At 48.9% G+C, this 57,671-nt stretch carries 45 protein-coding genes, 1 tRNA gene and 1 pseudogene (1 of these 47 running past the window's edge); 16 read left to right on the plus strand and 31 right to left on the minus strand.

Features of this window, described 5'->3' with window-relative positions:
* The first annotated feature begins 5 nt into the window (after positions 1-5).
* Positions 6-82 (plus strand) — tRNA-Met (locus FH968_RS07810).
* Between the two features lie 121 nt (positions 83-203).
* Here FH968_RS07810 and amiC read toward each other — a convergent pair.
* The gene (amiC, locus tag FH968_RS07815) at positions 204-1,460 is read right to left on the minus strand and encodes an N-acetylmuramoyl-L-alanine amidase AmiC (protein WP_139878589.1); all 1,257 of its coding nucleotides are present in this window, start codon (positions 1,458-1,460) and stop codon (positions 204-206) included.
* 234 nt (positions 1,461-1,694) lie between these two features.
* Here amiC and argA point away from each other — a divergent pair, with 234 nt between their 5' ends.
* Positions 1,695-3,026 carry an amino-acid N-acetyltransferase gene (gene argA, locus FH968_RS07820; protein ID WP_139878590.1) on the plus strand — a complete coding sequence of 444 codons (1,332 nt, stop codon included), beginning with the start codon at positions 1,695-1,697 and terminating at the stop codon, positions 3,024-3,026.
* Positions 3,027-3,050: 24 nt separating this feature from the next.
* Here the strand turns inward: argA and recD are convergent, their stop codons facing one another.
* The 12 genes from recD to rppH all read right to left on the minus strand — a co-directional run bounded on the left by recD (position 3,051) and on the right by rppH (position 21,536).
* Positions 3,051-4,886: an exodeoxyribonuclease V subunit alpha gene (gene recD, locus FH968_RS07825; RefSeq protein WP_139878591.1), complete on the minus strand. Its 1,836-nt coding sequence runs from the start codon at positions 4,884-4,886 to the stop codon at positions 3,051-3,053.
* On the minus strand, positions 4,883-8,425 hold the full coding sequence (recB, locus tag FH968_RS07830; RefSeq protein ID WP_139878592.1) for an exodeoxyribonuclease V subunit beta: 3,543 nt from the start codon (positions 8,423-8,425) through the stop codon (positions 4,883-4,885). The genes recD and recB overlap by 4 nt, the downstream gene beginning before the upstream one ends.
* Positions 8,426-8,480: 55 nt before the next feature.
* Entirely contained in the window at positions 8,481-11,366 is a 2,886-nt protein-coding gene (gene ptrA / locus FH968_RS07835) for a pitrilysin (protein WP_139878593.1), read from the minus strand.
* Between the two features lie 182 nt (positions 11,367-11,548).
* Positions 11,549-14,923 carry an exodeoxyribonuclease V subunit gamma gene (gene recC / locus FH968_RS07840; RefSeq protein WP_139878594.1) on the minus strand — a complete coding sequence of 1,125 codons (3,375 nt, stop codon included), beginning with the start codon at positions 14,921-14,923 and terminating at the stop codon, positions 11,549-11,551.
* 7 nt (positions 14,924-14,930) lie between these two features.
* Positions 14,931-15,272, minus strand: coding sequence for a prepilin-type N-terminal cleavage/methylation domain-containing protein (locus FH968_RS07845; protein ID WP_139878595.1), 342 nt, complete (start codon positions 15,270-15,272; stop codon positions 14,931-14,933).
* On the minus strand, positions 15,254-15,688 hold the full coding sequence (locus FH968_RS07850) for a DUF2509 family protein (protein ID WP_139878596.1): 435 nt from the start codon (positions 15,686-15,688) through the stop codon (positions 15,254-15,256). The genes FH968_RS07845 and FH968_RS07850 overlap by 19 nt, the downstream gene beginning before the upstream one ends.
* Complete coding sequence (locus FH968_RS07855) at positions 15,685-16,245, minus strand: prepilin peptidase-dependent protein (protein WP_139878597.1); 561 nt, start codon at positions 16,243-16,245, stop codon at positions 15,685-15,687. The genes FH968_RS07850 and FH968_RS07855 overlap by 4 nt, the downstream gene beginning before the upstream one ends.
* The gene (locus tag FH968_RS07860; RefSeq protein WP_139878598.1) at positions 16,236-16,709 is read right to left on the minus strand and encodes a prepilin peptidase-dependent protein; all 474 of its coding nucleotides are present in this window, start codon (positions 16,707-16,709) and stop codon (positions 16,236-16,238) included. Before FH968_RS07860 ends, FH968_RS07855 begins: the two co-directional genes overlap by 10 nt.
* A 184-nt stretch (positions 16,710-16,893) precedes the next feature.
* Entirely contained in the window at positions 16,894-17,688 is a 795-nt protein-coding gene (thyA, locus tag FH968_RS07865; RefSeq protein ID WP_139878599.1) for a thymidylate synthase, read from the minus strand.
* 7 nt (positions 17,689-17,695) lie between these two features.
* Positions 17,696-18,571, minus strand: a complete 876-nt coding sequence (gene lgt, locus FH968_RS07870) for a prolipoprotein diacylglyceryl transferase (RefSeq protein WP_139878600.1) — start codon at positions 18,569-18,571, stop codon at positions 17,696-17,698.
* 175 nt (positions 18,572-18,746) lie between these two features.
* Positions 18,747-20,993, minus strand: a complete 2,247-nt coding sequence (gene ptsP / locus FH968_RS07875) for a phosphoenolpyruvate--protein phosphotransferase (RefSeq protein WP_139878601.1) — start codon at positions 20,991-20,993, stop codon at positions 18,747-18,749.
* Between the two features lie 12 nt (positions 20,994-21,005).
* A complete protein-coding gene (gene rppH, locus FH968_RS07880) occupies positions 21,006-21,536 on the minus strand; it encodes an RNA pyrophosphohydrolase (protein ID WP_034498067.1) in 531 nt (176 codons plus the stop codon).
* A 685-nt stretch (positions 21,537-22,221) separates the two neighbouring features.
* Here rppH and mutH point away from each other — a divergent pair.
* From mutH to FH968_RS07905, 4 genes are all read left to right on the plus strand, one after another.
* Positions 22,222-22,908, plus strand: coding sequence for a DNA mismatch repair endonuclease MutH (gene mutH / locus FH968_RS07890; protein WP_139878602.1), 687 nt, complete (start codon positions 22,222-22,224; stop codon positions 22,906-22,908).
* 200 nt (positions 22,909-23,108) lie between these two features.
* The gene (locus FH968_RS07895) at positions 23,109-23,822 is read left to right on the plus strand and encodes a TerC family protein (protein WP_139878603.1); all 714 of its coding nucleotides are present in this window, start codon (positions 23,109-23,111) and stop codon (positions 23,820-23,822) included.
* 126 nt (positions 23,823-23,948) lie between these two features.
* Complete coding sequence (locus tag FH968_RS07900) at positions 23,949-24,167, plus strand: YgdI/YgdR family lipoprotein (RefSeq protein ID WP_139878788.1); 219 nt, start codon at positions 23,949-23,951, stop codon at positions 24,165-24,167.
* A gap of 146 nt (positions 24,168-24,313) precedes the next feature.
* The gene (locus tag FH968_RS07905; protein ID WP_139878604.1) at positions 24,314-25,354 is read left to right on the plus strand and encodes an NADP(H)-dependent aldo-keto reductase; all 1,041 of its coding nucleotides are present in this window, start codon (positions 24,314-24,316) and stop codon (positions 25,352-25,354) included.
* 35 nt (positions 25,355-25,389) lie between these two features.
* On the opposite strand, the gene lplT is transcribed toward FH968_RS07905, so the two are convergent.
* Together lplT and aas are read right to left on the minus strand one after the other, a co-directional pair.
* Complete coding sequence (lplT, locus tag FH968_RS07910; RefSeq protein WP_139878605.1) at positions 25,390-26,586, minus strand: lysophospholipid transporter LplT; 1,197 nt, start codon at positions 26,584-26,586, stop codon at positions 25,390-25,392.
* A complete protein-coding gene (gene aas, locus FH968_RS07915; RefSeq protein WP_139878606.1) occupies positions 26,579-28,738 on the minus strand; it encodes a bifunctional acyl-ACP--phospholipid O-acyltransferase/long-chain-fatty-acid--ACP ligase in 2,160 nt (719 codons plus the stop codon). The genes lplT and aas overlap by 8 nt, the downstream gene beginning before the upstream one ends.
* A gap of 489 nt (positions 28,739-29,227) precedes the next feature.
* On the opposite strand from aas, the gene galR reads away from it, so the two are divergent.
* Positions 29,228-30,235: an HTH-type transcriptional regulator GalR gene (gene galR / locus FH968_RS07920; protein WP_139878607.1), complete on the plus strand. Its 1,008-nt coding sequence runs from the start codon at positions 29,228-29,230 to the stop codon at positions 30,233-30,235.
* Between the two features lie 3 nt (positions 30,236-30,238).
* Here the strand turns inward: galR and FH968_RS07925 are convergent, their stop codons facing one another.
* On the minus strand, positions 30,239-30,700 hold the full coding sequence (locus tag FH968_RS07925; protein ID WP_139878608.1) for a GNAT family N-acetyltransferase: 462 nt from the start codon (positions 30,698-30,700) through the stop codon (positions 30,239-30,241).
* A 278-nt stretch (positions 30,701-30,978) separates the two neighbouring features.
* On the opposite strand from FH968_RS07925, the gene FH968_RS07930 reads away from it, so the two are divergent.
* The gene (locus FH968_RS07930) at positions 30,979-32,004 is read left to right on the plus strand and encodes a LacI family DNA-binding transcriptional regulator (RefSeq protein ID WP_139878609.1); all 1,026 of its coding nucleotides are present in this window, start codon (positions 30,979-30,981) and stop codon (positions 32,002-32,004) included.
* Here FH968_RS07930 and lysA read toward each other — a convergent pair.
* Positions 32,001-33,263: a diaminopimelate decarboxylase gene (gene lysA / locus FH968_RS07935; RefSeq protein ID WP_139878610.1), complete on the minus strand. Its 1,263-nt coding sequence runs from the start codon at positions 33,261-33,263 to the stop codon at positions 32,001-32,003. The genes FH968_RS07930 and lysA overlap by 4 nt on opposite strands.
* 154 nt (positions 33,264-33,417) lie before the next feature.
* On the opposite strand from lysA, the gene FH968_RS07940 reads away from it, so the two are divergent.
* The gene (locus FH968_RS07940) at positions 33,418-34,341 is read left to right on the plus strand and encodes a LysR family transcriptional regulator (RefSeq protein ID WP_139878611.1); all 924 of its coding nucleotides are present in this window, start codon (positions 33,418-33,420) and stop codon (positions 34,339-34,341) included.
* Between the two features lies 1 nt (position 34,342).
* Here the strand turns inward: FH968_RS07940 and FH968_RS07945 are convergent, their stop codons facing one another.
* Together FH968_RS07945 and FH968_RS07950 are read right to left on the minus strand one after the other, a co-directional pair.
* Positions 34,343-35,509, minus strand: a complete 1,167-nt coding sequence (locus FH968_RS07945; protein ID WP_139878612.1) for an MFS transporter — start codon at positions 35,507-35,509, stop codon at positions 34,343-34,345.
* A gap of 125 nt (positions 35,510-35,634) precedes the next feature.
* Positions 35,635-36,330, minus strand: a complete 696-nt coding sequence (locus FH968_RS07950; protein ID WP_139878613.1) for an aspartate/glutamate racemase — start codon at positions 36,328-36,330, stop codon at positions 35,635-35,637.
* Between the two features lie 165 nt (positions 36,331-36,495).
* Between FH968_RS07950 and FH968_RS07955 the strand changes: the two genes are divergently transcribed.
* On the plus strand, positions 36,496-36,819 hold the full coding sequence (locus FH968_RS07955) for a cupin domain-containing protein (protein ID WP_139878614.1): 324 nt from the start codon (positions 36,496-36,498) through the stop codon (positions 36,817-36,819).
* 76 nt (positions 36,820-36,895) lie between these two features.
* Here FH968_RS07955 and wzz(fepE) read toward each other — a convergent pair whose 3' ends face one another.
* On the minus strand, positions 36,896-38,005 hold the full coding sequence (gene wzz(fepE), locus FH968_RS07960; protein ID WP_139878615.1) for an LPS O-antigen length regulator Wzz(fepE): 1,110 nt from the start codon (positions 38,003-38,005) through the stop codon (positions 36,896-36,898).
* A gap of 669 nt (positions 38,006-38,674) precedes the next feature.
* Here wzz(fepE) and FH968_RS07965 point away from each other — a divergent pair.
* From FH968_RS07965 to FH968_RS07985, 5 genes and pseudogenes are all read left to right on the plus strand, one after another.
* Positions 38,675-39,565, plus strand: a complete 891-nt coding sequence (locus FH968_RS07965; protein ID WP_139878616.1) for a carbohydrate ABC transporter permease — start codon at positions 38,675-38,677, stop codon at positions 39,563-39,565.
* Positions 39,558-40,472: a carbohydrate ABC transporter permease gene (locus FH968_RS07970; protein ID WP_139878617.1), complete on the plus strand. Its 915-nt coding sequence runs from the start codon at positions 39,558-39,560 to the stop codon at positions 40,470-40,472. The genes FH968_RS07965 and FH968_RS07970 overlap by 8 nt, the downstream gene beginning before the upstream one ends.
* Positions 40,473-40,485: 13 nt before the next feature.
* Positions 40,486-41,613, plus strand: a complete 1,128-nt coding sequence (locus FH968_RS07975) for an ABC transporter ATP-binding protein (protein ID WP_139878618.1) — start codon at positions 40,486-40,488, stop codon at positions 41,611-41,613.
* A gap of 15 nt (positions 41,614-41,628) precedes the next feature.
* Positions 41,629-42,918 (plus strand): ABC transporter substrate-binding protein, encoded by a 1,290-nt coding sequence (locus tag FH968_RS07980; RefSeq protein WP_139878619.1) that lies wholly within the window; start codon positions 41,629-41,631, stop codon positions 42,916-42,918.
* Between the two features lie 195 nt (positions 42,919-43,113).
* Positions 43,114-43,716 (plus strand): annotated as a pseudogene (locus tag FH968_RS07985) (oligogalacturonate lyase family protein).
* A gap of 37 nt (positions 43,717-43,753) precedes the next feature.
* Here the strand turns inward: FH968_RS07985 and FH968_RS07990 are convergent.
* The gene (locus tag FH968_RS07990) at positions 43,754-45,529 is read right to left on the minus strand and encodes a sodium:solute symporter family protein (RefSeq protein ID WP_139878620.1); all 1,776 of its coding nucleotides are present in this window, start codon (positions 45,527-45,529) and stop codon (positions 43,754-43,756) included.
* Positions 45,530-45,860: 331 nt separating this feature from the next.
* A complete protein-coding gene (gene kduD, locus FH968_RS07995; RefSeq protein WP_139878621.1) occupies positions 45,861-46,622 on the minus strand; it encodes a 2-dehydro-3-deoxy-D-gluconate 5-dehydrogenase KduD in 762 nt (253 codons plus the stop codon).
* A 450-nt stretch (positions 46,623-47,072) separates the two neighbouring features.
* Here kduD and FH968_RS08000 point away from each other — a divergent pair, with 450 nt between their 5' ends.
* The gene (locus FH968_RS08000) at positions 47,073-48,251 is read left to right on the plus strand and encodes an oligogalacturonate lyase family protein (protein WP_139878622.1); all 1,179 of its coding nucleotides are present in this window, start codon (positions 47,073-47,075) and stop codon (positions 48,249-48,251) included.
* A gap of 174 nt (positions 48,252-48,425) precedes the next feature.
* Here FH968_RS08000 and FH968_RS08005 read toward each other — a convergent pair whose 3' ends face one another.
* From FH968_RS08005 to FH968_RS08045, 9 genes are all read right to left on the minus strand, one after another.
* Complete coding sequence (locus FH968_RS08005; RefSeq protein ID WP_139878789.1) at positions 48,426-49,109, minus strand: porin; 684 nt, start codon at positions 49,107-49,109, stop codon at positions 48,426-48,428.
* Positions 49,110-49,664: 555 nt separating this feature from the next.
* Positions 49,665-50,846, minus strand: coding sequence for an acetyl-CoA C-acetyltransferase (locus FH968_RS08010; RefSeq protein WP_139878623.1), 1,182 nt, complete (start codon positions 50,844-50,846; stop codon positions 49,665-49,667).
* A 60-nt stretch (positions 50,847-50,906) separates the two neighbouring features.
* The gene (locus FH968_RS08015) at positions 50,907-51,941 is read right to left on the minus strand and encodes a sensor domain-containing diguanylate cyclase (protein ID WP_139878624.1); all 1,035 of its coding nucleotides are present in this window, start codon (positions 51,939-51,941) and stop codon (positions 50,907-50,909) included.
* A 127-nt stretch (positions 51,942-52,068) separates the two neighbouring features.
* Positions 52,069-52,428, minus strand: coding sequence for a hypothetical protein (locus tag FH968_RS08020; protein ID WP_139878625.1), 360 nt, complete (start codon positions 52,426-52,428; stop codon positions 52,069-52,071).
* The gene (locus FH968_RS08025) at positions 52,412-52,936 is read right to left on the minus strand and encodes a chemotaxis protein CheW (protein WP_139878626.1); all 525 of its coding nucleotides are present in this window, start codon (positions 52,934-52,936) and stop codon (positions 52,412-52,414) included. The genes FH968_RS08020 and FH968_RS08025 overlap by 17 nt, the downstream gene beginning before the upstream one ends.
* Entirely contained in the window at positions 52,933-54,621 is a 1,689-nt protein-coding gene (locus FH968_RS08030; protein ID WP_223271299.1) for a diguanylate cyclase, read from the minus strand. Before FH968_RS08030 ends, FH968_RS08025 begins: the two co-directional genes overlap by 4 nt.
* A gap of 15 nt (positions 54,622-54,636) precedes the next feature.
* Positions 54,637-54,996 (minus strand): response regulator, encoded by a 360-nt coding sequence (locus FH968_RS08035; protein ID WP_139878627.1) that lies wholly within the window; start codon positions 54,994-54,996, stop codon positions 54,637-54,639.
* Positions 54,997-55,019: 23 nt separating this feature from the next.
* On the minus strand, positions 55,020-57,155 hold the full coding sequence (locus FH968_RS08040; RefSeq protein ID WP_139878628.1) for a response regulator: 2,136 nt from the start codon (positions 57,153-57,155) through the stop codon (positions 55,020-55,022).
* A gap of 8 nt (positions 57,156-57,163) precedes the next feature.
* Positions 57,164-57,671, minus strand: partial view of a protein-glutamate O-methyltransferase CheR gene (locus tag FH968_RS08045; protein ID WP_139878629.1) — the 3' portion only. The gene runs 911 nt beyond the window's last position; only the last 508 of its 1,419 coding nucleotides appear in the window; its start codon lies off the right edge, out of view; its stop codon occupies positions 57,164-57,166.

Raw genomic sequence — 57,671 nt, forward strand, 5'->3', positions numbered from 1 at the left:
ACGGACGCGGGGTGGAGCAGCCTGGTAGCTCGTCGGGCTCATAACCCGAAGGTCGTCAGTTCAAATCTGGCCCCCGCAACCAACATTATAAACACCTTAACGGGTGTTTTTTTGTATCTGAAATCCGCTGTAGACCCTAAATAATTCGAATTGTGGTTATATAAAAGAGTGGATGTCGCTTTCGCTCACCCCCTCTATAAAGTCTACCCGCGTCGTGCCAGGCGTGAACTATCCGCAAAATACGCTTTAATCCCCGCCAGGATAGACTCTGCCACTTCTTGCTGAAACTTGGCCGTACGTAGCTTACGCTCTTCTTCAACGTTACTCAGAAATGCAGTCTCCACCAGAATGGATGGAATATCCGGCGCTTTCAGTACTGCAAACCCTGCCTGATCGACACTATTTTTATGCAGCTTATTCACTCGCCCTAATCGGTTCAGCACTTCTTTGCCGAATTTCAGGCTGTCGTTGATGGTCAACGACTGCACCATATCGAACATCGTATGGTCGAGGTATTTATCGCCACTCTTACTCACCCCACCGATTAAGTCGGCGGCGTTCTGCGTTTGTGCGAGGAATTTTGCCGCGGTACTGGTCGCGCCTTTGGTTGAGAGCGCAAAGACTGATGAGCCGCGTGCAGCGCCGGACGTAAACGCATCCGCATGAATAGAAACAAAAAGATCAGCGCGTTGCTTCTGCGCTTTCGCCACCCTGACTTTTAACGGAATAAACACATCCTCGTTACGGGTCATGTAGGCTTTCATATTCGCTTCTTTATCAATAAGCGCTTTCAGGCGGCGGGCAATTTTAAGCACGATGTCTTTTTCGCGCGTCTTGTTTGGCCCGATAGCACCGGGATCTTCCCCGCCATGGCCAGGATCAAGCATGATAACAATTGGCCGGTCACGCCCAGCTTTTCCTGGCTGTGGCCCTTGTTCCGGGGACGGCGGTGTATTCTTATCGAGCTTGCCGTTGTTGTAATCTTCGAGCAATGCCAATAGCGGATCTTGCTCGCTATTCATATTGGCCGGATACAAGTCCATAACCAGGCGCTCTTTAAATTCAGCGACCGGTGCCAGCGCAAATAAGTGCGGTGTCACGTTTTGTTTAAGTTCGAAAACCATGCGTACAGTTTGAGGATCAAACTGGCCTACGCGCGCAGATTTAATGAAAGGATCGTCGCCACGAATCTGACCACCGATTCCCTTCAATACTGAATTTAAATTCACACCTTCAATATCTACTACCACTCTATCGGGGTTACTTAACGCAAACTGCCGATATTTGAGCTGCTTGTTCGATTCCAGCGTGACACGAGTGTACGACGATGCGGGCCAGACTCGCACGGCAACGACCAAGCTTGAGGCAGCAAAGCCAACCTGGCTAACACTCAATAGCCACATAGCACCTGCACCCTGCAATAAACGGCGCCGACTTATTAATGGATTGGAATCTGGCATAGCTCTCCTGAGCGGTGTATTCCTGTGAATCGAATAATCAATTTTATTTTTTGAGCCGAAAACTTTAACGAAACACGCTCGGGCTGTCACCCATTAAAGGGTAAACATTCGCGATCAAGCACTTGGTAGCCCAAATGCAGAAAAATCCGCTTTGCGTTAATTGCTGCTTGCACCAGAAGCAATAAAAGAATAAAAATACAGAAATTACGAATAATCATGCAATGAGGTCTAGCCGTGGTGAAGGAACGTAGAACCGAACTGGTACAGGGATTCCGCCATTCTGTTCCCTATATAAATGCCCATCGGGGAAAAACGTTTGTCATTATGCTTGGCGGCGAAGCCATTGAACACGAGAACTTTTCCAGTATCGTCAACGATATTGGGCTGTTGCACAGCCTGGGGATTCGTCTGGTGGTGGTGTATGGCGCTCGCCCGCAGATTGATGCCAACCTGGCTTCGCATAATCATGAACCTATTTACCATAAACATACGCGCGTGACGGATGCCAAAACGCTGGAGCTGGTAAAGCAGGCTGCCGGTTTATTGCAGTTGGATATTACAGCACGTTTGTCCATGAGCCTTGGCAACACACCGTTGCAAGGCGCACATATCAATGTGGTCAGCGGTAACTTTATTATCGCTCAACCGTTAGGTGTGGATGATGGTGTGGACTATTGCCACAGCGGGCGCGTGCGTCGTATCGACGAAGAAGCGATTCACCGTCAGCTTGATAACGGCGCGATTGTCCTGATGGGCCCGGTGGCCGTTTCAGTTACGGGCGAAAGCTTCAACCTCACTTCAGAAGAGATTGCCACACAGTTGGCGGTCAAACTGAAAGCCGAAAAAATGATTGGCTTTTGCTCTTCTCAGGGGGTTATTGACGACAACGGCAATATCGTTTCTGAACTGTTCCCTAACGATGCACAAAAACGCATTGAAGAACTGGAGGAAGTCGATGACTACCATTCCGGTACCGTGCGTTTCTTACGCGGTGCGGTTAAAGCCTGCCGTAGCGGCGTGCGTCGCAGCCATTTAATCAGCTATCAGGAAGATGGTGCGCTATTGCAGGAGCTTTTCTCACGCGATGGCATCGGTACACAAATTGTGATGGAAAGTGCGGAGCAAATTCGCCGCGCCACCATTAATGATATAGGCGGCATACTGGAACTCATTCGCCCGCTGGAACAGCAAGGGATACTGGTACGTCGTTCGCGCGAGCAACTGGAAATGGAGATCGACAAATTCACCATTATTCAGCGCGATAATCTGACTATCGCTTGTGCAGCACTCTATCCATTCCAGGAAGAAGGAATTGGCGAAATGGCCTGCGTGGCGGTTCATCCGGACTATCGCAGTTCATCTCGCGGTGAGGTCCTGCTGCAACGCATTGCCTCGCAAGCGCGGCAAATGGGTCTGAGCAAACTGTTCGTTCTGACAACCCGCAGCATTCACTGGTTCCAGGAACGCGGTTTTATGCCGGTCGATGTTGAGCTGCTGCCGGAGAGTAAAAAAGAAATGTACAACTATCAGCGCCGTTCAAAAGTGCTGATGGCTGATTTAGCCTGACGAACTCGCTAGCCCTATACAGGGCTAGCTAAAACTTTCCATCAATCCACTGCGCCGTTCAGTCTTTGTCACAATTGCCTTTTCTAACACCCGATCATCGGCATACAAAGATAATCTCTTACGCGCACGGGTTATGGCGGTATAGACCAGTTCGCGTGTTACCACGGCCGTGTATTGGTTTGGTAACACCAGCGCCGCATGGTCGAATTCCGATCCCTGCGATTTATGCACAGTCATAGCATAGGCCGTGTCGTGTCCTGGCAAGCGGCTCGGCTGCACGGATTTTATCGTGCCGTCCGGCATCGGGAACCAGATGCGCAGCCCCTCGCCTCTGTCCAGCGCAATTCCAATATCCCCGTTGAACAAACCCAGAGAGCTGTCATTTCGGGAAATCATAATTGGCCGGCCGTTGTACCAACGTGATGCCGCCTGATTTGGTCGCTCAATCAGACGTTTTTGAATCAACGCCAATTCGATGCGGTTATTCAGGCCACTCACGCCAAACGGACCATCCCGCAGCGCGCATAACAATTGATAACGCCCGAAGGCTTCGAGAATATCGGCAGGTTCGGCGCGATTGTGCATTAATTCCAGATACGGCCGATAACCTTCCACCGCATCGGCAATCATTACGGCATAGTCTTCTGTTTCACGCAGCGGCTGCTTTGTTATATCGGTAAAACCTTTGGCAAATGCCGCCCTGGCTTGCTTCACATCGCTGGTGTTAATGGCAAACGCCAATTGCCCGATGCCTGACTGGCTATCAAAACGGTAGCTCTTTTGCAGCAAACAAAGCCCATCGCGTAGCGCATTCGCCTGAGCACTCTCACCTGCTGGAAGCGCATAGCCAGTCAACCGGCTTAGCTCGGCCGCCCTGTCAGGCGAATATCCGTATGTGACATAGTGGCAAATATCGCCAAGCACCGCCCCCGCCTCTACCGATGCCAGTTGATCGCGGTCGCCAAGGAAAATAACCCGCGCGTGCGCAGGAATTGCATTAATAAGCTTTGCCATCATCGGCAAATCCACCATCGAGGCTTCATCAACGACCAGAACGTCGAGATGTAACGGGTTCCCCGCGTGATAGCGCAGGCGCTGGCTATTTGGCTGTGCACCCAACAAGCGATGCAGAGTACAAGCATCGTTAGGCAATGCCGCTTTTTGTGCATCATCCAGCGGCAAACGACTTAATGCCGAGCCCAGTGATTCGGTTAAACGCGCAGCCGCTTTACCTGTTGGTGCAGCCAGTTGAATACGTAAAGTTTGAGTGCCAGATAGCTGAACTAAGGCCGCGAGCAATTTCGCAACAGTCGTTGTTTTACCGGTTCCTGGTCCGCCAGAAATTACCGAAATACGACGAGTCAATGCCACCGCAGCCGCAACCTTTTGCCAATCGATATCAGGCATGGGCGCAAACAGTTGATTGAGTACGCTGACAACCAGTCCTTCATCAAGAGGAATCGCACGATTTTCAGCACCGAAGAAGCGGGCGACCGCCTGTTCGTTTTGCCACATCCGGTTGAGATACAAACGCTCGCCAATCAATTTCAGCGGCGTGGTACCTTCATGTTCACTCACAGCAGGAGATGCAAGCAGCGTTTCGCGCCAGTTGGTTTTAATTGCCGCTTGCGCAAAGAGTTGTTCAGCAAAATCCGGTTGCCGCCCGGCAAAACAAAATTCCGGCGTTAAACGCGAAAGAGGAATGCATACATGCCCTTCCCCCGCGTCATGGCTGACCAGTGCCGCAGCCAGCATCACAGCGGGGTGCTCATCACTGGCGATCACTATGGCAAACTGGGCATCCAGAGCACGCAATAACTTTTGCTCCACCGCCAGCTGTAACAACGCTGTCATTCTCATGGCGTGACCTCGTCCGTTTGCGCTGCGAACAGTGCGTCCATTTTGGCAATTAACTCTGCATCCGGACGCGTTGAAAATATTCCCTGAGACGAACCGTCACCCTCAACGCCGCGTAAGAAAAGATAGATAACACCGCCAAAATGGCTTTGGTAGTCATAATCAGGAATGCGGTGGCGTAAGTAACGGTGCAACGCCAGCGTATACAACTGATACTGCAAATCGTAACGGTGAGATTGCATGGCACCGGCCATAGCCTCCCGGGTATAAGCGCTACTGTCTTCGCCTAGCCAGTTAGATTTGTAATCCAGCAGGTAATAACGCCCCTGCCAACGGAACACCAGGTCAATAAATCCTTTCAGCATACCGCGCACTTGTTTGAAGTTTAACGGTGGGCAGCCTGACGATAACGGGTCAAATTCACGTACCAGTTGATCCAGTTGCACCGCATGCAAATCACGATCAATAGGCAAATAGAACTCCAGTTCAACCTGCTTTTCTTGCGGAGTTAACTGGCATAGTGACACGCCTGTATCGTTTAACTGTGCCTGCAAAATCGTTTGCAGCCACTGTGTTAATATCGGCCGCCACTCTTCGCCAAAACCTTGTGCAGATAACTGTTCAGCAATCCATGTATCGTTAAGTGGCTGAGTAAAATCAATTCCTTCGAACAAGCTATGTAAAAATGTGCCAGGACCAGCCCCACGAGGGAAGGTATGCGGAGTAAGTAAAGGTTCACTCTGTACTGGCGCAACCCCGGCTGCATCAACATCCAGACGAGGTAACAAATCCAGCGCCTGCCCACTGCCATGCTGCTGCAATCCGGAATAACTGGTTACACGCCAGTTATCGGCCACTTGTCTTCTCATGGTTCTGGCACTCAATTCCGGAAGTTCAGCACTCACTGGCTGCCAGGGCGTGTAATCCTCAGATTTTGGCTCTTCGACCCGAATCGACTCACTCACCAGTGCCATCAAGTCCGCCTGTAACCCCACGGCATCTTTTGCTTCTCCTTTTTGCAGGAGATACCCCAACGCACCAAGATGCAAATCACTGGAACCTTTTTTGGCACGATTTCCTTTAAACAGTGGCGCAACACCAAGACTGCAGTGCCAGATAGACCGTGTTAAGGCGACATACAACAAACGTAAATCCTCTGCCAGTCGTTCTTCTTCTGCCAGACTCAGGCTTTCCGCATCATCGCTTAAATCCAACAACGGCGAGAAGGTTGAGCGATCGTGATACAAACCGCTGCTTTGCGCCCGATAATTGGCGATGAACGGTAGCCAAACCAACGGGTACTCAAGCCCTTTCGATTTATGAATGGTGACAACCTGAACCAAATGCCTGTCACTTTCGAGGCGAAGTTGTTGGCTGAATGCGTTGCTATCAGGTTCTGCAACCTGCTGCGCCAGCCAACGAACCAATGCATGCTCGCTATCGGTCTGCGCAGCCTCTTCTTGCAGCAGTTCGCTGATGTGCAAAATATCGGTCAGTCGCCTCTCGCCACCCGGAGTTGCTAGCAAGTTTTCAGCCACCTGCCGACGAGCGATTAGAGCTCGTAGCATTGGCATTACGCCCCGGCGCAACCAAATTTTCTGATAGTCCGAAAACTCTTCAACCAGTTGATCCCAGGCATTTTCATCGTCGTTCAGAGCTTCAATCATTCGGGCATCAAGACCCAACATGCTGGTCGCGACCGCACTGCGCAATGCAGTTTCAATTTCTGGTGCCAGCACCGCTTGCAAAATCCACAGAACTTCTCTGGCCTCTGGTGTGGCAAACACCGAATCGCGGTTTGAAAGGTAAACTGATGGAATATTCAGGCTTGCCAGTGCTTCACGCACAATGGAAGCTTCACCGCGGCTGCGCACCAAAATAGTGATGTCAGAAGATTGAACCGGACGTGATTCCTCACCCTTCCACAACAACGCCTCGCCGCGCTGCCCGGCTGTCAGCCAGTCTCGAATCTGCTGCGCGCACTGCATAGCCATGGTTTGTTGGTATTCACTTACACCACAGCCATCTCCCGGCTGTGTCCAGAACGACATTGCCGCCTGACTTTTCCCTTTAATGGTGAAACGCAGTCCGTTATTTTTCTCAGCCGCTTTCACCGCTAAGAACGGAATTTGCTGGAATAAGAAGGGATTATCCAGTTGTTGGAATAGAGTATTTACGCTGCTTATCATCAAAGGTGATGAACGCCAATTAGTGTCCAGCGTGTAGTGGGCACTTACCTCATGGCGGGCTTTCATGTAGGTAAAAATATCCGCACCACGGAAGGCGTAAATAGCCTGCTTTGGATCACCAATAAGCAACAACGCAGTATCAGGCTGATTGATATATAGGCGTCTGAAAATACGATATTGCTGCGGGTCGGTATCCTGGAATTCATCGATCATTGCAGCTGGGAAACGCCCCCTGATTGCAGCCGCCAGCGCATCGCCGCCCGGTTTGTGCAGCGCTTCATCCAGACGAGCCAGCATATCGTCAAAGCCTAGTTCTCCACGACGACTTTTTTCTTGCTGCACGCTATAACGAATTTCAGCCATTGCACGGGCGATAACTAAATCACGTAATGTTAGCGGTTCACCCAGCAGATCGTTAATCGCTCTAAAAACAGGATGCTGTGGCGGTTGGCCTTCTTTAGTTTTCTCATCCAGCATCGATTGAGAGAAGCGCTCGAGTTCCTTCGGCAGTTTGTAGGTCGTTGTTTCGGTTTGTGCCCAGGTGCCAACAATGTTCAACCAGCTAGGTAAGTTTTTGCTGCTGTAACTTCGGCGGTCTATCTTCGCAACACTGAGGATCTGCGCAATTTCGTCGGCGCAGGCACACCACTGTGCTTTCACATCCTCAATGGTGTTAATAATCTTTTGGTGACGCGCGAGCAGCGTTTCATCGTCGGCGGGGGGCTGTTTCAGAACCGGTTGTTCACCTTGTAGCCAACTATTTATATCTCGGAGAAGTTCGTCAGGACCGGCCCATTCTTCCGCCATAACCTGCGCAACAGGTTTAGGTAACGGATAACAATGTCGACGCCAGAAATCGGCGCAAGCATGGCGACGTAACAGAGATTCATCTTCAATGAGTTGTTGTTCAAACAACATGCCCGATTCAAAAGCATTCAGACTGAGCATGCGCTGGCAAAATCCATGGATGGTAAATATTGCAGCTTCGTCCATTTGCTGTTCTGCGAGACGCAATACCTGGGCGGCCTGCTGAAGGTCGGGAATTTCCGCCAGCAGTTTTTGGAACAAAGGATTATCGGTGCGATTACGAACGCAAGCGATACGTAACTCATGGATATTGGCGCGAATACGGCCACGGAGTTCTTCAGTCGCTGCCTGTGTAAAGGTTACGACCAATAGTTCTTCAACGGAAAGCGGTCTTGGGTGAGCATTTTGCCCACCCAGACCAAGCAACAAACGCAGGTAAAGTGCTGCTATGGTGAAGGTTTTTCCGGTACCTGCAGAGGCTTCAATCAGCCGCTCCCCCGTTAGGGGTAAACTAAGGGGATCAAGAGGCTGCGTGGTTCCGGTCATTATTCCTCACTTATTCTCGTCGCACTTCAGGTTACAGGGTTGGCTGTAACCCAAGTTACTTAGTGTCGACGAGCGGTAATGATTGTTGCAGACCGCTGACCTCCTTCCAGGTTTTCCACCCATTCGGAGCGGCATAGTCTGCCTTACCATTGTGACTACCAGAAACTTGCGACAGTACAGCCATGCCTTGCGGTTCAATCACTGCCTGATGGAAGAAATCAGCCAGTTTTTGCGGGGTCAGTTTTTTAATTTCGGTGACTACTTTATCACGCGAATCAAAGTCCATGTTTCCGCGATCGAAATCTTTGCTCAGTTGCGAGGCTTCCTGAGACAAGGTTTGCGGTGCCTGCATCATTTCACTGATCATTCCCTGCTGCATTTGGGCAAAATCTTCAGCGCTCATGCTACGCAGTTTTTTCTCAGCTGTTGGGTAAAATGCTTTAAAGCGTTGATACAAATAGTCTGGTTGCTTGTCGTTGCTTTGCAATAAGAAACCGATCCCCCACTGGCGCCCTACCGACATCGGGAATGCAAATACCGCATAGCCCAACTGTTCCTGAGTGCGTAACTGGTTGTAGAACCATGGTTGAATGATTTGCCCCAACATTGAGCTGTAAGCGGTACTCACGGTTTCGTCGTAACCTGTCGGTACGTAAACCGCAGCCAGTGCTGAATCTGTGCTGCTCCCTGCTTTTTCAAACATCGCTAAATGTTGTTTATCAACCAACACATCTTTATTACGGCACCACTCGTTACCTTTGGAGGCCAGCTGGCTTTGTACCCGATGAGCCAGGTCTTTCGCCTGATCGGAAGACATGTTGCCCAACACCAAAAACTCAGGTTTAGCATTGTTTTTTAAGGTTTCACGGTAATCAAGAACATCTTTGAGCGTCAGTTCAGGCAATAATGCCCGGCGAGCATCGCGCTGGAAATACGGTACCTGGGACACCATTTGCACCGGCATAATTGCCTGGTCGTAAGCTTTGCCCTTTTCTGCCGAATCCATCATTTGGGCATACCATGACTTCGCCTGGTCCAATTGTTCCTGAGTCGGAGTATAGGAGAAGTAGCCCTTTAACAGTGCTTCAAAAAGCTGTGGCAAACGTTGGGTATAACCGTTGGCATTAACCATTAAGCCGCTATTGGCATTGGTCGAAAAACCAATACCACCGATAGACGCCTGGTTACTTAACTCATCCAGTGCAATTCCCGCTAAATAGTCATTCAGGGCAAACAACACTTGGTTTTTGGCGCTGTCCATCGCTTGTGGATTGCGCAGCACCATGGTGACATCAGCTTTAGGCTCATTGGCAAAATAGTGGCTCGGCATATACAACACGCGAAGACCCGCTTCTTTAACCAACAGCTCAGGATGAGCATAGGTTTTATCCTGTTTAACCAGGGTAAAATCGTCGGGAATGTACGGGTTCAGTTGTGGCAATGTCAGCTTTATAGCCGCTGCTTTTTGCTGCCAGCTATCAAAGAGTTGTGGCGTGATTTTGTCGACCTGATAAGGCGCATCAACAAAATAAGCCGTTTTGTTATGTGGCTCTTTCGGGCTGATATACCAGACGCGGGCATTTTGCGGCGTCATCATATCCAGCCGTGATTTAATGGCAGCAGGGTCGTATTTATCCGCAATATTAACAGCATCAAGCGTGTGCTCGACAGGTACGCGCAGCATGGTGTCTGCTAACCATTCTACATAATCCATATCCCGGGTAATTGATGGGTAACGGAAGTCGAGATCCAGCACATGGGCAAGCTCATCAAAATAGCTTTTATCAACGCCATGCTCACGAAGGTTATTTAAGTAGCTAAAAATAGCGGCCACAACTTCATCACGCTGAGCCAGGCCTTTATCAGTTAACGATACAGAGATGGCGAATACGCCACTGTTGCCGTTAACTAAAGGATCAGAATCGGCACGAATACTATCTGCAAGCCCTTGCTTTTGCAGCCAATCAGAAAGGGTATTGTTACTACGATTGCCAATCAAGTAACCAATTAATTCATCGGTTTTGCTACGGAATTTATCGCTATTGTTGTCGATTCTAAATTCAATACGCACTACTTTTCGCGGCAATGCAGGCACGTAGTGAATAATGATGCCTTTTTGCGCATCAGTGACAACCGGTACGTTAATAACAGGCCGTTCGATATTTTTATTCGACACTCGACCGTAAGTTTCTACTGCAATTTTTGCTAGTTCAGGTAACGGTTTATTACTGTAGATGACCGCTTTCATCAGGTTAGCGGAATAGTATTTATCGCGAAATGCCACCAGCGCATCAAGAAGCTTGCTGCCAGGTTTATCGCGTAGAGTTTCCAGGTTACCACCAGAGAAGCGCGAGCCAGGGTGCGCTGGGTTGATAGTTTCTGCACTAACTTGCGCCATACGCATACCGTCACGGGCACGGGCTAAAGTCAGCTCTGCATTAACCGCATTACGTTCACGTTCAGCGTATTCAGGAGCGAGGTTTGGTTCAGCAATGGCATCCGATAAACGGTCTACCGCCCCTTCCAGCGCGTTGTTTTCTACTTCAAGGTAAAACGCTGTGCGGTAAGTCGCAGTACTGGCGTTATGGCTACCACCATGCTTTTTGAGGAACTCTGACAGGCTATCCGGTTCAGGATATTTTTTAGAACCCATCAGTGTCATATGTTCAAGGTAGTGAGCAAGGCCAAGATGGTCGTCGGGATCTTCTAAAGATCCAACAGGAACCACCAACGCAGACAATGACTTAACGGCTTGCGGATCCGAAACCAGCAACACCGTCATACCATTATCAAGGCGTACAGCTTGATATTGGCGATTGTCTTTCTCACTTTTATGGATAGTTTCCTGAATGGGTTGCCAACCCGTGTCTGCCTGACTTAATGGTGCCCAAAGAGCGACTAACAAGAAAAGCGGTTTTAACCAGGTGCTGCATTTAGGCATTAACGAACCTCATAATCACGAAACTTCTATACCCCACGACTCAAGCTATCTTGGGTATAACTCACTCATCATTAACAACTTTTAAACGGTCCGTTATTATAGTTGCTTCTTTTTTCGCCAACCCTGAGCAAGGTGCGCATAATAGATGAACCTGCCGGATTGTGCAATTTTTATACAAAAATTTAAGCTTTATTGAAGCGATACAGCGGCAGCAAGTAGCGCTCAGCCTCATTGATTATCGCTTCGTAGTAGTCTGGCTCCAGCGTTCGATACAAGCGTTGTAGCCATTTATCTGCCCCTTCACCTTCGACTCTTTGATTCCCTTCCCAGGCAGTCAACAGCTTACTTTTAGCTTTCTGTTGCGTTTGCTCATCCCATAAAATGGCATCATTTGCGGGTTCATAACAGGCTTTTATCCATGCGCCGCCACTCATTGGAAGCAACAGCAACGGCTGTACTAATCCTTTACGATAACCATCAATGAGTTGCTGGAGGTAGCTTTTTGCCTGCTCAACTTCAAGTGAAGGGAATTTCCACTCCGTGGAATCTCGCCCATATAGACGGCTTTCGCCGCTTCCCCCCATCGCACACCAGACAACATGTTCAATCCACAGTTGCAGGCCATGTGCCGGGTTAAGGATGGAGGGCCGCCAGCGCAACAGTCCATCAGCCTGCACATCCGACAACCAACCTTCCAGACTTGTTCCGCCTAAAAGCAGTGAGACTTCCTGGCTGTTGCCATTTTGTCGCTCGGCTCTCACTTTTTGGGCCAGTTCTTCCATTTCTGTTAACTGGGTTTCCCATAAAATTTCACCGAAAGCACCGTATGGTAATGCGCCTGCTGCTCTATAACGGCTGAATAACTGCTGTGTGTCCCCCTCCTGAACCAGCGCATTCAGCAACTCCTGATTCATTTGGAAACGTTCGAGGCTATCTAATGTGAAAGGTTCTGCATCCGGAAGTTCGGTTTCTTCAAGCCAGAAATTGATCCCCAAACGCATCTGGAAAAAGGCGCGCACAGGATGTCGCCAGAAACGTTGTAATTGATCCAACGTGATGACGTTCTGAGTTTGTTCCTGCAATGGCTGAATAAACGGAGCCTGAGCTTGCCCCCGCCCACTTGCCGCAGGCAACCATTCGTTGGCATAGCTCTGTGCTGAAGTCCCTGGTAAGAAATTACCCGCTTCAAAAGGAGTGCGCTTATGCTGTTGAACTAAATGTTTTTTCACGCGTTCACTGCTCTCGTCGCAGGTTTTTTCCGTGTCCTGTGGCAGGCAATGGCTTTGCGCAATGTAATCTAATAGTTCATCAACCAATACCGAAGGATAACGCTGGCTGTTGTCCTGAATAGAACGTCCGATATAACTGATGTAGAAGCGCATTTGCGCAGAGTTAAGTGCCTCCAGGAACAAGTAGCGATCGTCATCTCGGCGGCTACGGTCGCCTCGTTGCGGTTTCTGGCTCATTAAATCAAACCCCAGAGGAGCAAGCGTGCGTGGATAAACACCGTCATTCATGCCAAGCAAGCAAACAACTTTGAACGGGATAGAACGCATTGGCATCAGTGTGCAAAAGTTGATTGGACCGGCCAGGAAACGTTGGCTAATACGTTCTTGATCCAATCGTTGTGCGAGTTCATCACGCAATAGCGTCAGTGAGACGTTTTCCTGATAATGGCTTTCAAGGCCATATTTAATGATTTCTTGCCATTGCTGCTCAATTAACGCTAATGCCGCTTCGGTTTCCGTATCAGGCAGGAAGAAACTGGCCAGCATGCCACGGCATACCGTCGTCCATTCAACTAAAGGCCGCGCTACAGTTAACTCACGACGCCAGATATTCAGTTGCATTAACAATTCAGCCAACTGCCCGACAAGCTCAGCAATTAAACCACTCGATTCATCGTAAGGGAGGATTGACTGCCATTCACCTGCCTGACTATCCATCGCATAGCCCAACAACATGCGAGTCAAACCAAAGCGCCAGGTATGCTGCCCTGTTGCCGGGAGATTCAGCTCACGAACGTTATCGTCGTCAATTCCCCAACGAATCCCCGATTCATGCACCCACAAGCGTAAGTAACGCAGCCCTTCTTCGTTAATTGAGAACCGAGCCGCCAGTGCGGGAACTTCCAGCAGAGCAAGGACATCCTGCGCTGCAAATCGGCTGTCAGGTAGTGAGAGTAGTGAGATAAAAGCTTGCAGAGCCGGATGTGCCTGGCGGGCTCTGCGGTCGGAAATTGCAAAAGGTAGCCTGCGTTCTGCCACCGCATTACCAAATACTGCCTGGATAAACGGACTGTAACTGTCGATATCCGCCACCATCACAATGATATCGCGAGGTGTTAGCGTAGTGTCGGTCTCAAGCATCGCCAAAAGCTGATCGTGCAGTACTTCAACCTCACGTTGAGGACTGTGACATTCATGGAAAGTGACTGAGCGGTCATCAAGGGACAGAACCCGTTTCTTATGGCTGTGCTCAAACTCTTCTTCGGTCAGACCGGTGACCGCATTGCTTTGTAACTCGAGCAAATCGTACTTCAGATTGTGCAGGAGGTTACCAGGGTCTATATCGACAAATACGTCAATTTCTTCAAAGCGTTGTAGCTCAGCCAACAAGAAAGTGTAATCACGCCCTAATTTGCCCCATGAGGCCAGCAGTGGGTTGCCAATATCTTGTTCACCTGCGTCGTTGAACAATGCAGAAGCCGTATCGCTGTCTTTAAATAGTGGAAGCGTTAAGTCTTCCTTAGCGTGGCTACGGCGGCGGCGGCTGATTAATCTTGCAAGATAAGCAGGATCTTTAATATCCCCCCAGTAATAGCGGCATGGGTTGGTAAACAGCAAATGGACATCAATGTGCTTACCCAGCGCTTGTAGCGCCTGAAGATAAACAGGTGGCAATGCTGAAATACCACAAATAAAGACACGAGCAGGCAAACCAGGCGGGCATTCGCTGCTTGATTCCAGAGTATTAATAAAACGTTGATAGAGATTCGCACGGTGCCATTCAGGTTGCCCAAGCTCTTGCGTATGGTGTACCAGCGCCGCCCATAGTGGAGCCTGCCACAATTGAGCTTCGCCCACATTGTCGATAAGTTCACCTTTTTCCCACTGACTTAACCAACCCGGCCTATAGACTAGATATTGGTCGTAAAGGTCAGCAATTCTTGACGCTAATTGAGAGAGTTTGCGACCATTTTCATCTTCTTCAAGATACTGTTTTAGCAGTGCAAACTCAGGTTGTTCCAGCATCGTGGGAATGAGCGTCATCAGTTTCCAGCTCATGCTTTGCTTATTGAACGCACTTTGCTCCGGGATATTCGGCAGTACTCGCACAAACATATCCCAGATAAAGCTGGCAGGAAGTGGGAAGCTGATGTTTGCTGCGATACCAAACTTTTGTGCCAGCGTCATTTGTAGCCATTGCGCCATACCGGTACTTTGCACCAATACAACCTCAGGCTGGAATGGGTCCGGCAGCGGCTGCCTTTCCACAATAAATTCCATAATTGCTTCCAGCACATCCAGCCGGTTGGAATGGTAAACACGCAACATAGAATCGCTACTCCTGACTTTTCTCTTTTTGCGGGCAATGTAACCGTGACAGTTGCCCGGTTCGCCCACCAGGACTGGTAATCGTAATGGCGATGCTGACACATCCAGCCTCCGATGTCTGCTGCCGACTAACTTTCCATTCATCTGTAGGTAATGGTGATTCAGGCTCGCTCATTTCCACGGCTAATCGCCATAACTGGCGGAATTGCCACTGAGACTGAAAACCTTGCTGTAACGCCCGGTGATAACCCAGTAGAGCCAGCATCACGACCGAAAACAATGCCATAGCGCAGAGTACTTCCACCAGACTAAATCCGCGCTGCAATGATTTCACTGTGGCAACTGGCATCGGGATACCTCCGTAAAGGGGCAAAAATCTAACCAGCCATGTGGAGTTGAAAGCCAATGAAAGTTATCAAGCGTCCCCCATTGCCACAACGTCAGTGGCGTTTGTTGATTTTCAGTAATCCCATGTACTGCCATAACTGCTTCATTTTCTCCTACCATCAACACACAAGCTTTCCAGCCGTTTTCTGGTTGTTGCTGGCAGTCCCACGCCAGCTTAGGTAACCAGGATAGTTGGCTTCCCCAGGCTTGCGCTGAAATAGCCCCCGCATACTGTTTCAGGAAAGCGACTTCACTTGCGACCAGATGGCGTTGGTGACTAAGTTGTTGTTGTAATCCAGCAAGCATTAATATCCCCAACGCTAATAACAGCAGTACAAACCCAAGGGTGATATTACCCCGCTCATATTGCCCACTCACAGATTATGACCCACAACGATGTGGCGCAAAGAAATCGGACTTTGGTCTTTGCTGGAGGCTGCTGCGAGCTCAATAATCAGCAATGAGGGCAGAGAGCGCCGCGCCAAACGGGTCACCGAGAATTTACGTATTACCATCGTTGCAGGATCTGAAACTTTCTCCCAGCCGTTACCTTCGCATGTGGCCGCACCGCGCAAAGCTTCCAGGTTGCTACTGTTCAGACGAAAACCCATCTGTTCAGGTTCCGAATGACTAGAGGGTTCCCAGCGCCCATTACTGTTGCTATCCCATTGCAGCAGCACACACCCCCCTTCCTTTCGCAGAACTAGCCCTTCCCCTTGGCAACTTCCGTGGCAATAACCCGCACGTTGTAGCTGTTTCCCCAAACTGAATGCCAGTTGCCAGAGCGATTCTTGCAAGGTTTCTTTCTGATATTGTTGCAAAACAGCCCGTTGCAGAACCGGAAACAAACGGCCAGCCCCTAACAGAACAATGCTGCTTAGCGCCATGGCAATGAGCGTTTCAAGTAAGGTGAACCCCTGCTGATTTAGCTGCATTTACTACTCCCGATAATTTCGCAGACACGAATACGCCCCTGAGCGGAGATAATAACTCGCCATTTTCCCGTACCGTTTTGCAAGTCAATATGGCCTGGCCATGCTGTATTCCTTTGTCCATAGAACCCAAGGTTTGGTGTTGTCTCGGTAATATCGACATCTACAAACGGTTGAAGTAATCGCCAACGTCCTTCTGAATGACATAGGTTTGCCTCAAGCTGTTTGCTCGCCAGACACCATGTATTCCCGGTACGGTTCACCATCAGAAGATGATCACGATTATGCCAATTTGCATCGTTGCGAAGCTGTTCGAGCAAATTGCGAATCTGCTGGGTCGTTATCCACAATCGTTGTCGCTGCTGCCACTGTTGCCAACCCTGCACACTGCCAGTGCTGAGCATCGCCACAATAGACATAACCACCAACATTTCTATCAGGCTAAAACCATGTTGTTTTATTTTCATGGCAGCAGTGTGCCAGCCGCGGGATTCTTCGCTACTGGCAACAGTTTGATTTTCGGCAAAGATCGAAGGAAAGTTGTGCAGTTGCTGCGGGTTGCATGGGTGTTGGAAAGAGGCTCGCAAAGTTGTCAAACGGGCAAAAAAAACCGGTGCACAAATGGCACCGGTTATGACAGTCTGTCAGCCGTTAGATAGCGACAGGGGCTTTGATCGCGGGATGAGGATCGTAACCTTCAATTTCGAAATCTTCAAAATGGTAGTCAAACAGCGACTCAGGTTTACGTTTGATAACCAGCTTTGGCAAAGCTCGCGGCTCACGTGTTAATTGCAGATGCGTTTGCTCAAGATGGTTGCTGTACAGGTGGGTATCACCACCGGTCCACACAAAATCCCCCACTTCCAGGTCACATTGCTGCGCCATCATATGAACCAGTAAAGCGTAGCTGGCGATATTAAATGGCAGCCCAAGGAAGATGTCGCATGAACGCTGGTAAAGCTGGCAGGAAAGCTTGCCGTCAGCCACATAGAACTGGAAGAACGCATGGCATGGTGCCAGCGCCATTTTATCCAGTTCGCCAACGTTCCACGCCGAAACGATAATACGGCGCGAATCCGGATCGTTTTTAAGCTGGTTAATCACGGTGGTCAGCTGGTCAATATGGCGACCATCAGGCGTAGCCCAAGAGCGCCACTGCTTGCCATATACCGGCCCAAGATCGCCGTTTTCATCTGCCCATTCGTCCCAGATAGAGACATTGTTTTCATGCAGATAGGCAACGTTAGTGTCACCTTTCAGGAACCACAGCAGTTCATGAATAATGGAACGCAAATGGCAGCGTTTAGTGGTAACCATTGGGAAACCATCTCGCAGATTGAAGCGCATCTGATGACCAAAAATCGATAGTGTACCGGTGCCGGTACGGTCATTTTTTGGTGTGCCGTTTTCCAGCACATGTTTCATCAAATCAAGATATTGTTGCATGGTTTCCTCACGAAAGCTGTTGCTGTGGGCGGCGACGATACGCCCAAATCATCATAATTACACCCGCGACAATCATCGGAATCGATAGGATTTGCCCCATACTGATGTATTGCACCCACGCCCCGGTAAATTGCTGATCCGGCTGGCGGAAGAATTCGACGATGATACGGAATGCTCCATAGCCAATCAGGAACAGACCGGAAACGGCGCCCATCGGGCGCGGCTTACGAATATACAGGTTAAGAATGATGAACAGCACGATACCTTCCAGAACCATCTCGTAAAGCTGGGAAGGATGGCGTGGCAAGACACCGTAGGTGTTAAACAAAGACTGCCATTCAGGGTGAGTTGCCAGCAGGCCAATGTCTTCACTACGCGAACCAGGGAACAACATGGCCCACTGGAAGTTTGGATCAACACGCCCCCACAATTCGCCATTGATAAAGTTACCAAGGCGACCAGCACCCAGGCCAAATGGAATCAGTGGTGCAATGAAATCAGCTACCTGGAAGAAGGAGCGATGAGTACGACGCGCAAACCAAATCATCACGCAGATAACACCGACCAGCCCGCCATGGAAGGACATGCCACCATCCCAGACTTTAAATAGGTACAGGGGATCGGCAAGGAAAACAGGCAGGTTGTAGAAGAAAACATACCCAAGGCGCCCACCAAGGAATACACCCAAGAAGCCCGCATAAAGCAAGTTTTCAACTTCGTCTTTCGTCCAACCGCTACCGGGTTTATTGGCACGACGGCCCGCAAGCCACATGGCAAACACGAAGCCGACCAGGTACATCACGCCATACCAGTGCAAAGAGACTGGCCCGACGGAAAAAATCACCGGGTCAAATTCAGGGAAATGCAGATAGCCACTATTCATCTGTCACCACAAACCGTTGTTACCCCATCGAAATTCTACAATGGGTTGCAAGTACGCATCTGTGCTGATGCGCTCCGAAAGCAGCGGATCATAGCACAAAGGGCATCAGGGTTGAGTCGGCGAAGTTGTAAAAGATATGTAATACCAGTTGCGGGGGGAGTAAACAACGAGCGCCTTAGCGCCCGCCGCGAATCAAACCGCCCATGCCACGACGTTCCATAAAAGATGCTACTTGATGGCGTACTTCCGTCGCTAGCTGAGCCTCAAGGCTGCGCTGAGCCAGCAGTTGCACTTCTTCAAGGCTAATATGGCGCAGCAGGTACTTAACACGTGCAACTGAACGGCCGTTCATCGACAAATGGCGATAGCCCATGCCAACTAGCAGTGCGACACACATGGGGTCACCCGCCATTTCACCGCACAAGCACAAATCGATATTGTGGCGTTGAGCTTCTGTCGCAATATAGTTTAACGCCCGCAGCATGGCTGGATGCAGGCTGTCGTAAAGGCTAGCGACACGGGTATTATTGCGATCGACTGCCAGCAAATATTGCGTCAGATCGTTAGTACCTACCGAGATAAAATCAACCCGGCTGGCAAGATGCCCCATCATAAAGACCATCGAAGGGACTTCAACCATCACGCCAATACGTGGTTTTGGTAACTCGTAACCGAGCACTTCTTCCACTTCACGTCCGGCGCGGTCTATCAGACGACGCGCTTCGTCTATTTCGTCGATGCTGGTGATCATCGGCAGAAGAATGCTCAGGTTGCCCGTTGCCGCGTTAGCTCGTAGCATGGCTCGCACTTGCACCAAGAAAATCTCTGGTTGGTCAAGCGTGATACGGATCCCACGCCAGCCCAGACATGGGTTTTCTTCGCTGATTGGCATATACGGCAGTTGTTTATCCGCGCCAACATCAAGCGTTCGCAGCGTGACAGGCTTTTCGTTAAACATTTGCAACATGCCCTGGTATTGGGCGACCTGCTCTTCTTCCGATGGGAAACCACTTTGCAGCATGAATGGGATTTCGGTGCGGTATAGCCCGATACCGTCAATACGGCTGCCAAGCTGTTGTTCATGCTCAGGGCTAAGGCCCGCGTTTAACATGACCTGCACGCGCTCACCGCTTTTTAGCGCTGCGGGACTATTTACATCATCTTCAACTAGTTGGGTAAGTTCATTCTCTTCGGTGATGAGCCGTTGGTATTCCTGCAACAGCACAGCTTCCGGATCAACCAGGAGTTCACCACGATAACCATCCACTACCAATGTACGGCGATGCAGCACCGAGGGTTGAATGTCTGCTCCCATAACTGTTGGGATACCTAACGCCCGCACCATGATAGCCGCATGAGAGTTCGCGGCACCATCGCGCACCACCACACCCACAAGCCGGTTTTGTGGCAATTCAGCAAGCGTGGTTGCAGATAACTCGTCGGCGACTAAAACAAAGCGTTCAGGCCAAGTGTTGGGGCTCTGAATGTTGTCATCGAGATGGAATAACAGACGTTGGCCAAGCGTACGTAGATCACCTGCTCGCTCTTTTAAATAGCCATCGGTCAGGCTTGCGAATTGCTCCGCAAATTTTTCGATAACTTTTTTAACCGCCCATTCAGCAACTGAGCCTTTATCCACTTCTTCAAATAATTCACGACGAAGACGAGCATCAGTCAACAGGTGCGAATAGAGATCAAATATGGCAGCCGTTTCCTTCTGAGCACCCGCAGCAAAGCGTTTGCTGTAGCGGCGAAACTCGTTGGAGGCTTCTTCAAGGGCTGCGGTTAGGCGTTCTCTTTCAAGCGTTGTATCAAGTGTTGAGGCTTCAGACACTTGTTCCATTAGCGGAAGAGTGGAGTCCATCCAACCTTCAGCAATGGCAACACCAGGGGATGCAGGCAGCGCGCGAATACGTGTCTGGCGATATTGACCAAATAAGGCGTTCAACTGTGATTGAGAGAGAATGCCTGCCATCTGTGTGGCGAGTGTGACGAGGAAAGACTCCTCGCTTTCATCATATTGCCGGTGCTCACGTTGCTGCACCACCAGCACACCCAGCAACTGGCGTCGCTGGATGATAGGAACCCCTAAAAAGGCTCGAAAACGTTCTTCCTTTACTGCGGGAACATATTTAAAGCTGGGGTGTTTTTGCGCATCCGCAAGGTTTATCGGTTCTGCAAGACGTCCGACTAGCCCGACAATGCCTTCATCAAATGCGAGTGTAATAGTGCGCCCGCGCGGCTTTTTAAGGCCGCGCGTCGCCATCAGGTAAAAACAACGCCGGTCATGATCTGCGAGATAAACCGAGCATACCTCGGTGTCCATCGCAAGGCAGATGTCTGTAACCAGAATATCCAGCGCCTCATTGAGGCGCGGAGCACTGGCAACCTTCTCGACTATTTCTCGTAGACGGGTGAGCATTTTTCGCGTGACTTAACCTCTTTTACGTCGCCATGCAGGCGCGTTATTACGTGGTGGCGTAACTTCCTGCAGCGGCATTACAACGCTTGCAAACTCTTTCATCACCCGACGATAAACATCGCGTTTAAAGGAGACAACCTGACGGACTGGATACCAATAGCTAACCCAGCGCCAGCCATCAAACTCTGGGGTACTGCTGGTTTGCATATTGATATCGTTGTCACTACTGATCAACTGCAAGAGAAACCATTTTTGCTTCTGGCCGATACAAACCGGCTTTGTGTCCCAACGCACCAAACGTTTCGGTAACTTGTAACGTAACCAGTTTCGGGTCGAGGCGAGTATTCGGACATCTTTTCGCTGTAGACCCACTTCCTCGAAAAGTTCCCGGTACATTGCCTGTTCCGGGGATTCGCCAGGATTGATGCCACCTTGCGGAAACTGCCAGGAATGTTGACCAAAACGCCTGGCCCACATCACTTGACCCTGCCGATTACAGATTACGATACCAACATTCGGGCGGTAGCCATCATCATCGATCACCGGACTACCTCAAAACAAACTTAGATTAGGCCGATTGTTTCATACAAGCGCTAGACGGTAAACCACTGTGTAACGGTTGTCAGAAGGAATAACATTTGAATAACTCACAAAATATGACCGAGTTATAAACATGAAGGGGTACAAGGTCTGTAGTTTATTCACTTTTTCTGTGGATATAACTGTGAAGAACTACCTTATACACTCGGGACAACTTAGGATAACTCCAATTCCACTCATTCAAACAAAAATAAAATACATAATAATTTCAATTGAATAGTTAGGTAAAAATCAACTCACAGCTTAGTAGTGTGATGATCGTCACATGACAGAACATCGCATTGATGAAAGATCGACCAATGACGTTTTTATCCACAGATTGTGCCAACAAGTTAGTCACAAACTGTCGAAAAAATGGGTTTTACCCCCAGTCAAGGCTGTAAATCGAACCAGTAGTGATCATTTTTATCAGTTATCCCATTTTTCTGTGGATAACTCAGTGTAAGATCCTGTTCATTGCCAGTGACCAGATTGGGAAAAGGTTTTTGTAGAATCCGTAAATAATCATTTTTAGCGATAAAAATGATTCAAAATCAGTGCATTGTCATTCATATCCCAGGCACGCTAAACTATTTCCACACGGTGGGCAAATCACGCCTATTTTTTAACCAACTATCAGCCAGGCACAATGCAAGCACTCCGTCCTTTACTCACACCGCCAGAAAACGAACAGGTTTTGCTGGCGCAAGCCCAGAAACTGGCAGGCTACACACTGGGCGAACTGGCGGCGCTCGCCAATTTACCGATCCCGAAGGATCTTAAACGCGACAAAGGCTGGATCGGTGTTTTGCTTGAACTGTGGTTAGGTGCCAGCGCTGGGAGTAAACCCGAGCAAGATTTCGCAGCGCTGGGTATTGAGCTAAAAACAATCCCTGTTGATAGATTAGGTCGCCCTCTGGAAACCACATTTGTCTGCGTCGCGCCACTCACTGGCAATACCGGTGTTGTGTGGGAAACGAGCCATGTGCGTCACAAACTAAAACGAGTCTTGTGGATTCCGGTTGAAGGCGAGCGGCAAATCCCCCTTGCCGAACGGCATATCGGCACACCGTTGTTGTGGACACCAACAGAAGAAGAAGAACGTCAGCTACGTCTGGACTGGGAAGAATTAATGGATTTGATTGTGCTCGGCCAAGTCGAGCGCATCACAGCACGCCATGGTGAAGTGCTGCAACTGAGGCCAAAAGCCGCAAACAGCAAAGCGTTGACCGATGCAATTGGAGCCGATGGCTCACCGATTCTTACTCTGCCTCGTGGTTTTTATCTGAAAAAGAATTTCACCGCAGCCCTGCTCGCTCGTCATTTCTCGTTGTAAACCCTAAAGAATTCGAGTTTTTGGTAGGCGGCAAGAGAGCTTATCCCCAGGAGCTTACTTTAGTAAGTGACTGGGGTAAGTGAATGCAGCCAACACCCCTACAACTTGAAGTATGACGGGTATAGATTCATTTAACTTGCGCCCAGCTCCTGGCTGGCGTTTATAATTGGCGTTTTATAAATATCTGGCAGGATTTTTTAATGTTGTTTGCATGGATTACCGATCCGAACGCGTGGATGGCACTGGGCACTCTGACGATTCTGGAAATCGTACTTGGAATCGACAATATCATCTTCCTTTCGCTGGTCGTTGCGAAGCTGCCTAAAGCGCAACAGGCTAAAGCACGCCGTCTGGGGCTGGGTGCTGCGATGATTATGCGTCTGGTGTTGCTGGCCTCTATCGCATGGATGACACATCTAATTCACCCGCTGTTTACAGTGATGGGCAATGAATTCTCAGCACGTGATCTCATTTTGCTGTTGGGTGGTTTGTTCCTGTTGTGGAAAGCGAGCAAAGAGATCCATGAGTCCATCGAGGGCGAAGAAGAAGGGCTAAAAACTAACGTTCACTCCTTCTTTGGCGCAATCGTACAAATCATGCTGCTGGATATCATTTTCAGCCTTGATTCTGTTATTACCGCCGTTGGCTTGTCCGATCATCTTTTTATCATGATGGCCGCCGTGGTTATTGCTGTGATGGTGATGATGTTTGCCGCGAAACCGATTGGCGATTTTGTTGAACGCCACCCGTCGGTGAAAATGCTGGCACTGTCATTCCTGTTGCTGGTCGGCTTTACCCTGATTCTTGAAGGCTTCGATATTCATGTGCCGAAAGGTTACATCTATTTTGCGATGTTCTTCTCAATCGCTGTGGAAACCTTGAATCTGATCCGCAACAAAAAAAACCCGCTGTAACCCACGCAGGGGAAGCTTTTCCGCTTCCCCTCTGTTTCTTTTAAGAATTTACTGCTTACGTTCACCACCTGCTCGAGTTATTACTAGAATATATATGTCATTCCATACCACACGAGGCGAATAATGATGAAAAAATGGGCTGTTCTAATTTCCGCTGTCGGTCTGGCATTTGCGGTTTCGGGTTGTAGCAGCGATTACGTGATGGCAACCAAAGATGGTCGAATGATCCTGACTGACGGAAAACCACAAGTCGATGAGGACACGGGCCTGGTGAAATATCGTGATCAGCAAGGCAACGAGATGCAAATCAATCGTGATGATGTTTCACAAATCATTGAACGTTAAGATGTAAAGGTCAGTACTTTGCTGGCCTGTCACACTTTTCTTCTTTTCCCCTCTTCCGCTTTTGCTTCCCCTCTGCCATGTTTATAGTCCATTTTTTTGTTGGGCACATGCCTGACCGATAAGACCGATGAATAAGGAAGGCGGCTATGCACTATCACCGTATCCCCCACAGCTCTCTTGAAATAAGTACGCTAGGGCTGGGAACCATGACGTTTGGTGAGCAAAATAGCGAAGCCGACGCGCATGCACAGCTTGATTATGCAGTCCACGAAGGGGTAAACCTGATTGATGTGGCAGAAATGTACCCGGTGCCACCTCGACCGGAAACTCAAGGTCTAACAGAAACTTACGTCGGCAACTGGTTAAAGCAACGCGGTAATCGCGAAAAACTGGTTATCGCCACAAAAGTCAGTGGTCCAAGCCGCAATAACGACGCCGGCATTCGCCCAAACCAGATACTGGATCGCAGAAATATCCGTGATGCACTGGATGCCAGCCTGAAGCGTTTGCAAACCGACTATATCGATCTCTATCAGGTTCACTGGCCACAGCGCGCCACCAACTGTTTTGGCAAGCTGGGTTATACATGGACTGATAACGCAGTGCCAGTCACTCTGCTTGAAACACTTGAGGCAGTGACTGAGTTTCAGCGAGCGGGGAAAATCCGTTATATCGGCGTGTCTAATGAAACACCATGGGGTGTAATGCGTTATCTGCAACTGGCTGAAAAGCATGATTTGCCGCGCATTGTCACCATCCAGAATCCATACAGCCTTGTGAACCGTAGCTTTGAAGTGGGATTGGCAGAAATTACTCAGCGCGAAGGGGTCGAGTTGTTGGCCTATTCCTGTCTGGGATTTGGTACGTTGACAGGTAAATACCTGAACGGAGCAAAACCTGCAGGCGCACGTAATACGCTGTTTAGCCGTTTCACCCGTTACAGCGGTGAACAAACTCAGCTGGCGGTTGCGGCATATGTCGATATCGCTAAACGACACAATCTCGATCCGGCTCAAATGGCACTGGCTTTTGTTCGCCGCCAACCTTTTGTTGCCAGCACGCTGTTAGGTGCAACCACGCTTGAGCAATTAAAAACTAACCTTGAGAGCTTACATGTAGACTTGAGTGAAGATGTACTTGAAGAGTTGGAAGCGGTGAACCGCGTTTATACCTACCCTGCACCTTGATGTGAAAACCCCTCTCCAAATGGAGAGGGGAAACTCTATTTCTGGCGAATCTGCCAAACCCACAAACCGCCGATAGCCAGCGCAAACACTGCACCAAAACCAATGCCGATACCGACAATCGATGCACCTGTTTTTACCGCCAGTGAGAACAGACCAAGCATCAGTAACATCGCGGTATTTTCACCGAGATTCTGCACAGCAATCGCATTTCCCGCCCCCACTGAATGTTTGCCACGATCCTGAAGAAGAGCGTTTAGCGGGACCACGAAGAATCCGCCAAGAATACCAATCAGCACTAATAGCAAGTAAGACGGTAGCAATGCATTTTGGATAGCGAAGAACAGCACGCCAATACCAATCAAAATACCGGCAGGCATACAACGTGCCACGGTTTCAAGCGTCACCAGTTTAGCCGCAGCTCCGGCACCAACAACAATCCCTACAGCGACCATTGCATTGAGGTAGGTTGGCGTCGCGTTATCAGTAATACCCAACGCTATCGGAACCCACAACACCAGCAAGAAGCGTAACGTCACCCCCGCGCCCCAGAACAAACTGGTGCCGACTAACGAGAAGCGAGTTTCGCCGTTATGCCATAGCGTACGACAAGCATTGAAGAAGCTGCGTGTCATCGGGGTAAAGCGCCATGACTGACCACTCCGCGCGGGTGCAAGTTTCGGTATAAATATATTGGCGACCACAGCGCCCGCATATATCGCCACACACATGCTTAATGCAGCCAGAATGTGCCAGTCAGCCAGCACACCGCCCGCCATAGAACCAAGCAGAATTGCGGCAATGGTCGATGATTCCATCAGACCATTGGCTTTCACCAGGCGATCGCCCGTGGTTAACTCCCCCAAAATCCCATACTTAGCCGGTGAATACGTTGCAGCACCAATACCCACCAGCAAATATCCAACAAACGGATTCAGACCAAAACAGATAACCGCCGCACCAATCAATTTGAGGCTATTGGCCAGCATCATCACTCGCCCTTTGGCAAAGCTGTCCGCTATCTGACCGACAAACGGGGCAAATAGGATGTAAGCGCCAACAAACACCATCTGCAAAACAGGTTGGCTCCAGTCGGGGTAGAACTGTTGTTTTAATACCGCAAGCGTTGCAAACAGCAGCGCGTTGTCACCAAACGCCGATAGAAATTGCGCGCAGGTCACAGCCATCATACCTCTGGACCAAATTGAGGTATCGTTTACGGTATTATCATGCATTCTCTGTCTCCGGCTCGTTGACCAGCGCTTTCAGACTGACGAAATCAGGTTTACCGCTGCCCAGCACAGGTAACTGTTTCAGGAAGCGAATATCTCGCGGTACAGTCAGCTCAGGAATGCCATTTGCGCGGGCATATTGCAGCAGTTTTTCGCGATTAAGCTCGCTATCCGTAGTGAACATCACCAGTGCTTCACCTTTCGCCGCATCGCTTTTAATAACGGTAGCATGCATTCTCTCCGGAGATACGCCGAGTGCCATCTGCTCTACCATTTCCAGTGAAACCATTTCACCGGCAATTTTAGCAAAGCGTTTAGCTCGCCCTTGAATGATACAAAAACCATGCTCATCAAAGCGGACAATATCACCCGTGTCATACCAACCTGATTCCACTTCACCCTGCGCATTTTCAGCACTTGGTTCTTCCAGCACACCAGGGTTTTCCACACGAAGATAGCCTTTCATGATGTTCGGCCCCTTCAATTGCAGTCGTCCACCGTCTTCAATTCCTGGCACTGCCATCAACCGGGCATCCATTGCCGGAAGAATGCGCCCCACGGTCCCAACTTGTGCCGCCATTGGGACGTTGATGGACACCACAGGCGCGCATTCTGTAACGCCATAACCTTCCAAAATTCGCAGACCAAATTTATCCTGCCAAAGCTGTTTGGTGCTTTCCTGGAGTTTTTCCGCTCCCGCCACTACATAACGCAGGCGGTAGAAGTCATAAGGATTGGCGAAACGCGCGTAGTTACCAAGGAACGTCGATGTGCCAAATAACACAGTACAATTTCGGTCGTAAACCAGTTCCGGCACAATGCGATAATGCAGCGGGCTTGGATAGAGGAACACTTCCGCGCCCGTTAGCAGAGGCGTAAACAAGCCGACAGTCAGACCGAAAGAGTGGAACAACGGTAAGGCCGACATAAAGCGATCGTTGGCAGTGAAATCGGCAATAGTGCGAATTTGCTCAACGTTAGCCAGCAAACTTTTGTGGCTATGTACCACGCCTTTTGGATTCCCTTCAGAACCCGAAGTAAATAACACCATCGCAGCATCTTCTGGTTGCTGCTTGACCTGCGCCAAATGTGGCACCAGCAAATGGCCAAATATCCACAGTTTGTCGGCAAGCGTAACATCGGCTTTCAGATCTTCCAGGAATACCCAGCGCACTTGTGTGAGTTGTTCAGGCAAATGCCATAACTTGCCTTTATCGAGAAACTGACGCGAAGTGAATATCGTTTTGATCTGCGCGGCAGTGATAGCACTGGTCAACCCTTTGACGCCCGCGGTGTAGTTCATCATCGCAGGAATTCGCCCACGCGATGATGCACCAAAAATGACTGCCGCGCTGATCGCCGCATTCGGCAGCATCAGGCCAATAATTTCACCCGCCGCACTGTATTTATTTAGAATGCGCCCGACAAATAGGGTCTTGGTTAGCAAACTACGATAGGTATCTGGCTTGAAGTTAATGTCTTCAATACAGTTTTTGCGATCGCCATAACGATATTGTGCTGCGAGCAACGCTTCGTACAACGTTTCACGTGGTCGCACTGCCATACGCGCTTCCATCATTAGCTGATGCAGCATTTCACCTGCCATTTTACGGCGTTCGCGCGCGCGCGGCGCTTCCGGCATCGGGACAGAAGTAGGTGGCAGAATATGCAGGCTGATGCGCGGGAATAAGCGGCGTTTAACCAGGCCTTTCAGGCGGCTGAAAAACGTCAGTTCCGCACCATCAATTCGAATCGGGATAACGGCCGCATTTGATTTCGCGGCAACAAACCCGGCACCTTCATAAATTTTCATCAATGATCCGGTAACCGAGATGCGCCCTTCCGGGAAGATAACCACCGGACGGCCCTGCTCAACCAGACGAACCAGGTGCTTAATCGACATCGGTTTTGTTGGGTCAAGCGGCACAAAATCGATTAGCGATTTAAGCCAACGCATATACCACTGTTGGCTAATTGAGGAATACACGGCAAATACCGGACGCCCGGGTAAAAATAGTGCCAGCAAAATACCATCAATAAAGGAAACGTGGTTGGGAACAATCAGGACTCGCGATTGGGAGAGAACTTGTTGATCGCCATAAAGTCGCACCCTGAACAAGATACGAAATAGCGTACGGAAAAAACCAAAAAGCATAGCAACTCCCTTTGTCGTTAATAAGCCGCAGATTCTTAAGTGTAGTAACAGCAGATTACATGAGTAACTTTAAAGGAGCGATAGCCTGAAGGGATGCAATGTCTGAAAAAAAGGCAAAAAAAACCTGCGCATCTGCGCAGGTTGGTGCAAAAGAATTGTACTTAACAACGTAACTAGAATTCTCACCAATCAATACCTCTGGGACACTAAATGTAGCAGTGGCTGGTCACTTTTCGCCATGGCGAAATAGCAACAGCGCGCTGCAAACTGTAAGCAAAGATTTAGTCTGAAATCATTAAAAATCCAGAGCATGCCCGTTACTGCCGCTGCGCTTGGATTTCCCGGTGGCGGATGTGTAACGATTACACTAAAACTGGCCTGATTTTGGATGAGTTTGCGACAGCTACTACAGTTGCACCCTTGAAGTAGCGCGGCTTTTCCGTAACACTTAAAACTGTGTAAACGCTTACCCACTCAGGAATACTATCGATGGCGACAATTAAGGATGTAGCAAAACTAGCAGGCGTTTCTGTCGCCACGGTGTCCCGTGTCATTAATAACTCCCCAAAAGCCAGCAATGCGTCTCGCCAGGCTGTGAGCTGCGCGATGGAAGAACTGAATTACCATCCCAACGCCAACGCCCGAGCGCTAGCCCAGCAAACAACCGAAACAATTGGCCTGGTGGTGGGTGATGTTTCCGACCCCTTCTTTGGCGCGATGGTAAAATCCGTCGAGCAAGTCGCCTACCGCACTGGCAACTTTCTGTTAATTGGCAATGGTTATCACAATGAACAAAAAGAACGGCAAGCAATTGAACAGCTCATTCGCCATCGCTGTGCCGCACTGGTCGTCCATGCGAAAAAAATCCCTGACGACGAATTGATCTCACTGATGAAGCAAATGCCCGGCATGGTGGTTATAAACCGTATTCTGCCTGGTTTTGAGCAACGTTGTGTGGCGCTAGATGACCGCTATGGTGCGTGGCTTGCCACCCGTCATCTGATTCAGCAAGGCCATACGAAAATTGGTTACCTCTGTTCCAACCACCAAATTTCTGATGCCGAAGATCGCTTGCAGGGTTATTACGACGCTCTTACAGAACATGGGTTGCCGGTCAACGATCGTTTAGTCACTTACGGTGAGCCGGATGAAAGCGGCGGTGAGCAGGCAATGACTGAGCTATTAGGTCGTGGAAAACATTTCAGTGCGGTAGCCTGTTACAACGATTCAATGGCGGCAGGTGCAATGGGCGTGCTCAATGACAACGGAATTGATGTCCCTAAAGAGATTTCACTGATTGGCTTTGATGATGTGCTTATCTCGCGCTACGTGCGCCCACGTCTGACTACGGTTCGTTATCCGATAATCACCATGGCGACACAAGCAGCAGAACTCGCGCTGGCGCTGGCTGAAAAGCGTGAGCTACCAGATATCACACATATGTTTAGCCCAACACTTGTGCGACGCCACTCGGTTATCACATATTCTGGCGAGTAATGTTTACCTCTGGGTTGAGAGAGTGAATTGATATAAATGGACGGGCTTATTGGGATAATCCAACCCGTCGCCGATATATTGCCAACCAAAACGTTCGTAGTAATCTTTGCATGCTGAATAGAGATAAAGCTGCGGGTAACCCAATCCGCGAGCTTGCTCAATAACGTGTTGTTGCAGTTTAGCTCCCAGCCCCCGTCCACGCTGGTTTTCATCTATGTATAACGCGGCAAGCCAGGGATAAAGATCCTGACGGCTAATCAAATCACAGCGCCATAACCCCACCGTACCGACCAATTTATTGCCCTCAACGGCCACAAACGTTAATGGCATTTCCCCTTCTCGCTGGCTGGTTGCCACTATAGAGGCGAAAAAGTCACGGCTTTCAGATGTGCCAAACGCCTGCCACAACCAATCAGTCACTTGCTCTGTATACTGTGGTGCAGTGTAGAGCGGTTGGATATTCACATCAGCTTTCCCGTTAAAGAATCAAATCTCTCAAAGTTTATTCCCTTTCACGGCTGATAATGAAGCAAAACAGCGAGATTAATTTATACGCTGGCCATGGTTACGGATGCCCAAAACTATGCATTAGGAGAATGAAAGGGTTCGTAATCATTGAAAAGCGTGATCCGGTACGACAAATGGCATAGCGAAGCCGCAAGCCAGATGTTTCATTACCACAGCGTGATAAACTAGCGAAACTATATGACCACGCGGCAAGCGTCTTAATCAGGAATGAATTGATGGTAACAATGCTGGATGTCGCGCTACGCGCAGGCGTTTCCAAAGCAACGGTATCACGCGTGCTCAACGGAATTGGACAAGTCAAAGAGAGCACTCGCAAACAGGTTTTTAACGCCATGGAAGAGTTGGGTTATCGCCCTAATTTTCTGGCGAGATCCCTTGCAAACCGCAGCAGTAATAGCGTGGGTCTGGTAGTTTCTACCTTTGATGGGTTTTACTTTGGCCGTCTGTTACAACAAGCCTCGCGCCAGACCGAGGCCTGGGGCAAACAGCTTATTGTCACTGACGGGCACGACACGCCGCAAAAAGAGCTAGAAGCCGTGCAAATGCTGGTAGACCGGCATTGCGACGCCATTGTGTTGTACACCCGCTTTATGAATGAGCGCACACTACTTTCGCTGATGAACAGCATCAAAGTTCCGTTGGTGGTGATTAACCGTGACGTGAGCCAGGCTCGCGACCGCTGTGTGTTCTTTGAACAACAAGATGCGGCGTTTAAAGCGACAGATTATTTGATTCAACAAGGGCATCGAGATATCGCTTGTATCACCGTGCCAATCTCCACGCCTACCGGGCAAGCACGCCTGATGGGCTATCGAAAAGCGCTGCAAAAACATGGCATTGCCTTTAGCGAAGACAGAGTCAAATATGGCGATTCGAGCATGACTCTCGGCCATAAGCTTTGCCAGGAATTGCTCGAAAGCCACGTGCCTTTTACCGCACTGTTTGCCTGTAATGATGATATGGCACTGGGTGCGTCGAAAGCGTTGCATCAGGCTGGTCGGCATATTCCGCAGGATATTTCGCTGTTTGGTTTTGATGATGCGCCGAGCGCGCAGTGGCTGGAACCTGCATTATCCAGTGTCTATTTGCCTATTGATAGCATGATTACCACGGCAATCGATCAGGTAATCAAGCTAGCCAACGGCGAATCACTCGAGGCGATTCCACCCTTTGTTGGCAAGCTGGTATTACGTGATTCAGTGATGCCCGGCCCGTTTTACGAGCCAGGTTTACAACTTTAGAATATTTCCAGAGCCAGCAACTCCTGAACGGTCTGACGTCGACGAATCAGACGCGCCTGACCGTTATCAAACATCACTTCAGGTAACAACGGGCGACTATTGTAGTTGGACGACATCGACGCGCCATATGCGCCCGTATCATGCAGCACCAGATAATCGCCCACTTGCACAGGTGGCAGCGCACGCGTTTCCACTTTGCCACCTTCCTGCTGGGTAAACACATCACCTGATTCACACAATGGCCCGGCAACCACCGTCTCGACTAATGGCAGTGCAGCAAGTTCACGTCCATCACCTGCCAGAGCTGAAATATGGTGGTAACTGCCATACATTGAAGGACGCATGAGATCGTTAAACCCTGCATCAATCAGCACAAAATGGCGCGAGCCCATGTTCTTGACCGAACGCACCTGAGCCACCAACACACCTGATTCTGCAACCAGGAAGCGGCCAGGCTCAATTTCCAGTTTCACCGGGTGCCCAAGGTGCTGAGCAATTTTTTCACGCGCCGCATTCCACAGACCGTAATAGTGATTGGTATCAATGGTCTCTTCACCTTCACGGTAAGGAATAGACAACCCGCCACCTGCGGAAATCGCCTCAAGATCCTGACCAAAATCAATTACCTGCTGCACCATAGCTACACAAACGCGTTCAAGATGACCGTAATCCACACCAGAACCGATGTGCATGTGGATGCCAACCAGATGCAGCTTATAGCGTTCGATAACTTCCAGCGCTTGTGGCAAATCAGCATGCCAAATACCGTGCTTACTGTTTTCACCACCGGTATTGGTTTTCTGACTGTGACCATGACCAAAACCTGGGTTCACTCGCAGCCAGACGCGATGGCCTGGTGAAACTTCGCCAAGTTGTTGCAACATGTCTACAGAACCTGCGTTGACAGGAATTTGCTGCTCAGCCACCAGCGCCAACGTCGGCTGGTCAATCATATCAGCGGTGAAAACGATGTCGTCTTTGTTTTCCAGTGGCTGGTAGCCTGCCGCCAACGCACGTTCAATTTCGCCCTGTGAAACGGAATCGACTTTAACGCCCTGCTCGCGCATCAAGCGCAAAATATGAATGTTGGAACACGCTTTTTGCGCGAAACGAATCACATCAAACTGTCGCAGTTGAGCAATCTGCTGGCGAATAATATCCGCGTCGTAAACCCAGACCGGGCAGCCAAATTCAGCAGGTAGCGCCAGCAGGTTTTGTGCATTCAATGCGGTGTCGGTGTTATTGAGTGGGCGTGGCATGGTTGGCTCCGGAAACAAATCATTTTTTGTATTACGCCACAGAGTGTGGTGAAGAAAAAATATCGTTTTCTGCCTAGTCTATGCAAATATGATATGGAATATCCCTTCCCCCCAAGCCCTCTCTTACAGGAGAAGGAGAAAAGAGGTTTAGCCCGTGCCTTCAATAACCTTGCGCCATATCGAAATTTTTCACGCAGTAATGACTGCCGGCAACCTCACCGAAGCCGCAGGGTTATTGCACACCTCGCAGCCCACCGTCAGCCGTGAACTGGCGAGGTTTGAAAAACTGATCGGCCTGCAATTGTTCGAACGAAGCCGTGGGCGACTGCATCCCACGGTTCAGGGTTTGCGGTTATTTGAAGAGGTACAGCGTTCCTGGTATGGACTGGATCGAATTCTAAGTGCCGCCGAGAGTCTGCGTGAATTCCGTCAGGGCGAGCTGTCCATCGCCTGCCTGCCTGTGTTTTCACAGTCATTCTTACCGATGATGGTGCAACCTTTTCTGGCGCGATATCCGGAACTGAGCCTGAATATCGTGCCACAAGAATCTCCGTTGCTTGAGGAGTGGCTATCCGCTCAGCGCCACGATTTAGGGTTCACTGAAAATACTACGACTCCCGCCGGAACTGAGCGCCAAACGTTGCTGACCTTGAACGAAGTTTGCGTTTTGCCCGCCGGACACCGGTTGGCGCACAAAGACATTCTCACGCCGCAGGATTTCGCCGGTGAAAATTACGTCAGCCTGTCTCGCACCGACAGCTATCGGCAGCTACTGGATTCACTGTTTCAGGAGCACGATGTCAAGCGCCGCATGGTGATGGAAACACACAGCGCGGCCTCGGTTTGTGCAATGGTACGGGCGGGAGTTGGCGTGTCAGTGGTCAATCCGTTGACCGCACTGGATTACGCGTCAAGTGGTGTCGTTGCGCGGCGTTTTAGCGTGGCGGTACCGTTTACCGTGAGCCTGATTCGCCCACTGCACCGCCCTGCTTCCGCGCTTGTCAGCGCTTTTAGCGAACACCTACAAAACAGCATGCAGATATATATTGAGCCACTAAATACTCTGCTTGATACCTGATTTACTGCTCTGTGACCGGTTGTTGGTGCCCGGTGCCATTGCTGAAGTTAATCAGACAGATGATCAGCCCAATAGCGGCCAGCCCTGCAGCTGCAACCGGAACAGCAGTCAGACCATATCCATGGGCAATAACAGTGCCTCCCACCCAAGCCCCTAACGCGTTTCCGACATTAAAAGCGGCAATGTTCAGGGTAGAAACCAGGTTTGGCGCGTCTTTTCCATGCAGCACAACGTTGATTTGCAGCGCAGGTACAGTCGCAAAGGCCGCCATCGCCCACAGAAATAACGTGATTTCTGCAAGCCACATTCCGTGACTGGTCCAGCGGAATAGCAACGAAAAGATAGCAATCAGACTGAAGCTAAGGATCAAACTAAAAGAAACGCGCCAGTCTGCGAGGCGCCCGCCAAGGATATTCCCGACAGTTAAGCCTGCGCCAATCAGGAAAAGCGTCCAGCTTACCCCCTGATGAGTCACACCCGTCACCTGCAACAACATTGGGGCAATGTAGCTAAACAAAGTGAACATGGCGGCGGCAAAAAATACGGTCATCGCCAGAGAAAGCCAAAGTTTGCCATTAGCCAATGCACTGATTTCGCGTTTGAGGTCAGTCGGTGACTCCTCTTTTTGCGAAGGTAAGCTAACGATCAACGCAACAAACGCCACAACACCAATGACTGCCACGCCCCAGAAGGTTGAACGCCAGCCGTATAGTTGCCCAAACCAGGTGCCAATCGGTACACCCAGTACATTGGCTAACGTCAAACCAGTAAACATCAATGCTACTGCCGATGCTTTACGGTTTGGCGCAACCAGGCTTGCAGCAACTACCGCACCAATACCGAAAAATGCTCCGTGGCACAAAGCAGTGATAATGCGCGCCAGCATCAGAAAATGGTAATTAAGTGCAAGCGCACACAGAATATTGCCGACAATGAAAATCACCATCAGTAATACCAACGAAAGCTTACGCGGCAACCGTGCGGTTAATAACGCCATGATCGGTGCACCAATCGCCACCCCAAGTGCATAGCCGCTAATCAACCAGCCCGCTGTGGGAATAGAAATCGAAAGATCTCCAGCCACATCGGGCAGTAGGCCCATGATAACGAACTCCGTCGTGCCGATGGCAAACGCACTCATCGCCAGCGCGAGTAAGGAAATAGGCATGGAAAACTCCCGGTTCTGAAATAACAAAAGGCGGAGGAGCACAGCTCGGCCGCCAGATTATGGGGATGTCAGAGGTGCAGCTTTTTAAAATACCGTGCGCTGCTTAACAAATTAATAACACAAAACTACTCTGCGAGCATAAATTTCACTGCATCTGCGGCATGAATGGCAGCGGTATCAAACACCGGGAGTGGGCAGTCCTGCTGATTCAGTAACAACCCGATTTCGGTGCAGCCAAAAATCACCCCCTGCGCCCCCTGCCCCTGTAGTCGTTCAATCACTTGCTGATAATACTGCTTTGATTCTGCTGTAATTTTACCCAGACAAAGCTCTTCGAAAATTATCTGATTAATACGCAAACGCTGGGGTTCGTCAGGGATTAGCGATTCAATGCCAAATTCGGCATTCAGGCGGCCACTATAAAAATCCTGCTCCATGGTGTAACGCGTCCCCAGCAATGCAACACGTTGTACATTTTGCTCAGTAATCGCGCGGCCCGTCGCATCTGCAATGTGTAAAAACGGTAACTCACAACGCGATTCAGTATGATGTGCCACTTTGTGCATTGTATTGGTGCATAGCACGATCCCTTCAGCGCCCGCTTTTTGTAAACCGAGAGCAGCTTGCGCCAACATATCTCCCGCCAGATCCCATTCCCCTTTTGACTGGCAGGCTTCAATCTCATGAAAATCAACGCTGTGCAGCAGGATCTTTGCTGAATGCAATCCGCCTAAACGATCCTTAATCCCTTCATTGATCAAACGATAATAAGGAATTGTTGATTCCCAACTCATTCCGCCCAGCAACCCGATTGTTTTCATGACTATTCACCTGTTAGCTTTTTATTACTCTGGTTATATCAGAGGCACAGCGCGGCAGGAAAGCGTGATCGCTCTTACAATTATCGGCTGCGGGCTACCACCAAATCATTTTTCAAGATACGATTCATTAAATGAAACAACGTTTCACATAGGAAAGGATCGCTAATGTTCACTTTTATTAAAGATACTCAACTGGAAGATTTAGGTGCTGGTGTGAGCCGCCGTATTCTGGCGCACGAAGGTAAAATGATGGCGGTGCAAGTTAACTTTGAAACGGGAGCAATCGGCCCGATGCATAACCACCCGCATGAGCAGTTAACTTATGTGCTGTCAGGTGAATTTGAATTTACCATCGGTGAAGAAACTCACCGAGTCACCGCTGGCGACACGCTGTATAAAGAGCCTCATATCATGCACGGCTGCGTCTGCCTGGCCGCTGGCACACTTCTGGATACCTTCACTCCGATACGTGAAGATTTCCTGAAGTAAACAATAAACAAAAACGGCTCCTGAGTTCCCTGAATAAGGGCGGAGCCGCTGTGAGCACTACCAGGAAAAATTAGATTTATTTAATATCCATACGAGATGCCATAGCACCACGAACTAGCACTGAGCCTGCAGCCACAAGCAAACCTACCAACGCAGCCAAGACAATAATAAGCACCTTACCCGCACCGTCTTTTTTCAAGGGAAACGAGGGTTGCATCTGATATTGATAGGGTTTGAAATCGATACTGCCAGGATTTATGGCTTGAAGCGCGCTCAGTACATACTCACGGTTCTGTACAGATGCATTCATCTGAGCGACATCTTTAATAGACTGCTCAATCTTCAACTTTTCAGCAAGACCCTTAGCCCCAAGAGAAACAGAATAATCAGGATCGTCTTTTACTGCCTGCCCATTACTGTATACCGGGTCTTTCAGACCTGCCGCATTCGCTACTTGCAATGAATAACCCAAACGTTCCAAATTCACATTGTGTTGGTTCTTAAGATTAATACGATCAAGTGCTAACCTATCTTTTTCAAATGCTACTTTTAAATCGATGGCATTTCTCATCCGCTCGATAACGTTTTTATTAACCTCAGCGGTGACAAAGCTAACGTAGTTTTGCAGCACTTGTTGGGCATCTTTCGCATCGGGCGCCGTAAAGCTCAGAGTCCAGGAGGCATAAGGTGCATTTTCGATTTTTTTGGCTGCGTTGTTGTCTACTGCGATGAATTTTTGCGAAACATTCACAATAGCGCGGTACAACTCATCCTTGTTCACTTGTGCATTCTTCACCAGTGTTTGTACATAAGGTGATTTAGCCAGGAATTCCTGGCGAAGTTCTTCTGAGTTAAATCTCTCCAAAAATAGATTGTAGAGGTTAGTTGCATCAAGATTTGTTTCTACACCAAGTACCGTCATATTGACCAATGCATGGCGCAGTTTAATAACATCTTTGTTTTCAGGTGGCGTAACAATCGTCTGACTTGTCCATTTTTGTGGAAGTAATAAACTGGCCGCCATTCCGCACAAGGCAAACAACAAGGTAATAAGGATTATCTGTTTTTTTGCCACGTAGAGCGTAGACAATAAGCTCAGTAAATCTATTTCCTCATTTTGAGACGGTATAATCGGATAATGAGACGTACTTTCTAAATGACTGGTTTTTAACTCTATAGAAGACATAACTGGCCAGCTTTTAATTTATTGAGAAAATGACCTGCTTTAGCCCATGTATTAAGGAGGTTAAAGCAATGTTTAAACCAAGGAATAAAAAGACGGATACGGTTAGAATAAAGGCAATTTAATTTTCCAATTATTTATTTTTACCTATTTATGGAAAACACCTCTTATATTTCTTAACACATCAACAACAAAGCCAAGGCATTGTTGTAAAAACATGCGTGTATAAAGCTCTATTATTATCCGTGTGATCCATCTCAAAAACAACTCCTAACTCTTGCATTTCAAAAATCCAGAAAATTCTTGTTCACTTTTCTGCATCTGCTCAAAATCTTACTCATTTCACATAATCGAAACATCGTTTCGACTTTGATCACATTTCCAACATGAATTGAATGACGTCGTTACAAATCGTAATAAGATTATTTAAAACACTGTTTTACAAATCAGAAACCACAGTTCGTATGTTTATGAAACCTGTAAATAGATACAGACAAGAAACAGGCGTGGTGGTGCTTTACATTTTAATTATCAATCAACTATCAGGGAATGAATATGATAAACCCACCGACTGCCTTTCGACCCATTCGTTATGTTTCACGAACGAGGCAATGAGTTTCAAGAACGATTTTGTGAAAATTTTTTAAACCATTGATCGCCAGGTAGGTATTTATGAATGAAAACAAAATGCTGGGATTGGCATGGATATCGCCCTACATAATCGGGTTGATAGTCTTTACTGCCTTCCCATTTGTTTCATCTTTCTTCCTCAGTTTTACTGAGTACGATTTGATGACCCCACCGGTATTCACCGGTATCGAGAACTATCGCTACATGTTGACCGAAGATTCACTCTTCTGGAAATCCATGGGTGTGACTTTTGCGTACGTGTTTTTAACCATCCCATTGAAACTCGCTTTCGCATTGGGCATCGCATTTGTTCTGAACTTTAAACTGCGCGGAATCGGCTTCTTCCGTACTGCGTATTACATTCCGTCAATTTTGGGTAGCTCCGTTGCCATCGCCGTTCTGTGGCGTGCGCTGTTTGCTATCGATGGTTTGCTTAACAGCTTTATCGGTGTGTTCGGTCTTGATCCGGTGAACTGGCTAGGTGAACCTTCACTTGCGCTGATGTCGGTTACGCTGTTGCGCGTTTGGCAGTTCGGTTCTGCGATGGTTATCTTCCTTGCGGCCCTGCAAAACGTTCCGCAATCACAGTATGAAGCAGCAATGATCGATGGTGCGTCTAAATGGCAGATGTTCATGAAAGTGACCGTGCCTTTGATAACGCCAGTCATTTTCTTCAACTTCATCATGCAGACCACGCAGGCGTTCCAGGAGTTTACCGCGCCATACATCATTACTGGTGGCGGTCCAACTCACTACACCTACTTGTTCTCACTGTATATCTACGATACCGCGTTCAAATACTTCGATATGGGTTATGGCGCAGCGCTGGCGTGGGTTCTGTTCCTGGTCGTGGCGGTCTTTGCCTCCATCGCCTTTAAGTCATCGAAATACTGGGTGTTCTACTCCGCAGACAAGGGAGGCAAAAATGGCTGATATCCAACCAAGCCAGTTAGCGGCTAAAAATCCGATGGACCAGGCAGAAGAAGAAATCGCCCGCACTTTGCGTCGCGAAAAGATCAGCCGCAGCATCCGTTATGTCGTCTTGCTGATTGTCGGTTTGTTAATGCTTTACCCATTAGTGTGGATGTTCTGCGCAGCGTTCAAACCGAACCACGAGATTTTCACCACTTTGGGTCTGTGGCCGTCTAACCCGACCAGCGACGGTTTCGTCAACGGTTGGAAAACGGGTACTGAATACACCTTCGGTCACTACATGCTGAACACCATGCAGTATGTGATTCCGAAAGTTCTGTTGACCATCATCTCTTCAACGATCGTTGCTTATGGCTTCGCCCGTTTTGAGATTCCGTTTAAGAAGTTTTGGTTCGCAACGCTGATTACCACCATGTTGCTCCCAAGCACTGTGCTGTTAATCCCGCAATACCTGATGTTCCGTGAAATGGGCATGTTGAATAGCTATCTGCCGCTGTGGCTGCCAATGGCGTTCGCAACCCAAGGGTTCTTTGTCTTCATGTTGATCCAGTTCCTGCGTGGCGTGCCACGCGATATGGAAGAAGCAGCGCAGATTGATGGCTGTAACTCCTTCCAGGTGCTCTGGTATGTGGTAGTGCCGATTCTGAAACCGGCCATTATCTCTGTCGCCCTGTTCCAGTTCATGTGGTCAATGAACGACTTTATCGGGCCGCTGATTTATGTGTACAGCGTAGACAAGTACCCAATTGCACTGGCGCTCAAAATGTCTATCGACGTGACTGAAGGCGCCCCATGGAACGAAATTCTGGCAATGGCGAGTATCTCGATCATGCCATCAATCATCATCTTCTTCCTGGCTCAACGCTACTTCGTACAAGGCGTGACCAGCAGCGGAATTAAAGGTTAAGTGAGGGAATATCATGGCTGAAGTTACTTTCAATAAATTGCAAAAAGTTTACTCCAACGGCTTCCAGGCGGTTCATGGTATCGACCTGAAGATTGAGGATGGTGAATTCATGGTTATCGTCGGCCCGTCTGGCTGCGCGAAATCAACCACCCTGCGTATGCTGGCTGGCCTCGAAACCATCAGCGGCGGCGAAGTCAGAATTGGCGAGCGCGTGGTTAACAACCTTGCCCCTAAATCTCGCGGTATCGCAATGGTGTTCCAGAACTATGCGTTGTATCCGCACATGACCGTGCGTGAAAACCTGGCCTTTGGCCTGAAGCTGAGCAAACTGCCAAAAGAACAAATCGAAACTCAGGTTAATGAAGCAGCAAAAATCCTCGAATTGGATGAGCTGATGGACAGGCTGCCGCGCCAGTTGTCTGGCGGCCAGGCCCAACGAGTGGCCGTTGGTCGTGCGATTGTGAAAAAACCAGATGTGTTTTTGTTCGATGAACCGCTGTCGAACCTTGATGCCAAACTGCGCGCGTCAATGCGTATTCGCATCTCTGACCTCCACAAGCAGCTCAAGAAAAGCGGTAAACCTGCGACCACCGTTTATGTCACCCACGATCAGACCGAAGCAATGACTATGGGCGACCGTATCTGTGTGATGAAACTGGGTCACATCATGCAAGTCGATACGCCAGACAACCTCTACCACTACCCGAAAAACATGTTCGTAGCAGGCTTTATCGGCGCGCCAGAAATGAACATCCGCCCGAGCAAGTTGATTGAGAAAGATGGCCGCCTGCATATTAGCGTCGGTAACGACACGCTGGCATTGAACGAGCGCCAGCAGACGCGCTGCGCGGAGTACAAAAATCAGGATATCTTCTTCGGGATCCGTCCTGAGTTTATTTCACTCTCTGATGAACCGTTTGCCCAAAGCCATTCCAGCGGCGAAATGGTGCGTGTGGAGAACATGGGTCACGAATTCTTTATCTACTTGAAAGTAGCTGATTTCGAAATGACCTGCCGAATCCCTTCCGATGAAGCTAAGCCAATGATTGAAAAAGGCCTTCACCGTAAGGTGTATTTCAAGTTTGACATGGAAAAATGTCATATTTTCGACGCTAAAACAGAACAGAACATCTCTCTTTGACAGGAGTCTATGATAATGAAAAAAGTGCTATTAAGTACCCTGATTACCTCTACCTTAGCAATGGCTGCCGGCTCTGCATTCGCGGCGGATCAAGTCGATTTACGTATGTCCTGGTGGGGCGGCAACGGTCGCCATCAGGTCACACTGAAAGCGGTGGAAGAATTCCAGAAACAACATCCGAACATTAAAGTGAGTTCTGAGTACACCGGTTGGGACGGTCACTTGTCGCGTCTGACCACGCAAATTGCGGGCGGTACTGAGCCCGATGTCATGCAGACAAACTGGAACTGGTTGCCAATTTTCTCGAAAACCGGCACCGGCTTCTACGACTTGAATACCGTGAAAGGCGATTTAGATCTGACCCAGTTTGACCCGAAAGAACTGCAATCAACCACCGTTGACGGCAAGCTGAACGGCATTCCCATTTCCGTCACCGCACGTGTGTTCTATTTCAACGACGAAACCTGGAAAAAAGCGGGCGTTGAATACCCGAAAACCTGGGATGAGTTGATGGCTGCGGGTAAAACCTTCGAAACCAAACTGGGCAAACAGTTCTACCCGGTGGTGTTAGAACACCAGGATACGCTGTCTCTGCTGCGCTCTTATATGGTGCAGAAATACAATATTCCTGAAATCGACGCGGCGAAAAAACAATTCGGTTACACCAAAGAACAGTGGGTTGAGTTCTTCGGCATGTATAAGAAGCTCATCGACAGCCACGTAATGCCTGATACCAAATACTATGCCTCATTTGGCAAGAGCAACATGTATGAGATGAAGCCGTGGATTGAAGGCGAGTGGGCGGGTACTTACATGTGGAACTCCACCATCAATAAATACTCTGACAACCTCAAGCCACCAGCCAAACTTGAACTGGGTTCTTACCCAATGCTGCCAGGTGCAACTGACGCAGGTCTGTTCTTCAAACCAGCGCAAATGTTCTCTATCAGTAAAACCACGAAGTATCCGAAAGAATCAGCGATGCTGATTAACTTCTTGCTGAATGAAAAAGCCGGTGTGGAAGCGCTGGGTCTGGAGCGTGGTGTACCGTTAAGCAAAGCGGCTGTTACACAGCTCACGGCTGATGGTGTAATTAAAGACAGCGATCCAGCAGTGGCGGGCCTGAAACTGGCGCAATCACTGCCAAACAAACTGCCGACGTCTCCGTACTTTGACGATCCGCAAATTGTTTCCCTCTTCGGGACTTCATTGCAGTACATCGACTATGGCCAGAAAACCGTAGAAGAAACTGCTGCTGATTTCGAGCGCCAGGGTAATCGTATTCTGAAACGCGCAATGCGCTAATTAGTCAGCATAGTTTTTTGCTCTATACCCAAAGTTGCAAGAAGGCCTCGACACAGGGAATCACCAGGAGCTTCCTTGAATAAGTGACTGGGTGAACGAGGAAAGCCAACGCACATGCAACTTGAAGTATGACGGATATATATCCTGCCCCGCTTGCGGTGCAGGGTATTTTTTTAACTCAATGGGAATTTCGTTATGGCTAAAGGTAGAAAGCCCAACCTTCCTTCCGTGCCCGACGCGACAAGGAAACAGGTACAGAAGTATTACGTTTGCCCCCCACCACATGTTGTTTGTCACCGTAATTACTTCTATCAATAATGTTTTAGCAACGATGGGCAGTGGCGATAATACTTTTGGCAAATTTTTATCCGCAGACGACAAGTCACTGTGGTATGTGAAAAACACTCGCGAATTACGCCGCGCTGACCTGGAATCTCTTGAAGAATACGTCTTTTACGAAGTCGAAGATGATTGGGTAGCTTACGGCACCTGGGTGGCTAATTCAGATTGCAGCCAACGAGTCGGTATTGAAATTAAAAAGAACGACTGGTCGCCGCTGACTGACTGGCAAAAATTCCGCGATTTCTATTTTACGAATCCTGAATGTCGCCTGATTCGTATCGAGTTGCACACAAAGGCACGCAAAAAGCAGTTTGCCGCCACAATACGTCCTGGAAAGTGTTGGATAGCGACCGCCAGATAACGCATCCACATCCTTCCTTTAGCCCGGATAACCAATGGGTGCTTTACACGTCTGACGAAGAAGGAATGCCCGCGCTATATCTGGCTCAAGCTTAATAAAAAACCCCTTGTCCGTTGGACAAGGGGTTATCAGTTATTTCACCATTTGAGCCTGCGGTTTTGACACCACTTTCGGCCCAGCACTCCGTTTGAGTAAATACCCCACCAGTAGTATCACTGCGGCGCAGGTACCAAACAATAAACGCCCCCACAGTGGATTAGGTAGCAACACCATCAGCAGTAAGCCTCCACCCATCATCAATGTGATTTGACCAAGCTTCTGACGCTGCAGCCTATCGAATTCATCTTGTTCGCTATCTGCAATCACTGGGGTTTCAATGTTGTGGAAGAACTCATCAATGCTTTTTTGTTCGCTCTTCGTAAATTGATCTTCACGCCAGAACAAAGTACTCAGGCAGAAGAAACCGCCAGTCAGGAACAGATGAGCCGCTACCGTCATGGTCGTTGTTAGCTCAGACAGTTCGCGCCCGGTGAGTTGCAGGTCAAACAACCCAGCGAACCACTGTGCGGTAAAGACATTCATGATGAGCCACGAGATGCACATCCCGAAACAAACGCTGCCCCACGCTGCCCATTTCGGTGTTTTACGAATAAACATACCGAAGAACAGCGGCACCAAAATCGGAGATTGCAGCAAAGTCGCCACGCGCATCATCAATTCAAACAGGCTCAGCCCTTTGAGTTGAGCAAATAGCTGCGCGATAAGAATGACCATGATGCCATTGATAATGGTCACAATCTGGCTGGTGCGAAGCAGGCTTTTTTCTGACAGCGGCTTATTACGGCACACTACTGGAGCCCAGAAGCTGCGGACAAAAATCCCGGCATTACGGCACAAAGCAGAATCCATTGATGACATGGTTGCGGCGAATAACCCCGCGACAAGCAGACCAATCGTCCCTACTGGCATCAGTTTCTCAGCAAACACCAGATACACAGCGTCGCTTGCTTTGTTACCCAGTTCCGCATGAGACGCTGCGGCATCTGGCAGTAAAACAGCACTTGCCCACGGTGGAATAAACCAAATGAAGGTGCCTACCAGCATCAGTATCATCGCAAAGAAAGCGGCCTTGCGGGCGTTGTTACTGTCTTTCGCATTCAGGAAACGGTAAGAATCCTGCATATTGTTGATACTTTGGATTTGTTTGACCAGGAAGAAGATAAACGAACCGACCAGCAACAGGCCGTAATTCATGTCCGGGCCCATAATGAAGTTACCAGGGAATTTCGCGACCATTTCAGTCGGACCGCCCACTGCGATCAGTGCCACCACTGCGCAGGCAACAGAAATCACCGCCACAACCAGTGTTTGTACGAAGTCACTCGCCACCACACCCCATGCGCCACTCAACAGCGAAATCAGTAGAACTGAAATCCCGGTGACCCAGATGGTGGTCGACATGTCGTAGCCAAATACCGCGCCGACAAAGATTGCCAGACCGTTCAGCCAAACCCCGCCGTTGAGCACGCTGAGCGGGATAATCGCCCAGGTAAAGAATTGCTCATTTGTTTTGCCATAACGCGCACGCACACCCTCGGTTGGCGTATCAACGCGCATCTGACGAAAACGCTGGCTGAACCACCACCATGAAACGATGTATCCAAGAATATTACCGAGGAACACGAAGGTAACCGAGAAGCCATCCGTAAAAGCTTTCCCTGCTGCCCCCGTAAAAGTCCAGGCAGAAAACTGTGTCATGAATGCCGTCGCACCCACCATCCACCACAACATGCGGCCACCACCTCGAAAGTAATCACTGGTGGATTTGCTGGCCATTTTTTTGAAGGCCAGACTGATGACAACCATCAGCACAAAATAACCGGCGATCACCCACATATCGATATTCATGTCGTTCCCCTATCCTTAGACTCATCATGCTGTCGCCGTCAGCGGCATAATATTTTTTCTCAGGCTTAATAATAGAAACATCGTTTCGTTTTTTATGTGACGTATTTTTATTTTTTTAAAAAAAGCCGGAAGTTGCCTCTATTTCTGTGAATAAGGCTGAAAAATTGATTAGAAAGGAACGCTAAATTTGGAGCGAAGCAGGAAACCACGCCGATACAGTCGAAAAAATGTGATTCCCATCACTTTTAGAACCGGGCAGCAAGACAGTTAAAAAGCAAAAACCCTCAGTCCGGGGACTGAGGGTTCATGAAACGGTAAAGCTGAGCGGTAATTAACGCGCTAACCAGCCGCCATCAACTGCTACGGTGTAACCGTTGATGTAGTCAGAAGCAGGAGAGGCCAGGAATACGATTGGACCTTTCAGATCTTCTGGCAGGCCCCAACGGCCAGCAGGGATACGCTCAAGAATCGCAGCACTACGCTCTTCGTCAGCACGCAGTTGCTGGGTATTGTTAGTTGCCATGTATCCCGGAGCAATAGCATTCACGTTGATACCGTGCTGTGCCCACTCGTTCGCCAGCAGACGGGTCACGCCCATCACGGCACTCTTAGAAGCGGTGTAAGACGGTACGCGGATGCCACCCTGGTAAGAAAGCATGGAAGCGATGTTAATGATTTTTCCGCCTTTGCCCTGAGCAATGAATTGGCGAGCAACAGCCTGAGACATAAAGAATACGCTCTTAATGTTCAGGTTCATTACGTCGTCCCAGTCTTTTTCGCTGAAGTTGATCGCATCTTCACGACGAATCAGGCCGGCGTTGTTAACCAGAATGTCGATTTGACCAAATTCAGCAACCGCACGCTCCAGCAAAGATGGAATACCGTCAATTTGACGCAGATCAGCGGTCAGGCTCAAGAAACGGCGACCCATAGCGGTTACGCGCTCAATGGTTTCGGTTGGTTCAACGATGTTGATACCAACGATGTCACACCCCGCTTCCGCAAGACCAATAGCCATACCCTGGCCCAGACCTGTATCACAACCAGTAACAACAGCAACTTTACCTTCCAGGGAGAACGAATCCAGAATCATGTAGGTTTCCTTTTTTATATGGGCCTGCAGTTAACGCAAGCGTCTTGGGGGAAATTTTGTCGCGCTCACTGCGCAATACATAAATTACTTACGGTGATATATACCCATTAGCATTCGAGTTGCAGCCAACCCCCTGCAGCTTGAAGGATGATGGGTATAGCACTGTTCCGTAATCTTTGATGAGTAATAGTAATCCTGTTGAAACTGCTTTTCAATTATAAATGAAACATTGTTTCAACTTTAGAGTGATACTTGTAAAATTTGATATAGGGATCACGATAACCCGCAATTTACCCCGTAACGCCTCCCTCTTTGGGGGATGTAATGTTACTGATATTGCTGTTTAGTGAATGCAATCACACATATTGAAACAATGTTTTGATAAATTAACGTCAATTATTCAAACACCAATTTTCGACAGATGCGAGTTGTCATTCAAAGGAGAGCATTATGGCTAAAGGTATGCGGGTTAAACTGGTTTATGAAGTGAGTCAGGATCCAGACACAGGTGTCGAAGTCACCCGCCTAACGCCACCAGAGGTAACGTGCCATCGCAATTACTTCTATCAAAAATGCTTCACCAATGACGGCAGCAAATTACTGTTTGCCGGGGAATTTGATGGTAACTGGAACTACTATTTGCTGGATATTGCCGCTTGCGAAGCGGTGCAATTAACAGAAGGAACTGGCGACAATACCTTTGGCGGCTTCCTCTCTCCGGATGACAAATCCCTCTATTATGTGAAGAACGAACGCACTCTGCTGGAAGTCGATCTTGAGACCCAGGTTGAGCGTGAAGTTTATCGCGTCCCTGCTGACTGGGTGGGATACGGCACCTGGGTTGCCAACAGCGATTGCACGAAGTTAGTTGGTATCGAAATTTCTAAAGACGACTGGGTTCCGCTAAACGACTGGAAAATCTTCCACGACTTCTTCCATAAAGGGCCAAACTGCCGACTGTTGCGTGTTGATTTGCAAACGGGCGAAAGCGCGGTTATCCACCAGGAGAAAAACTGGCTCGGCCACCCAATTTATCGCCCGTTCGATGACAACACTGTTGCGTTCTGCCATGAAGGCCCGCATGACCTGGTTGATGCACGTATGTGGATGGTCAACGAAGATGGCAGCAACGTACGTAAAGTTAAAGAGCATGCCCAAGACGAAAGCTGCACACATGAATTCTGGGTACCAAACGGCTCCTCTCTGATGTACGTTTCTTATCTCAAAGGCCAACAAGGACGCACTATTTATAGCTACAACCCGGTGACTGGCATAAATACTGAAGTCATGCAGATGCCAGCGTGTTCCCATCTGATGAGTAACTTTGATGGCACACTTTTAGTCGGTGACGGTTCAGGTACACCAGTTGATGTTAAAGACACCAGCGGTTATACCATCGACAACGATCCGTATTTATATGCCTTCGATGTCGCGAAGAAAGCCTATTTCCGCGTCGCTCGCCACGATACTTCCTGGGCCACTTTTGCTAATAGCCGCCAGGTTACGCACCCACATCCTTCATTTACTCCAGATGATAGTGCCATTCTTTTCAGTTCCGATAAAGACGGTAAACCAGCACTGTATATTGCAAAAATTCCAACCAACCCTGAATTAATATCCACCGAATAAAAGATATGCCCTGTGTATGCCCTTGCTCTCTCTAATCGGGAGAGCTTTTTTATTTCTGTTTACTGCTAAGAATTCATCTATTTTCTAATAATGGAAAGTCTGAAATAAAAAAGCCTCCGCAATGACACGGAGGCTTAAATGAGGGTTAGATACAAAGCAGAGGTTTACGTTTAATTAGAAGGAATATGCAACACCAACACGGTAACGGGTCTGGCGCTCATCTGTGGATTTACTGCCGCTGACGTTGCCCACCTCGCCGTACGGAGCCCAGTTTTTATCCCACTTATAAGCCACTTTCACATTGTATTCTTCAGAGTCTTTTTTGTTATCTGAACGAATCTGATGATCGCTTTTCGCGTAGACATAATTCAGCTCAGTACGCCAGTCACCCAAAGCGTAGCCAGCCCATAAATCGCCACGGTTAACTTTATCGTCTTCTTTATTTGAATCATTAGGGTTACGTGTGTACTCGAAACGATAGCGGGCGGCCAGATAGAAACCGCTGTCAAAGCTGTATTGTGCCTGAAGGTTAGGTTTCCAGATGGTACGACTGTCGTTACTTTCAACCGTTAATGCTGGAGTCATCGAAAAGTTATTGTTTGCTTTCCAGCGCCAACTAATCTGATCTTCGTGGCCATTACCAACCAAATCAGAGAATGCCTGATCTTTATTTGTACCGCCTGATTTCCATTTGGCTTCCACGCTGAAACCTAATCCATTATCAAAACGATGCGAAACGGATACGCGGTCAGCGTTAATGCCTGAATCTATATATTCATGGCGTAAATCAATAGTCACTGCTTGTGCAGCAATGCTAGTACCGCAGAGAACAGCCACAGCCAGAGCTTTCTTAAACATAATCACAATCCCTTTATCGAAGTATTTTTTCGCTGAATGATAATTCATTGAAATATCGTTTCGTTTTTATGAAACTGCATTTTATTTATAAATAAACATTATTTTAGTGATCAGGATCGTAATTATTTATGTCAAAATTTACACGTGGCAATATTCGTGATGAGTATCAACAAAACAAAGTGTGAAACCTAAAATAAAGCGACACCCATCACGACAACATAGCCAGGGCCAGTGTTGAAATAATATTTCAATCATGTTTTAAATAATTTACATACAAATAGTTTCCTACCTTAAATAAAATCAAACAATGCATCCCTATTTATGGGGAAAGAAATAATACCGTGTGAAACAGGGTGATATGGTTTGTTAAAAACAGGCTGTAATGGCGAATATGCAGGAGGAAAACTTAACAATTAAGAAAGAAGCAATGAAGGAATTATGTGACGGAGTTAAATAGAATCGGGAAAAAGTGTGGTGCAGTTAAAAGAAAAAACATCTCCAGAAGAAGATGTTTTTAGATTTTGATAACTATTGCTTATATATAGACGACAGCGATTAGTCGCGCTCGATAGCCAGCGCAACCCCCTGTCCGCCACCAATGCATAACGTCGCCAGCCCTTTTTTGGCATCACGCTTGATCATTTCATGCACCAAAGAAACCAATATACGGCAACCCGATGCGCCGATAGGATGCCCAAGCGCCAACGCACCGCCGTTGACATTCACTTTGCGCTCATCCCATTCCAACATTTTGCCCACCGATAGTGCCTGCGCCGCAAAGGCCTCATTTGCTTCGATAAGATCCAATTCATCAAGCGTCCAGCCCGCACGCTCAAGGCAGCGCTGCGTTGCTGTCACTGGCGCAATCCCCATATAAGCGGGATCGACACCTACGCTTGCAAAAGCCCGGATCCGCGCCAGAACCGGCAAATTCAACTCCTCGGCTTTACTGGCACTCATCATTAATACGGCGGCAGCTCCATCATTAATAGAAGAAGCATTTCCTGCGGTCACACTACCCTGGCTATCAAACGTTGGCTGCAACTGAGCCAATGCTTCCGCGCTGGTATCGGTATGTGGCTGTTCGTCTGTATCGACGATAACCGACTTCCCGGCTGCTGATTCCACTGTCACCGGTACGATTTCATCCTTAAAGCGCCCGGAATCAATCGCCACCCGTGCTTTGTGTTGAGAAGCCAGTGCGTATGCATCCTGGCTTTCACGGCTGATACCATATTCACGCGCCAGGTTTTCTGCCGTCACGCCCATGTGGTAGTCATTGAATGCGTCCCACAAACCATCGTGAACCAGGCTGTCAATTAACTGAGTATTTCCAAGCCCCGCACCGTTACGGCTATCGGCCAGTACGTGCGGTGCGCGGCTCATATTTTCCTGGCCACCCGCAATCACCACATCGGCTTCACCACACTGAATCGCCTGGGTAGCAAGATGCAGTGCTTTTAGACCGGAACCGCAAACGTCGTTAATGGTGATGGCTGAAACCGACCAAGGCAAACCACTGTTCAGGGCAGTTTGTCGCGCCGGGTTTTGCCCTGCCCCCGCAGTCAAAACCTGGCCGAGTATCACTTCGTCAACTTCTTGCTCGCTTACACCACAGCGTTCGAGCAGTGCTTTCACTACCGCACTCCCCAACTCTGAGGCGCTGCGTGGGGAAAGTGCCCCCTGAAAACAGCCAATGGGGGTACGAGCAGCCCCAACGATCACGACATCTTTCATTGTTTTCTCCGCAATGTTTTGACTGCTTTCAGGAAAAGTTAAACGTCACAGCAAACAGCATCAAGCCTGACTGCTGTCATCAAGAACCGCATTTCTACGGCGTTCCTTTTCGATATACATCGCCATATCTGCCTCGCGCAAAGCAATATCATGGTCGGTAAAGGCGGGATTGACGGCAACGGCACCCACGCTGGGCCCGGCATAGTTAATCACACTGGAATGAAGCTGATACTCACCGGTAAGTAAACTCGTTAGCCTGGTTTTGAAAGCCTGTGCGGCACTTAGCGCCTCGTTTAATTCCCCAGGCCCAATACCTGCCACAATAAATTCATCACCACCAACTCGGCCTATCACCTCAGGTGTTCGCACACCACTTTTCAGCCGTTCCCCAACAATACGCAGGAAATCGTCACCGGATTCATGGCCATAAATATCGTTAATTTCTTTGAAATCATCCAGATCAGCAAAAGCGATCAGCACATAACTGGTGTTATTACGCGCCTGGGCAAAGAGTTTTGGTAATAGCTCAAACACCGCCCGGCGATTTGGTAATCCGGTCAGCTCATCAGTATAGCTGGCCGCCGTCAGAGCGATATTCGCGCGCTGTAATTGCTTCAAAAGCTGCTCATTCTGAATTTGTTGAGCAATCAACTGCGCGAAGAGTTGCAGCACTTGTTCGCTACGCTCGGTTAATTCCCGGTGCGCTGAACTTGCGGCACAGAGCGTGCCATACAAAGAGCCATCTGCGAGAGTGACGGGTGTGCTGACGTAGGTAGTAATACCAAGCGCTTTTGCGGCTTGCGAATCACCCCAGACATTTGCCACATCACAGGTGTAACGCTTGCCTTCGTCTAGGGCTCGCTTGCAAAGCGTATCACCCCACGGTACCGAAAGCCCCTCGGGGATCTGCATGCTTCTGGTATTTCGAGCAAACTGGATATGCTGCAAGCTGCCATCAGGTTCGATGCGAGTAAGGTAGGTAGACTCCATATTCGTTACTAACTCAAGCATTTCCAGTAACTGTCGGACAAGTCCTTCAAGGGTATTTTCAGATTCTAACGCCGTTGAAATGCGCTCGATAAGATTGTCAGACATAAAATCAGGTATACCTTTTAAAAAACACGCGGGCGAAAGCTGCAAAAGATGAACATGTTTTTAACATATTGTGAACATAAGTTCCCCTCCCAAATATCGCAATTGAGAGGCAGAGGGCTGCTGATTATCACGCCCAGCTTAATAGTGGGCTCATGCCCTCATCCTTGACCAGAGCTCGTAGCGCAGGTAACTGGCAACATTGCAGCATAAGTAGCGGTAACGGGAAAATTTCGCTTTGGCGCAGTTCGACATTCTCCAGCTCGCCCCAAAAATACCACCCTTGCGTCACCAGGCTTGCTGGAACGAACAAATGCAGATGCATGCCGCGCTGCGGTTCGTCGGGCAGACCTAGCCATTGGCTAAGTCGAAGACTTCCAGAGGGCGCATATTCGGCCAACACACATTGCTGCACCTGCGTTGCCGGAATATAGAGATGCAGATCCCCAAGCGTGATTCTTACCGCCGCAAGACTAAGAGTGTGATTCATAGCCGCTGGTTTCCAGATAACGCTCAAAGACCAAGTTCATATCCAATAGCGCAAAGTATTCCTGCCCAACAGGAACAATACCGACCACAATTTTTTGCATCGCGGGAGATAAATTATCAGCAGACGGATGAATCTGGCTTTCTGCTACCTCCAGCACATCAATTAATTTATCGACCTGGATCCCGCTTTGCATTTTCGTGCCACGACCAATGAGAATGGTGCGTTTGCCAGGCACATCTTGCGAAGGCGCATCAATCAGCTGATTAATGTTAATAACCGACTCAACGCGCCCGCGGTGATTAATCACCCCTTCAAGGGATGGTGGGCAACCAGGCACCCAGGAAACAGGGCGCTCAGCCATAATTTCTTTGATTTGCGAACCGTAAAAAGCAAAGTTGTTGCCTGCCTGCTTGAATAAAACCAGGCTGCATTGCGGTTCATCAACGTTGGCGATTTCGCGATTTTCGCCTTGATAGTGGCTTAATATTTGATCTAATTGCTCGCTCATGCGACATCCTTACCTTCGGCGAGGCAATAACGATTACGGCCATGCTGCTTTGCCGAATACAATGCCTGGTCAGCACGCTCGCGAATCATTTCTATTTTGTCACCTTGTTGCCACGAGGCAATACCGGCGCTGAAGGTATTGCTAAAGCGGGTCTGATTCACCGAGAAATGAATTTTTTCAAATCCCTGACGCAACCGTTCAACGACTAATGCCGCCTGTTCTTTGGATGTGCCAGGCATAATTATCGCGAATTCTTCACCGCCATAACGCCCGACAATATCGGTGCTGCGCATTCGGTGGGAAAATAGCTGCGAGATGCCCAAAATGACCTGGTCGCCCGCGACGTGACCATATGTATCATTAATGTTTTTAAAGTGGTCCAAATCGACCATCACCAGACTGAAAGGAATACCGCTGTAATTGGATTCAGTAATGGCACTTTCCAGATAATGCGTCGTCGTCGAGTGGTTATACAGGCCCGTCAAACTATCCTGAGACATGCGAGCGCGCAGCGTGCGCATTCTTTCAGCACGAATCGAAACCGCATTAATCAGCTCCTGCGGGTCCGCCTGCTTGATAATAAAATCTTCAGCACCGGTACTCATCGCTCCAAACTGGGTTGTTTTATTGGTTTCGCTCGACAGATAAGCGATAGGTAAACCGATATGCTGCGGGATCTGGCGGATCAGTTTTGTCAGCTCTTCGCCGCTGTAATCCGGCATGTGGAAATCCATCAGCACAATATCGATGGGATGCGTATTGAGCACATTCAATAAATGTGGGATCTGCGAAAGTACATGCACTTCCATCCCCGCTGCGCGCAGCATCTCAGCATTGTATTGAGCGACTTCCGGTTCATCATCAATCAGCAAAACCTGATACGGTTTTTTAAGCGAAGGCTGCGTTAACCGATGCAGTTCCTGGACTAAATCCGTGGTGGATGCCGGTTTCACATAGTAGCCATCGCAGCCAGCTTTAATCGCGTTGATACGAGCGTGGAAGTGGCTGTGACAAGAAAGATAAAGCACCGGGAAAGGCGTGCCGACTTTCTTTTTCAGATCCGACATAGCCAGCGGCCCGCCGTAGGCGTGCTCTGGAAAACTAACATCCATAATCACGACTGATGGAGGCTGGGATATAACCGCTTTGGTGAAATCTGCTGTGTTGGTAAACACATAACAAATGAAGCCAAAACAACGAAGCTGCGTTGCCAACAGTTCGGCCTGGTCGCTTTCATCATCACACAGGTAAACAGGTTTGATGGTTCGATTAATCGCGACTTCTTCCTGGCTGGAAGCGGCTATCGGGAATTTAACTAATGAATCCCCTCCTCGACGTGCGCTTTCCGCCTGCTCTTCGGTCAGTGTGTACAGCTGTTTAACGACCAGCTCAAGCTTTTGGTAAAGCGTGTCTGTGAGCGTATCACTCACTAACAGATGCTCACCTTCAGCGGCCTGACTGGCGATTTTGGTAAAACCAAATGAGGCGCTGGTTCCGTGGATACTGTGCAATAGAAGATGCAGTTGCTTGCTGTCCGCTTCATTAGGTTCGGTAGCTAATTTGACCAGCAGCCCATCAGCCTGATTCAGCATAGTGGGAATGCGTTGTAAGAAGCGCTGGCGTAAGCGAGCGATTTTATCTTGAGCTGTGCTCATCGTAGTTTGCGTCAATTCTTGATTCATCATAATTGTGTCATTTAATTAGCCAGCTTCGCTGGGCTTTAGTATTTCATTCACCACAGCCACCAGTCTTTCCCCCATGTTCTCGTCTTTCTTCACCCAGCAATCAGGAATAACGGTGATGTCTGTCATCTCACTGGCACTGAGTAAAATAAAAGGTTTGTTCCAGGCATTGGCACGCAACACTTCTAATAGATTAAGCCCGGTGATTTCCGGCATATGGAAATCGCTAATCACCAGGCTGATATCATTGTCTGAATCAAGATGGACTAAAGCGGTCATCGCGCTTTCGGCAATAATCACTTCATAACCGCTCATTTCCAGAAATACCGAAGCCAATTCAGCCGCGAACAAATCATCATCTACTAATAAAACACGCATCTTTTTTCTCACTTAATCAGCCATCAGCACAAAAGCATTTTTAATGTTTCTATGAGGCTATCCTGTTCAAAATCACCCTTCGCGATATAAGCATCTGCACCGACCTGAATACCCCGGCGGCGATCTTCTTCTTTGGCTCGCGAAGTCACGATAATAATTGGAATATGTTGGTAATTTTCTTCCGCACGTAGCGCTTTAGTAAGTGAGAATCCGTCCATCACCGGCATTTCGACATCCGTCAAAACGGCGTCAAATTGCGTTAAACGCGCTTTCTGTAATCCCGAGAAACCATCTTCGGCAAGCGTGACCTGATAACCGTGAGCCTCGAGCACGTTTTTCTCAATTTCACGAGTATTCAATGAGTCATCGACTATCAAGACATGCCATGAATTCTGCTGCATTTGTGGCTTAGGAGTCGTCGTCTTCGGCTGCCCTTGTTTTTGCGCCATCGCCATAAGCACCGGCACCTGTAAAATACTCACCAGTTGGTTATCCGCACTCAGCACCATGCCTGAGACTAAAGTCTGCTGCTGCATATGCTTCGGCAGCGGTTTAATCATCATGTTGCGTTCGTCGAGTAAGCTATCCACCAGCATCGCCATCTTGCCAAACTGGTTCTGAATAATGATAAGCAGCAAGCTGCTCGCAACCGCCGTGGGGGAGCTTAGGCTCCCTTGCCGGTCGTTAATACGCAGTAACTCAGCGGCTGAAATTACAGGGATAAATTCATTGTGCAGAATAATTGCCGGTCGCCCGGCTATGTCGCGTATTTCATCACGGGAATATTTAACCACTTCAACAACATATTGCGCCGCAAGACCGAAAAGATGGTTCTGCTGCTCAAACTGCAAGATACGCATCATGGCCAAAGAAATAGGTAATCTGATAATAAATGTTGTGCCCAGGCCCTGGCGGCTGTGTACCTGCAACGTGCCTTGCAGATCCGCAACAATGGTTTTACGAACGATATCCAGGCCCACACCACGACCGGATAATTCAGTCACAATCTTGCTGGTTGAAAACCCTGGATGGAAAATCAGCTCGTTGCATTCCAGATCTGAAAGCTTTTCAACCGCATTGGTGTTGACCAATCCTCGTGCCACCGCTTTGGCGCGAATAGCCGGATAATCTAAGCCACGTCCATCGTCTTCGACGCGCAGTAAAATGCCACGCCCATCCTGTTGAGTGGTCAGTGTAATAGTGCCACGGGCAGATTTTCCGGACGCCAAACGTTCGGCGGGTTCATCAAGGCCGTGATCGACGGCGTTACGCAGCAGGTGAGTTAAAGGCTCGGATAGACGATCAATTAATTGCCTGTCGATCTCGACCTCACCGCCCAAAATTCGGCAATCCACCTGCTTATTCAGAGAGGCAGCCAGCTCCCGCACCTGCATAGAAACAGGTTCAAACAGCATCGACATCGGAAGCAGGCGAATTGTGGTCGCAACGTCATACAGCTCATACATCTGGAGATGCTGAACCTGAAAATCTTCTTTTAGACTGCGGCTGAATTGCTGGATTTGCAGGCGAAGCTGCTCCGCATCCATTTGTACCAGACGCGGCCCAAGACTAGACAGCGCCTGCACTTGCTGTTCAAGGCGGTCATGGCTGGCGACAACTTCACCCAAAATGTTAATCAGGTCGTCGAGCTTTTCGAGTTTTATCCGCACCGAACTCGCTTGTTTGATGCTGCTTTCCGCTGTATCCAGCGTTACCGGTTTTTCTACCGGAGCCGTGGCTACTTTTGCCGGTTCTGTCTGCATTTCACCACGGCTGGCGCGAGAAAGCCTTTCACACAACGCTTCATCGGCGGGAGGTAACTGATTATTGCCTTCACTTGCCGACAGTTGTGCCAGTTGATTAGACAGGTAATCGGTAGCCTGCAAAATCAAAGTGCCAAGGTTTTGGTCAGGCGCGAGCTTTTTATCGCGCAGCTCACTGAGGATTTCTTCAAGCTGATGAGTAACATCGGCGATGCTTTGCAGCTTTAGCATGCGCGCCCCCCCTTTCAGGGTATGTGCGGCACGAAACATCTCACCAATTTGCGCGTCAGTATTTTGGCCCGATGAAAGCAGAAATACTCCTTCATTCACGGTATGCAAATGGCCGTTTGCTTCATCAATAAAGCGCAGCACGAATTTTTTAAGATCGATTGCCATACGGTTCTCTATTGCCCATCCTGACTGGTGAACTGCGCCAACTGATGTTCACAAAGAAAACGAAACGAGTTAGTCGGAAATGACAACGGCAGCCGCAGTGCACAGGCGTTGCCCATCGTATTGTTCGTTTCCGCGTTGAGAAGTTGCAGCGTGATGCGATAGGTGCGCTGCGCCGGGCGATACAGCTCGCTTTGGCGATACATTTCCGCCAGATAATAATGTGCAGGCCAGTAGCCAGGTTGCTGATAGACCACCTGTTTAAACCAGGCAATCGCCTGTTGCGTGTGCTGCTGCCACATCATGGCAAGCCCGAGCAACATTTTGGCTTCCGCAGACCATTCATCCTGTTCCAGCACCTGTTTCGCACTCAGAGCCGTTTGCTCGAACTCGCATTTTTCCAGCGCAATTGCGCCTTTGATGACCAACGCTTCCTGGTGATGAATATCAATCGTTAGCACCTGGCTTATCCAGTCTTCCGCCTCGGCAAAGCGTTTATCCGCCACGCAGAGCAACGCA

It is taken from the genome of Buttiauxella sp. B2 (genome assembly GCF_006376615.1).
GTDB lineage: Bacteria > Pseudomonadota > Gammaproteobacteria > Enterobacterales > Enterobacteriaceae > Buttiauxella.

Coding starts and splice junctions, on each gene's coding strand:
- FH968_RS07955 (WP_139878614.1), top strand. CDS start 36,496: ATGTTCACTTTTATTAAAGATACTCAACTGGAAGATTTAGGTGCTGGT.
- lplT (WP_139878605.1), bottom strand. CDS start 26,586: ATGCATGATAATACCGTAAACGATACCTCAATTTGGTCCAGAGGTATG.
- FH968_RS08030 (WP_223271299.1), bottom strand. CDS start 54,621: ATGATGAATCAAGAATTGACGCAAACTACGATGAGCACAGCTCAAGAT.
- recD (WP_139878591.1), bottom strand. CDS start 4,886: ATGAGAATGACAGCGTTGTTACAGCTGGCGGTGGAGCAAAAGTTATTG.
- FH968_RS07930 (WP_139878609.1), top strand. CDS start 30,979: ATGGTAACAATGCTGGATGTCGCGCTACGCGCAGGCGTTTCCAAAGCA.
- recB (WP_139878592.1), bottom strand. CDS start 8,425: ATGACCGGAACCACGCAGCCTCTTGATCCCCTTAGTTTACCCCTAACG.
- FH968_RS08010 (WP_139878623.1), bottom strand. CDS start 50,846: ATGAAAGATGTCGTGATCGTTGGGGCTGCTCGTACCCCCATTGGCTGT.
- recC (WP_139878594.1), bottom strand. CDS start 14,923: ATGTTGCGTGTTTACCATTCCAACCGGCTGGATGTGCTGGAAGCAATT.
- FH968_RS07945 (WP_139878612.1), bottom strand. CDS start 35,509: ATGCCTATTTCCTTACTCGCGCTGGCGATGAGTGCGTTTGCCATCGGC.
- ptrA (WP_139878593.1), bottom strand. CDS start 11,366: ATGCCTAAATGCAGCACCTGGTTAAAACCGCTTTTCTTGTTAGTCGCT.
- FH968_RS07990 (WP_139878620.1), bottom strand. CDS start 45,529: ATGAATATCGATATGTGGGTGATCGCCGGTTATTTTGTGCTGATGGTT.
- FH968_RS08000 (WP_139878622.1), top strand. CDS start 47,073: ATGGCTAAAGGTATGCGGGTTAAACTGGTTTATGAAGTGAGTCAGGAT.
- ptsP (WP_139878601.1), bottom strand. CDS start 20,993: ATGCTCACCCGTCTACGAGAAATAGTCGAGAAGGTTGCCAGTGCTCCG.
- FH968_RS08015 (WP_139878624.1), bottom strand. CDS start 51,941: ATGTCTGACAATCTTATCGAGCGCATTTCAACGGCGTTAGAATCTGAA.
- galR (WP_139878607.1), top strand. CDS start 29,228: ATGGCGACAATTAAGGATGTAGCAAAACTAGCAGGCGTTTCTGTCGCC.
- FH968_RS07970 (WP_139878617.1), top strand. CDS start 39,558: ATGGCTGATATCCAACCAAGCCAGTTAGCGGCTAAAAATCCGATGGAC.
- lysA (WP_139878610.1), bottom strand. CDS start 33,263: ATGCCACGCCCACTCAATAACACCGACACCGCATTGAATGCACAAAAC.
- FH968_RS07900 (WP_139878788.1), top strand. CDS start 23,949: ATGAAAAAATGGGCTGTTCTAATTTCCGCTGTCGGTCTGGCATTTGCG.
- FH968_RS07895 (WP_139878603.1), top strand. CDS start 23,109: ATGTTGTTTGCATGGATTACCGATCCGAACGCGTGGATGGCACTGGGC.
- FH968_RS07855 (WP_139878597.1), bottom strand. CDS start 16,245: ATGCAGCTAAATCAGCAGGGGTTCACCTTACTTGAAACGCTCATTGCC.
- FH968_RS07860 (WP_139878598.1), bottom strand. CDS start 16,709: ATGAAAATAAAACAACATGGTTTTAGCCTGATAGAAATGTTGGTGGTT.
- FH968_RS08020 (WP_139878625.1), bottom strand. CDS start 52,428: ATGAATCACACTCTTAGTCTTGCGGCGGTAAGAATCACGCTTGGGGAT.
- thyA (WP_139878599.1), bottom strand. CDS start 17,688: ATGCAACAATATCTTGATTTGATGAAACATGTGCTGGAAAACGGCACA.
- kduD (WP_139878621.1), bottom strand. CDS start 46,622: ATGATTCTGGATTCGTTCTCCCTGGAAGGTAAAGTTGCTGTTGTTACT.
- FH968_RS07950 (WP_139878613.1), bottom strand. CDS start 36,330: ATGAAAACAATCGGGTTGCTGGGCGGAATGAGTTGGGAATCAACAATT.
- aas (WP_139878606.1), bottom strand. CDS start 28,738: ATGCTTTTTGGTTTTTTCCGTACGCTATTTCGTATCTTGTTCAGGGTG.
- FH968_RS07965 (WP_139878616.1), top strand. CDS start 38,675: ATGAATGAAAACAAAATGCTGGGATTGGCATGGATATCGCCCTACATA.
- FH968_RS08040 (WP_139878628.1), bottom strand. CDS start 57,155: ATGGCAATCGATCTTAAAAAATTCGTGCTGCGCTTTATTGATGAAGCA.
- lgt (WP_139878600.1), bottom strand. CDS start 18,571: ATGAATAGTGGCTATCTGCATTTCCCTGAATTTGACCCGGTGATTTTT.
- FH968_RS07905 (WP_139878604.1), top strand. CDS start 24,314: ATGCACTATCACCGTATCCCCCACAGCTCTCTTGAAATAAGTACGCTA.
- mutH (WP_139878602.1), top strand. CDS start 22,222: ATGCAAGCACTCCGTCCTTTACTCACACCGCCAGAAAACGAACAGGTT.
- FH968_RS07845 (WP_139878595.1), bottom strand. CDS start 15,272: ATGCCAGTTGCCACAGTGAAATCATTGCAGCGCGGATTTAGTCTGGTG.
- FH968_RS07975 (WP_139878618.1), top strand. CDS start 40,486: ATGGCTGAAGTTACTTTCAATAAATTGCAAAAAGTTTACTCCAACGGC.
- FH968_RS08035 (WP_139878627.1), bottom strand. CDS start 54,996: ATGCGTGTTTTATTAGTAGATGATGATTTGTTCGCGGCTGAATTGGCT.
- amiC (WP_139878589.1), bottom strand. CDS start 1,460: ATGCCAGATTCCAATCCATTAATAAGTCGGCGCCGTTTATTGCAGGGT.
- FH968_RS08005 (WP_139878789.1), bottom strand. CDS start 49,109: ATGTTTAAGAAAGCTCTGGCTGTGGCTGTTCTCTGCGGTACTAGCATT.
- FH968_RS07980 (WP_139878619.1), top strand. CDS start 41,629: ATGAAAAAAGTGCTATTAAGTACCCTGATTACCTCTACCTTAGCAATG.
- FH968_RS08025 (WP_139878626.1), bottom strand. CDS start 52,936: ATGAGCGAGCAATTAGATCAAATATTAAGCCACTATCAAGGCGAAAAT.